The 57,671-nt window shown below is 70.7% G+C and carries 47 protein-coding genes (2 of these 47 running past the window's edge); 18 read left to right on the plus strand and 29 right to left on the minus strand.

The window, feature by feature from the left end:
* Positions 1 to 730 carry the 3' portion of an ATP-binding protein gene (locus POL72_RS02110; RefSeq protein WP_272093304.1) on the plus strand. The gene continues 1,487 nt to the left of window position 1, outside the view, so only the last 730 of its 2,217 coding nucleotides appear in the window; the start codon falls outside the window, past its left edge; its stop codon occupies positions 728 to 730.
* Positions 727 to 1,356, plus strand: coding sequence for a response regulator transcription factor (locus POL72_RS02115; RefSeq protein ID WP_272093305.1), 630 nt, complete (start codon positions 727 to 729; stop codon positions 1,354 to 1,356). The genes POL72_RS02110 and POL72_RS02115 overlap by 4 nt, the downstream gene beginning before the upstream one ends.
* Positions 1,357 to 1,745: 389 nt before the next feature.
* Here the strand turns inward: POL72_RS02115 and POL72_RS02120 are convergent, their stop codons facing one another.
* Together POL72_RS02120 and POL72_RS02125 are read right to left on the minus strand one after the other, a co-directional pair.
* Positions 1,746 to 3,419 (minus strand): hypothetical protein, encoded by a 1,674-nt coding sequence (locus POL72_RS02120; protein ID WP_272093306.1) that lies wholly within the window; start codon positions 3,417 to 3,419, stop codon positions 1,746 to 1,748.
* A 149-nt stretch (positions 3,420 to 3,568) separates the two neighbouring features.
* Positions 3,569 to 5,563, minus strand: coding sequence for a CHAT domain-containing protein (locus POL72_RS02125; RefSeq protein ID WP_272093307.1), 1,995 nt, complete (start codon positions 5,561 to 5,563; stop codon positions 3,569 to 3,571).
* Positions 5,564 to 5,742: 179 nt separating this feature from the next.
* On the opposite strand from POL72_RS02125, the gene POL72_RS02130 reads away from it, so the two are divergent.
* A complete protein-coding gene (locus tag POL72_RS02130; protein ID WP_272093308.1) occupies positions 5,743 to 7,023 on the plus strand; it encodes a protein kinase family protein in 1,281 nt (426 codons plus the stop codon).
* Between the two features lie 26 nt (positions 7,024 to 7,049).
* Here the strand turns inward: POL72_RS02130 and POL72_RS02135 are convergent, their stop codons facing one another.
* The 23 genes from POL72_RS02135 to POL72_RS02245 form a co-directional block, all read right to left on the minus strand.
* The gene (locus tag POL72_RS02135) at positions 7,050 to 7,628 is read right to left on the minus strand and encodes a hypothetical protein (RefSeq protein ID WP_272093309.1); all 579 of its coding nucleotides are present in this window, start codon (positions 7,626 to 7,628) and stop codon (positions 7,050 to 7,052) included.
* A 2-nt stretch (positions 7,629 to 7,630) separates the two neighbouring features.
* Complete coding sequence (locus POL72_RS02140; protein ID WP_272093310.1) at positions 7,631 to 9,322, minus strand: hypothetical protein; 1,692 nt, start codon at positions 9,320 to 9,322, stop codon at positions 7,631 to 7,633.
* 12 nt (positions 9,323 to 9,334) lie between these two features.
* Positions 9,335 to 10,678, minus strand: a complete 1,344-nt coding sequence (locus POL72_RS02145) for a metallophosphoesterase (RefSeq protein ID WP_272093311.1) — start codon at positions 10,676 to 10,678, stop codon at positions 9,335 to 9,337.
* A 42-nt stretch (positions 10,679 to 10,720) separates the two neighbouring features.
* On the minus strand, positions 10,721 to 11,941 hold the full coding sequence (locus POL72_RS02150; RefSeq protein WP_272093312.1) for a hypothetical protein: 1,221 nt from the start codon (positions 11,939 to 11,941) through the stop codon (positions 10,721 to 10,723).
* Positions 11,938 to 13,653 carry a peptidoglycan-binding domain-containing protein gene (locus POL72_RS02155; protein ID WP_272093313.1) on the minus strand — a complete coding sequence of 572 codons (1,716 nt, stop codon included), beginning with the start codon at positions 13,651 to 13,653 and terminating at the stop codon, positions 11,938 to 11,940. The genes POL72_RS02150 and POL72_RS02155 overlap by 4 nt, the downstream gene beginning before the upstream one ends.
* A 230-nt stretch (positions 13,654 to 13,883) precedes the next feature.
* Positions 13,884 to 15,557, minus strand: a complete 1,674-nt coding sequence (locus POL72_RS02160) for an eCIS core domain-containing protein (RefSeq protein ID WP_272093314.1) — start codon at positions 15,555 to 15,557, stop codon at positions 13,884 to 13,886.
* Between the two features lie 86 nt (positions 15,558 to 15,643).
* Positions 15,644 to 17,155, minus strand: a complete 1,512-nt coding sequence (locus POL72_RS02165) for a contractile injection system tape measure protein (protein ID WP_272093315.1) — start codon at positions 17,153 to 17,155, stop codon at positions 15,644 to 15,646.
* Positions 17,152 to 18,744, minus strand: a complete 1,593-nt coding sequence (locus tag POL72_RS02170) for a hypothetical protein (protein ID WP_272093316.1) — start codon at positions 18,742 to 18,744, stop codon at positions 17,152 to 17,154. Before POL72_RS02170 ends, POL72_RS02165 begins: the two co-directional genes overlap by 4 nt.
* Positions 18,745 to 18,748: 4 nt before the next feature.
* Positions 18,749 to 20,740 carry a baseplate wedge protein gene (locus tag POL72_RS02175; protein ID WP_272093317.1) on the minus strand — a complete coding sequence of 664 codons (1,992 nt, stop codon included), beginning with the start codon at positions 20,738 to 20,740 and terminating at the stop codon, positions 18,749 to 18,751.
* Positions 20,741 to 20,762: 22 nt separating this feature from the next.
* On the minus strand, positions 20,763 to 22,061 hold the full coding sequence (locus POL72_RS02180; RefSeq protein ID WP_272093318.1) for a tail fiber domain-containing protein: 1,299 nt from the start codon (positions 22,059 to 22,061) through the stop codon (positions 20,763 to 20,765).
* Positions 22,062 to 22,131: 70 nt separating this feature from the next.
* Positions 22,132 to 26,346 (minus strand): baseplate J/gp47 family protein, encoded by a 4,215-nt coding sequence (locus POL72_RS02185; protein ID WP_272093319.1) that lies wholly within the window; start codon positions 26,344 to 26,346, stop codon positions 22,132 to 22,134.
* A gap of 15 nt (positions 26,347 to 26,361) precedes the next feature.
* Positions 26,362 to 26,826: a contractile injection system spike tip protein gene (locus tag POL72_RS02190; RefSeq protein ID WP_272093320.1), complete on the minus strand. Its 465-nt coding sequence runs from the start codon at positions 26,824 to 26,826 to the stop codon at positions 26,362 to 26,364.
* Positions 26,827 to 26,833: 7 nt separating this feature from the next.
* Positions 26,834 to 27,250, minus strand: a complete 417-nt coding sequence (locus POL72_RS02195; RefSeq protein ID WP_272093321.1) for a GPW/gp25 family protein — start codon at positions 27,248 to 27,250, stop codon at positions 26,834 to 26,836.
* Entirely contained in the window at positions 27,240 to 27,428 is a 189-nt protein-coding gene (locus tag POL72_RS02200) for a hypothetical protein (RefSeq protein ID WP_272093322.1), read from the minus strand. Before POL72_RS02200 ends, POL72_RS02195 begins: the two co-directional genes overlap by 11 nt.
* Entirely contained in the window at positions 27,425 to 29,050 is a 1,626-nt protein-coding gene (gene vgrG, locus POL72_RS02205; RefSeq protein ID WP_272093323.1) for a type VI secretion system tip protein VgrG, read from the minus strand. The genes POL72_RS02200 and vgrG overlap by 4 nt, the downstream gene beginning before the upstream one ends.
* An 8-nt stretch (positions 29,051 to 29,058) precedes the next feature.
* Positions 29,059 to 29,781, minus strand: coding sequence for a CIS tube protein (locus POL72_RS02210; protein ID WP_272093324.1), 723 nt, complete (start codon positions 29,779 to 29,781; stop codon positions 29,059 to 29,061).
* Entirely contained in the window at positions 29,778 to 29,942 is a 165-nt protein-coding gene (locus POL72_RS02215; RefSeq protein ID WP_165374204.1) for a DUF5908 family protein, read from the minus strand. The genes POL72_RS02210 and POL72_RS02215 overlap by 4 nt, the downstream gene beginning before the upstream one ends.
* A 2-nt stretch (positions 29,943 to 29,944) precedes the next feature.
* Positions 29,945 to 30,421: a phage tail protein gene (locus POL72_RS02220; protein ID WP_272093325.1), complete on the minus strand. Its 477-nt coding sequence runs from the start codon at positions 30,419 to 30,421 to the stop codon at positions 29,945 to 29,947.
* Between the two features lie 102 nt (positions 30,422 to 30,523).
* Positions 30,524 to 30,973 (minus strand): phage tail protein, encoded by a 450-nt coding sequence (locus tag POL72_RS02225; protein ID WP_272093326.1) that lies wholly within the window; start codon positions 30,971 to 30,973, stop codon positions 30,524 to 30,526.
* Positions 30,974 to 30,982: 9 nt separating this feature from the next.
* Positions 30,983 to 31,456, minus strand: coding sequence for a phage tail protein (locus tag POL72_RS02230; protein WP_272093327.1), 474 nt, complete (start codon positions 31,454 to 31,456; stop codon positions 30,983 to 30,985).
* A 3-nt stretch (positions 31,457 to 31,459) separates the two neighbouring features.
* Positions 31,460 to 32,797, minus strand: coding sequence for a phage tail sheath family protein (locus POL72_RS02235; protein ID WP_272093328.1), 1,338 nt, complete (start codon positions 32,795 to 32,797; stop codon positions 31,460 to 31,462).
* 12 nt (positions 32,798 to 32,809) lie between these two features.
* Positions 32,810 to 33,622, minus strand: coding sequence for a hypothetical protein (locus tag POL72_RS02240; RefSeq protein ID WP_272093329.1), 813 nt, complete (start codon positions 33,620 to 33,622; stop codon positions 32,810 to 32,812).
* Entirely contained in the window at positions 33,619 to 34,197 is a 579-nt protein-coding gene (locus POL72_RS02245) for a Pvc16 family protein (RefSeq protein ID WP_272093330.1), read from the minus strand. Before POL72_RS02245 ends, POL72_RS02240 begins: the two co-directional genes overlap by 4 nt.
* Before the next feature lie 322 nt (positions 34,198 to 34,519).
* On the opposite strand from POL72_RS02245, the gene POL72_RS02250 reads away from it, so the two are divergent.
* The 6 genes from POL72_RS02250 (at position 34,520) to POL72_RS02275 (ending at position 43,383) form a co-directional block, all read left to right on the plus strand.
* Positions 34,520 to 35,878 carry an ATP-binding protein gene (locus POL72_RS02250; protein WP_272093331.1) on the plus strand — a complete coding sequence of 453 codons (1,359 nt, stop codon included), beginning with the start codon at positions 34,520 to 34,522 and terminating at the stop codon, positions 35,876 to 35,878.
* A gap of 231 nt (positions 35,879 to 36,109) precedes the next feature.
* Positions 36,110 to 36,538 carry a hypothetical protein gene (locus tag POL72_RS02255; protein WP_272093332.1) on the plus strand — a complete coding sequence of 143 codons (429 nt, stop codon included), beginning with the start codon at positions 36,110 to 36,112 and terminating at the stop codon, positions 36,536 to 36,538.
* 33 nt (positions 36,539 to 36,571) lie between these two features.
* On the plus strand, positions 36,572 to 37,591 hold the full coding sequence (locus POL72_RS02260; protein ID WP_272093333.1) for a hypothetical protein: 1,020 nt from the start codon (positions 36,572 to 36,574) through the stop codon (positions 37,589 to 37,591).
* Positions 37,592 to 37,655: 64 nt separating this feature from the next.
* Positions 37,656 to 41,213: an nSTAND1 domain-containing NTPase gene (locus POL72_RS02265; protein ID WP_272093334.1), complete on the plus strand. Its 3,558-nt coding sequence runs from the start codon at positions 37,656 to 37,658 to the stop codon at positions 41,211 to 41,213.
* Positions 41,210 to 41,947 (plus strand): hypothetical protein, encoded by a 738-nt coding sequence (locus POL72_RS02270; RefSeq protein ID WP_272093335.1) that lies wholly within the window; start codon positions 41,210 to 41,212, stop codon positions 41,945 to 41,947. Before POL72_RS02265 ends, POL72_RS02270 begins: the two co-directional genes overlap by 4 nt.
* A gap of 11 nt (positions 41,948 to 41,958) precedes the next feature.
* On the plus strand, positions 41,959 to 43,383 hold the full coding sequence (locus POL72_RS02275; RefSeq protein ID WP_272093336.1) for a PEGA domain-containing protein: 1,425 nt from the start codon (positions 41,959 to 41,961) through the stop codon (positions 43,381 to 43,383).
* Positions 43,384 to 43,462: 79 nt separating this feature from the next.
* Here the strand turns inward: POL72_RS02275 and POL72_RS51540 are convergent, their stop codons facing one another.
* From POL72_RS51540 to POL72_RS02290, 3 genes are all read right to left on the minus strand, one after another.
* Positions 43,463 to 43,627, minus strand: coding sequence for a hypothetical protein (locus POL72_RS51540; RefSeq protein ID WP_373372154.1), 165 nt, complete (start codon positions 43,625 to 43,627; stop codon positions 43,463 to 43,465).
* A 219-nt stretch (positions 43,628 to 43,846) separates the two neighbouring features.
* The gene (locus tag POL72_RS02285) at positions 43,847 to 46,252 is read right to left on the minus strand and encodes a non-lysosomal glucosylceramidase (protein WP_272093337.1); all 2,406 of its coding nucleotides are present in this window, start codon (positions 46,250 to 46,252) and stop codon (positions 43,847 to 43,849) included.
* A 260-nt stretch (positions 46,253 to 46,512) separates the two neighbouring features.
* On the minus strand, positions 46,513 to 47,496 hold the full coding sequence (locus POL72_RS02290; RefSeq protein ID WP_272093338.1) for a hypothetical protein: 984 nt from the start codon (positions 47,494 to 47,496) through the stop codon (positions 46,513 to 46,515).
* Positions 47,497 to 47,980: 484 nt separating this feature from the next.
* On the opposite strand from POL72_RS02290, the gene POL72_RS02295 reads away from it, so the two are divergent.
* From POL72_RS02295 to POL72_RS02315, 5 genes are all read left to right on the plus strand, one after another.
* The gene (locus POL72_RS02295) at positions 47,981 to 49,081 is read left to right on the plus strand and encodes an ABC transporter permease (protein ID WP_272093339.1); all 1,101 of its coding nucleotides are present in this window, start codon (positions 47,981 to 47,983) and stop codon (positions 49,079 to 49,081) included.
* Entirely contained in the window at positions 49,078 to 50,010 is a 933-nt protein-coding gene (locus POL72_RS02300) for an ABC transporter permease (protein ID WP_272093340.1), read from the plus strand. Before POL72_RS02295 ends, POL72_RS02300 begins: the two co-directional genes overlap by 4 nt.
* Before the next feature lie 136 nt (positions 50,011 to 50,146).
* Entirely contained in the window at positions 50,147 to 50,842 is a 696-nt protein-coding gene (gene biuH, locus POL72_RS02305; RefSeq protein ID WP_272093341.1) for a biuret amidohydrolase, read from the plus strand.
* A 2-nt stretch (positions 50,843 to 50,844) separates the two neighbouring features.
* On the plus strand, positions 50,845 to 52,434 hold the full coding sequence (locus tag POL72_RS02310) for an ABC transporter ATP-binding protein (RefSeq protein ID WP_272095903.1): 1,590 nt from the start codon (positions 50,845 to 50,847) through the stop codon (positions 52,432 to 52,434).
* The gene (locus tag POL72_RS02315; RefSeq protein ID WP_272093342.1) at positions 52,431 to 53,105 is read left to right on the plus strand and encodes a cysteine hydrolase family protein; all 675 of its coding nucleotides are present in this window, start codon (positions 52,431 to 52,433) and stop codon (positions 53,103 to 53,105) included. Before POL72_RS02310 ends, POL72_RS02315 begins: the two co-directional genes overlap by 4 nt.
* A gap of 246 nt (positions 53,106 to 53,351) precedes the next feature.
* On the opposite strand, the gene POL72_RS02320 is transcribed toward POL72_RS02315, so the two are convergent.
* Positions 53,352 to 54,485 (minus strand): BMP family ABC transporter substrate-binding protein, encoded by a 1,134-nt coding sequence (locus tag POL72_RS02320; RefSeq protein WP_272093343.1) that lies wholly within the window; start codon positions 54,483 to 54,485, stop codon positions 53,352 to 53,354.
* Between the two features lie 235 nt (positions 54,486 to 54,720).
* On the opposite strand from POL72_RS02320, the gene POL72_RS02325 reads away from it, so the two are divergent.
* The 4 genes from POL72_RS02325 to POL72_RS02340 form a co-directional block, all read left to right on the plus strand.
* Positions 54,721 to 55,032, plus strand: a complete 312-nt coding sequence (locus tag POL72_RS02325) for a cupin domain-containing protein (protein ID WP_272093344.1) — start codon at positions 54,721 to 54,723, stop codon at positions 55,030 to 55,032.
* A gap of 248 nt (positions 55,033 to 55,280) precedes the next feature.
* A complete protein-coding gene (locus POL72_RS02330; RefSeq protein WP_272093345.1) occupies positions 55,281 to 56,171 on the plus strand; it encodes a hypothetical protein in 891 nt (296 codons plus the stop codon).
* Positions 56,172 to 56,443: 272 nt separating this feature from the next.
* Positions 56,444 to 57,526, plus strand: a complete 1,083-nt coding sequence (locus tag POL72_RS02335; RefSeq protein WP_272093346.1) for an ABC transporter ATP-binding protein — start codon at positions 56,444 to 56,446, stop codon at positions 57,524 to 57,526.
* On the plus strand, positions 57,523 to 57,671 hold the 5' end (the start) of the coding sequence (locus POL72_RS02340) for an ABC transporter permease (protein ID WP_272093347.1). The gene runs 577 nt beyond the window's last position; the window shows 149 of its 726 coding nt (coding positions 1-149); its start codon is at positions 57,523 to 57,525; the stop codon falls past the right edge of the window. Before POL72_RS02335 ends, POL72_RS02340 begins: the two co-directional genes overlap by 4 nt.

Consider the following 57,671-nt stretch of genomic DNA (forward strand, 5'->3'; position numbering starts at 1 on the left):
GCGCGAGTCGCTCAGCGCGCTCTCACACCTCAACCGCGTGGCGGCGATGGGCGAGCTCGCGTCCTCGATCGCGCACGAGATCAACCAGCCGCTCTCCGCGGTGCTCACGAGCGCGCAGACGGCGGAGATCCTGCTGCGCCGCCCGGCGCCGGACGCCGCGGAGGTGAGCGCCGCCCTCGGGGAGATCGTCGCCGGCGCCCGGCGGGCCGGCCAGGTGATACGGCGGATGCGCGTGCTGCTGAAGAAGGGCGAGGCGCAGATGGAACGGTGCGACCTCAACGAGGCGGCGCGCGAGGTGGCGCGGCTCGTCTGCAACGACGCGCTCCTGCGCGGGGCGACGATCGCGCTGGAGCTCGCGCCCGACCTGCCCGCGGTGCGGGGCGACGCGGTCCAGCTCCAGCAGGTGGCGCTGAACCTGCTCTCGAACGCGCTCGACGCCGTCTCCGAGCGGCCGTACGGCGACCGCCGTGTGATCGTGCGGACGGCGCTCGCCGGCGGGCGCGTCGCGCTCACGGTGGAGGACTCGGGCAGCGGGGGCGCGGCGGGCGATCTCGAGCGCTTCTTCGAGCCGTTCTTCACGACGAAGCCGGAGGGCCTGGGCCTCGGGCTCTGCATCAGCCGGTCGATCGCGGCCGCGCACGGCGGTCAGCTGTGGGCCGAGCGCGCGCCCGCTGGCGGCGTGGCTGTGCGCCTCGAGCTGCCGGGCGAGGCGGCGCAGGAGGAACGATGACGGGCGTGACGGCGAAGGTCGTGGTGATCGACGACGACGGCGCGGTGCTGCGGAGCGTGGGCCGGCTGCTCGGCGCCTCGGGCTACGAGGTGGAGCTGTTCGAGGGAGCGCGCGCGTTCCTGGCGTCCGCGGCGGCGGCGCCGGACGCGCGGGCCGGCTGCGTGATCGTGGATCTGGCGATGCCGGAGCTCAACGGGCTCGACCTGCAGGCTGCGCTCAGGGCGTTCGGGTGCCGGCTGCCGCTCATCTTCATCACCGGGCACGGGGACGTGCGCGCGTCGGTGCAGGCGATGAAGGACGGCGCTGTCGACTTCCTGCTGAAGCCGCTCGAGGCGGACGAGGTCCTCGCGGCGGTGAGGCGCGCGATGGAGCTCGACGCGCGGGCGCGGGCGGCGCGGGTGGAACGGGAGGCGCTCGCGGCGCGGCTCGACGCGCTCACGCCGCGCGAGCGGCAGGTGTGCGACCGGATCGCGCGCGGGCAGCTGAACAAGCAGATCGCGGCGGAGCTGGGGCTCGCCGAGTCGACCGTGAAGCAGCACCGGGCGAGCGCGACGGCGAAGCTCGGGGTGACCTCGGCGGCGGAGCTCGCGGCGCTGCTGGAGCGGAGCCGCGGGCGCGACGGGTGAGCGCCGCGACGGGTCTCTTGACCTGCGAGATCGGTCCGAGGACCGGACGCCTGGAGAGCGCACACGGTCTCAGGATCGACGATGGCGGCGGGCGCTGGACCGGGTTTGACGAGCAGCCCGCTTTCCTGAGCCCAAACCCAGAGCGACATCACAGGTCCCGAGGCGCGTCAAGCTGTCCGAAGGGACGATGGCGCACACGCCTGCGCCGGCGTTAGTTACCCGGCACCGCGCGCGTCGGCCAGCTCGGCGCCGTCGCCTGCGCGGCGCGCGCGGCGCCCGAGCAGAGAGCGCGGCCGCGGCAACCGCGAGGACGAAGCACACGTGATGTGCAGATGCCGGCAAACGCCGCCCAGTCGATGATGGGGATCGCACGACCCCGCGGAGCTCCCTCACCCCCCGAGTCGCTCGCGGCCGCCCGCGCGATAGGCGTCGGCCCAGCTCCACAACGTCTCCAGCGACACCATCGCGCGCGCCGCGATCGCGCGCGGCGCCTCGTCTCCGCGGATCATCGCCAGCACGGCCGCCTCCCGCGCCGGCGCCGCGGGCGCGGCGTCGGCGACCGGCGCCTCCGGCTGTGGACATCCCACCTCGGCGGGCGCGGGCGCCTCGGCGCGCAGCGCGAGCTGCTGGAGCGGCAGCCGCGCCGCCGGATCGCCGAGCAGCACGTAGCCGCGGAGATCGTTGCGCAGCATCCACAGGTGAGCGCGATCGGCGCGATCGGCGGGATCTGCGCGGCCCGCGGCGCGCGCGTCGGCCTCGAGCTGGTAGCTCTGGGAGAGCTCGTCGTTCGCGCCGCGGTAGAACTCCATCAGCGCCTCCAGCGCGATCCCCGCGCGACTGCCGCGGACCAGCACCTCGAGCGGGCGATAGATGCGGGACTTCTTGCTCTCCGACAGGCTCTTCGTGCCCGAGAAGCTGTACGTCCACGCGAGGTCGACGTGGCCGATGACGGCGAGCGGCCCCGCCGGGTTGGCCAGCGCGGCCTGCGGCAGGGCCGCGACGAAGGGGCGCTGGCCGGACGCGGGGAGGCTGTGCAGCACGGCCTTCAGGCTGCCGCCATAACGATCCTCCTGCGCGAGCTGCGAGAGCCACGCGTGATAGACGCTCGCCGCCGGCGTGCCCGCGCCGAGGCAGGCAAGATAGAACCACATGCCTCCCGGCAAGAACGCCTGACCCCGCAGCCGCTCGGCGTCGAGGATCTCGTCGCGGGCGATCACGAGCGCCCCCTGGCGCCGCCAGGCGTCCTCCTCGCTGAGCCAGCCACGCCGGGGCGCGCCCAGGCCGTGGCTCACCGAGAGCAGCACCGAGGGCCGCGCGCCGCCGCCCCCGGCGAGCAGATCGTCCACGCTGCCGGCGGAGATCTCGCGCACCGAGGCCGCGGGGAGCTTGCCCCTGGCGTGCGCTTCCATCGACGTGGCCAGGCTCGGGCCGACGAGCCTCAGCTTGCCCGTGACCGTGGCCGCCGAGCCGTCGGGCGCGGCGTAGAAGAGCAGCTCCGGCGAGGTCTCGGGCGTGCCGCGCTGCGCGTAGCGAACGACCTTTTCGGCGTAGGCGGCATAGCCGGCGAGCTCCGTCTCTCCCGTGCCGTCCGCGAAGTGGACGCGCCCCGCGAGCGCGTCGTTGGCGAGCGCGTGCTGGAGCTCCACCGAGGTGTGATGGAGATCGCCGAGCATCATCAGGTAAAGGGGCCTGTCCTCTTCCGCCACCTCCTCGGACCAGTAGACATCTCTCCGGAAGTCCGCAGATTGCTTGGCGTCCATCCCGTGCGGCACGCGATACACGCGCGCGGGCGCGCCCTGCTCGCCCTCGCGCAGCGCGATGAGCGGCTGGATGGCCTCGAGCATCCGGTCGCCCTCCCGGCCCTCGGGCGCGATCACGGCCCATCGCTGGAGGGTGAGGTCGTTGCGATCGGCGTCGGTGCGGCGCCAGTGGTTGGCGTCGCGGGCCTTCCTGGGCCTCGGCGCGCTCTGGGCGGCGTCGTCGGGCAGCCCCTCGTCGAGCACGGGGCGGCGCTCGTCGGCGTCGGCGAGCAGGAGATCCAGCCGGTCCTCACGGGGGCTCATGGTCATTGGCTCCTAGATGGCTTGTTGCTCGGGTGGGCAGGATCCATGTCCGCCGCGGCGCGCGCCCTGCCCCGGCGCGGGCCTGGGCGGCCGGCGCGCGCGGCCGACGAGGGGCTCACGGAGGGGCGTCGCCTGAAAGCGATGCTGTGTCACGGGGCGTCCTCCAGCGCGAAGGCGTCGAGTTGCTCCGCGAGCTCCACCAGATCTCCGGCGGTGGCCGCGATATGGCCCGTGCCGGGCAGCCCGCCGCCGTTGCCCCAGATCTCGATCTCGCTACCTTCGACCCCAGGCGCGAGGACGGCCAGGCTGTCCGGGGGCGCCGGGCGTTGATCGTAGAGCCAGCGCAGCAGCATGCGGTGGCGGAAGTCGAGGCTCGAGAGCGCGACGAAGAGGCCGGGCTGGACGCGCGGCCGCGCCAGGAGCTCCTCCATCCATAGCGGCGGCCGGGCGCCGTCGGCGCCGAGGGGGCCGTGGATGTGATCGTCCTCGGTGAGCAGCGGCGGCGAGAAGATGGGGCGCGGCTCGGCCGAGTAGCCGCCGTACAGGCGGAGCACGACGATCTCGCTGTCGAGATCGAAGCGCCTCGGCATGACGGGATCCATCTTCCACGTCGCCGCCCCCGCGGCGCGCTTGACGACGCGCGGCTTGCCGCCGGCGCCCAGGAGGGACGGCTGGATGGCGTACACGGTCCGCTGCGGCAGCGTCTGCGCGATCGCGTGCTCGAGGCAGGGCCGCCAGAGCAGCGTGACGTGGACCCCCGGCCGGACGAAGCGCGCGAGCGCCTCGACGAGCGGCGGGGCCGCCGCAGCGGGCGAGGCGGTCAGCGCTTGCTGGAAGAGCGAGTGCAGCACCTCCTGCCCGAACCGGAGCACGCAGCGCTGGGTGAGCGCGCTCAGCGACATCCCCTGCGCCGCCGGCTCGCCGCTCTCCTGCATGAACTGCTCGAGCTCCCGCTGGAGCGCGGCGCGATCGTCCTCGAGATCGCCGAGCACCATCGTGAACGGCCGCTCGAGCAGGCTCTGGAGCGCGGGCGCGAGGGCCCTCGATCGGCCCTTCTTCCCCGGCCTCGCCACGCGGCGGCCCTGGAAGTTGAAGACCACCGAGTCCGAGCCGCGGAGGTACAGGATCGGCGAGAACGCCTCGGCGCTCTGGGAGAGCAGCGTCCGCCGCGCCGCCGCCACGCTCGCGCCGATGTCGCCGTGGCTCAGCGACGCGCCCGTGAGCGCGCGGTAGAGCTCGGTCGAGCACGCGCGCGCCACGTCGGCCTTCACCGGCCAGAGGTGCGCCACCACGGCGTCCGCGCCCGCCCTGGCCAGGATCTCCGCCGCGCTGCCGAGCGCGCCGGCCCTGGCGCCCTCGCAGGCCTCGAGGATCACGAGGCGCAGCTCCTCGCAGAAGGCCGCGGAGAGCTCGCGACCCAGCGCCTCGGCGGTGATCCACGCCTCCTCGCCGTCCTCGTCGTCCGCCACGCGCAGGACGGGCTTGCCCGACAGATCCACGCCGCCGTGGCCGAGCCAGTGCACGACGTGCGGGCTCTTGCCGCGACGGAGCCGATCGAAGAGGGCCCGCGCGCCGATCTCCGGCCCGGCGATCGGATCGAGCCACTCCACCTCGCCGGCGTCGATCGACGGGGCGAGCGCCTCGCGCAGCACGTCGAGGGCCCGCTCGCCGGTGCCCGGCGCGATCCCGAGCACCCGGACGGCGCCCTTGACCTCGCGCGGCTCCCACGGCTCCGACGAGGTGACGCCCCGCGCGAAGAGCACCCTGGGGTCGGTCCCCAGGAACCCTTCGGACGTCCCCTGCCTGCAGAGCGCCTCCCAGGGGATCGCCTGGAGCGCGTGGTCGCGGGCGAAGAGCCGCACCAGGAGCGGACCGCCCTTCGACGCCTCGCCGAGCCGCACGAGGACGTCGCGCAGCTCCCCTTGGAAGACCTCCTCGTGGAGCGCCTGCGCGTCGCTCACCGCCGCTGGGTCGAGCGATTTACCGCCGCGGACCGCCCTCCCGATCTTGCTGGCGAAGGCCCGCAGGGCGTCGAGGCCCTGCTCGGCGGATATCGCGTGCCCCGCAGGGCGCTCTCCCCGGCTGCCACGCGCGCTGACGCGCACCTCATCACCGCTGATGTCGAGCTCGATCTCCAACCACATCGAAAGACAAGCCTCGTTACGTTGTGCTCCCTGCCGTGTCTGACTCGGTGGCTTTGTAGACCGCAGCAGAAGGAATTCTCACCTTAAAAACTATTAAGAACGCATCGGCGGGCTCGTCCTTGGGACGTGATTAATGATGTGTGCCGGCAGGCGTGCGCGACTGAGGGACGGACACGATCATGGGATTCACGGACGATTCTCGCTCACGATGGCTTGGCAGATATGAAAACCCGCGCTCCATCCGCCGTCGCGACGGCCTCCACGTCGTCGCGGCGGCGCGCGCCGGAGACGCGGCGCCCTGCGTGGTCATCGTGCCCGGCCCGGCCGCCAGCGCGGCGCGGGCGAACACCGTATTTGCCGAGATCGAGCGCGTCCACGCGCTCCTCGATCACCCGCTCATCCCGAAGGTCGCGGCGCGCGGGGTCGCCGACGGCATGCCGTACATCGAGCTCGCCTGTGACGCCGTGATCGACGGCGCCGACCTCACGGGCCTCCTGAGCGACGCCGGCTGGAAGGTGCCGCCCGGCAGCGCGGCCGGCCTCGTCGCGAGCCTCCGCAGGGCCATGCAGGCGGCCCACGCGGTGATCGATCCGAAGCACGGGCGGCCCGTCTGCATCGGCCGCGTCTCGTGCGCTGACGTCCTCTTCTCACGCGAAGGGCGCTGGTATCTCGTCGGCTACGGCAGGAATGCCCCGCTCGAGAGAGCCGGAGAACAGCAGAGCCACAGGGTCCTGGAGTTCCAGGCGCCCGAGGTGGCGGCGGGCGGCGAGCCGAGCCCGGCGGGCGACGAGCTCGCGCTGTCGCTCCTCGCGCGGTCGCTCTGCCACGCGGTCCAGGGCAGCGCGGCGAGCGCGCGCGGCGTCGACCGGAGCATCCGCGCGATGGACCTCGATTCGCCCGGGCAGCTGGAGCGGCGCGCCCCTGGCGCGCCGGCTCACGCGCGGAGAGGCGCCGAGGAGGCGGACGCCGCGGCGGACCTCCTCCACCACCTCGCGCCCTGCAGCGAGGCGCCTGATCCCGAGGGGTTCGCGTCGCTCGTGGCCAGCCTGCTCGCCGGGCGGCCGCTGCCGCTCGACGAGCAGGCGGCGCCGGCCTGCCCGCCCACGCTGGTCCTCGGCTGCGAGGTGCGCTGGATCGCGGCGAAGGACGGCGTGAAGCACACGCTCGGACACGCGCTCAGCCGCATCGTGACGGCCCTCGTCGACAGGCACGACGAGGCGCCGGACGCCTCGCTCTCGCTCCAGGACCTGCTCGAGGCCGGCTGGCCCGGCGAGCGGCCGGTGGCGGACGCGGGGGCCAACCGCGTCTACGTGGCCCTGACCCAGCTCCGCCGCATGGGGCTCAGGGACGTCATCGAGCGCAATGAGCACGGCTATCGCCTCGCCCCGCGCGCCGTCGTCCGGTTCGTCTCGCCCCGGACCGAGGGCGCGCGACCTCAGGACACGCGCTCCGCCCCGTGAACGGGGCGGCGCGCCCGCTGGCGCCGCTACCTCGCCCTCTGCTCCCCGGCGAATGTCTCTGCCACCTTGAGCACGAGCCGCTCGCTGAAGCCAGCGATGAACGCGATCGCGAAGGCCTTGCTGTTGTCGGCGTCCCCGAGGTTCAGCACCCTCGACTGGAGGAACGCGTAGGCGGCGAGCCCAGGCAGCGCCCCGAGGACGGCGCGCGAGAGGGTAACCCTTGCGTCCGACACCTGCGTGTGAGCCCTGGTCCGGAGGGAAGAACCCTTGAGCGATCGAGCAGCGCTGAAGGTCGCTCCCAGGGCGCCAAAGGAGAAGACGCCGAGGAGGGTCCGATATCCCCAGGCAGGCCATTGCTGGACGGGGGCTCGCGTCGTGGCCGTGAGCGCCACGAGGAGCAGCAGGACGAAAAGGGCGAGGAGCGCGAGCGTCCAGAGCTGCTCCCTGAGGAGCCGGCACCCGGTGTCGACGCGCTCGTGGCGGCGTTCGCGGCGGCGTGACCGCAGGGCGAGGCGCCGCCGGGCCCTGCGCGGCGGCGCCTCGCCCACGGACGCGGCGGGGGGGCGAGCCGGCGGGGCGTCGGGCTCCTCTTCGGGCACGCGCACCGCTACGGCAGCTCGCCCAGCGCCTCGAGCCCGGCCTCGCAATAGGCCTCGTACCAGCGCTGGAGCTCTTCGCGCGTGATACCGTATCTCTCGGCGATCTTCCTGTCGCCCTCCTCTCCGAGGATCTTCTCGTGGACGGCGCGCTGCATGCGCGCCGCGTCCCGCGCGCGCTCCGCCGCCGGCGCCGGTGGAGCGGCGGGCGCCGGCGGGACGGGCGAGCGCACCTCCGCCGGCGCGGGCGTCGCCCTGGCGGCTCCCCTGTCGCGGTCGATCGCGAGCCGCGCCGCCGGATCACCCAGGAGGACGTACCCCGCGAGATCCTCGCGCAGCATCCACAGGTTCGCCCGCCGCTTCGCGCGACCCTGGTCGGGCGCGAGGGGCTTGCCCGCCGTCTCGGCCCTCGCCTCCTGGTTGTACATCGCGGCGAGCTCGTAGTTGGCGTTCCCCAGGTAACGGAGGAGCTCGTTGTACGAGTTGCCCACGCGCGCGCCCTTCACCAGGGAGCTGAAGACGCCCTCGAACCGCGACGCCCTGTCCTTGCCGTCGGGCCCCATGTCCTGGAAGCTGTAGGTCCAGGCCAGATCGATGTGGGCCATGACCGCGAGCGGGCCGCGCGGGCTCGCCAGCGCGGCCTGCGGCAGCGCGGCGATGAAGGGCCTATCGCCCGGCCGGGGCAGGCCGGCGAGCACGCCGTCGACCCGCCCACCGAAGCCGCCCGCGTCGCGCAGGCGGGCGAGCCAGTGGTGATAGGCGCTCGCCGCCGGCGTCCCGCCGCCGTAACACGCGAGGAAGAACCAGATCCCGCCGGGCAGAAAGGGCCTGTCGCCGAGGTCCTCCGCCGCGATGCGCACGCCGGAGCCCAGACTTATCGCCCCTTGCACGGCGCGCTGCTCGTCCGCCGACGTCCACCCCCTGCGGGGCGCGCCCAGACCGTGGCTCATGGTGAACAGCATCGACGGCTCCGGCCGCCCGAGCTGCTCGAGGAGCGCGCTCCTCGCCGCCTCGGCGCCGTCAAACCCGATCTCCTCGATGTCCCTCGCCTTGAAGCCGCCCCTCTGCCGGGTGTCGCGGCACCGCGCCACGCTGGGCGCGACGAGCGCCCTGTGGCCGATGGTGGTCGCCGCGGTGCCGTCCTGCGCGGTGAAGAAGAGCGCCCGCGCCTGCGCCTCCCTCGGAGGGGCGCGCTCCGAGGAGAGGAGCTTGTCCACGTACGCCGCGTAGCCCGCGGCGGACCGGGACACCAGGCGACCGACCAGCGCCTCGCTCGCCATGGCCTGCTGGAGCTCGAGCGAGACCGCGTCGAGGTCGCCGAGCACGAGGAGATACCGCGGCAGATCCCCGAGCGCGACCGACTCGTCATGATAGACGCTCTTGCTCCACCGGATCGCCGCGTCCGCGTCCATGCCGGCCGGGACGCGGTAGGGCACGACGGGCGCGCCCTGGTCCTGTTCCCGCTTCCGGATCAGGGGCTCGACGAGCGCGAGGAGGGCGTCGCCCGCGGGCCCCTCGGGCGCGATGACGGACCAGCGCTGGAGCGAGAGATCGTTGGGATCCTCGGAGAAATCGGCGAAATCGTGGATCTGCTCGTCTCCGCCGGGCTGCGCCTCGTCCGCGGCGGACTCGAGCGGCAACCCCTCTTCGAGGACAGGTCGTTGATCGTCGGCGTGACAGAGGAGCAGCTCGATGTCGGACATGACTCCTCCCTCTCAGCGCGCCACGTCGCCCGAGGGCACGCGCGCGGCCCCCAGGGAGTGGAGCTTTCCATCGTCCCATTGCACGAGCCGCATCGTCGCGCCGCCGTCCGGGTGCGGGTCGAGGAGCACGGCGGTGAGGCGCTGGACGGTCCTCGCCGCCCTCTGCCGCTCGGGCAGGAGCCTCGGGTTGTCGCGCAGCTCTCCGAGGAACTCGGCCCACGCCTCGTCGCCGGCGTCCGAGCGCGGGAGCTGCATCAGCCATATCCACGTGCCCGTGTTGGCGAAGGCGATGCCGTCGGCCGCCTTCCAGCGGGCCGCGTGGGTGTGGCCGAGCACCACCGCGCCGGCGTCGAATTTCTTCGCCAGGCGCCGGGCGTCGGCCCACTCGGCCTCATCGGGCTCGAGGCGGAAGTACTCGTCACCGAGGGTGCCGGCGAGCCTCTTCTGCATGCCCGCGTAGAGCTTCAGGCCGGCCCGCGCGAGCTTGAGGCTCGCGGTCGACATCGTCTCTTCCTCGGCGAACGCCGCGGGCCCGTCGCCGAGCGCGGCCTCGAGCGCCGCCGCCTCCTCGGCCTCGAGGCCGGCGTCGGCGAACCTCTCGGCGAGCCCGAGATCCTCCTCCTCCTCGGCGAAGGAGGCCGCCGACCCCGCCTTCTTGAAGAGCTGCCAGCCGATGTCGAGCGAGGCCGCGCTGAAGAGCTGCTTCACGATCTCGGGCGCGACCGCGAGTGCGGCGAGCGCCGCGCCCTGGAAATCGGGCTTGAGCAGGCTCACGAAGCGCAGGCCGTGCCGGCGCGCGATGGGGTTCATGAGCTGCTTCACGAGGACCGAGCCGGCCGCGTACTTGAACCGGTCGAGCCGGGCCAGGCGCCCGTAGTCGACCTTGTTCCAGTTGTCGTTGTGCTCGCCGTGGGTGACGAGGATCCGGGCGCCGCCGACGTCGAGGATCGCGGGGGCGTCGCCCAGCTGGAACGTGAGGCGCGCAGCGACCTCGGGCGGCTGATCTATCGCCGCGCGCAGGATCTCCTGCACCTCCGGGACGGCGAGCTCCACGTCGTGGTTGCCGAGGCGGACGACGACCTCACCGCCGCGCGCGAGGACGCGCCCGAACGCCTTCAGCACGGCGGCGCTCGCGGGCGCGGCGGCGATCGCGCGGGCCTGCGCGGCGGCGCGCGCGGGATCGAGCTCCAGCGGATCTTCGTTCATGAGGAAGTCGAGGCCGTCGCCGTTGACCACGACCCGCGCGGGCTCGCCCGCGATCCGGTCGAGGAGCGCGGGCAGCGCCTCGCCCCCGGCGAAGACGTCGTAGTCACCCCCGTTGCCGAGGTGCAGATCACTGATGATGAGGGTACGCATGAAGGTTGTCTCCCGGGTTGCTGGGGCGCCCTGTGCCGCGGCTCAGCGGAGCGCCGCGGGCGGCGCCCAGATCGCGTGGTGAGGCCGGTTGTGCAGGCCCTGGGCCGGGCTCCACGACATCTTCGCGTTGCCCCTGGCATCGCAGAAGACGTCGAGCAGCGGCCGGTTGTCCGGGGCGACCTTGGTCGGCGCGTCGGACTTCGAGTTGACGCACCACGTGGGCTCGATGCGGTCGTGAAACGGCGCGCCGCGCAGCGAACGGAGCAGCCAGGAGATGGGGAGGCCCTCGTCCTCCATCGACATCCACTCCGAGCGATAGAGCAGCTCGCCGTCGCCGCGGCGCCGGAGGAGCAGGCGGGCGCGCCCGCGCGGCTTCAGATCGCTCTTGATCTCTCCGAGGCCGTCGATCCGGGCGATGCCGCGGAACGACCATCGACCTCCCGAGAGCGCCGGCGGGATGAACGGCCACCAGTGCGACTCCCAGAGCATGCGCGCGCCCCTGACGGCGGCGGGGTGCATCGCGGGGTCGTTGAACGAGGTGGTGGTGTCCCAGAGCTGCCATTTGCGCTCGACCGGGTGCTTGCGGATCACCATCGCCACGTGCCCGCTCCCGGCGCCCGCGGCTCCCGAGGCCGACCAGAAGAGGCACGAGCCGACCGTGACCTTCTCCCAGAGCTCATCGGGCCAGTCGGCGAGCACCTTCGGGACGGAGGTCCAGCCGTCGCCCAGCCTGGCTGCCGCCGGCAGCGCGTCGGTCCCACAGCCGATGTCGCCGTACGGGCCGCCGTCCCAGCCGCCGATGCAGAGCGCGGTGGTCACCGACTGCTGGCACTGCCCCACGATCGGGTACCGCCCGTTGCCCGTGATCGCCTTCGCGACCCCTCTTTGCGCGCCGTAGAAGAAGGCTGGCATCGTGTACGGAATGCCGGTCTGGTGCTCGGCGACGGCCCGCGCCCAGTCCTCGCGGTCGCCGGAGGCGGTGTCGTAATCGGGGTGCGAGAAGACGTCGCCGATCCCCTCCCTGGCGCGGGACAGGATGAACTCGGCGAGGCCCGCGGCGTCCTCGGGCCCGCTCAGGCCGTGCTCGGGCGGGTCCAGCAGGTTCACGGTGCGGACGAGCTGCGGTGGCGGCTCGTCGTCGGCGAACGCGACCGGGCGAGCCAGCCACTCCTCGGGCGGCTCGGCGGGCGCCGGGTCCATGTCCACCCACGCGGGGACGCCCGCCTGCGGCGGGGCGCCTTCATCGCTCTTCTCTGCGGTCATCGGTGCTCCTCCTCTTCTCTTCGATTCGATGTCTCCGCGCCTGTCGCCCGGGCCTTCGCGCTCGAGGCGAAGGCCGCGTCGAGGGCCGCGAGCGTCCCCGCGCCGACCACGCCGTCGGCGGCGAGGCCGCGCTCGGCCTGGAACTGCTTGACGGCCGCCTCGAGGCCCGGACCGAACGCGCCGTCAGCGCCGCCAGGCACGCTCTCGCCCAGCGCGATCAGCGCCTCCTGCAGCGCCTTCACCCCTGGTCCCCTCGCCCCTCTCCGGAGCGCGCCACGACCCGAGGCGACGCTCTCCAGATCGGGTTGCCCGGCGAGGGGGACGCGCATGAGGCGCGGATCCTTCGGCGGGCTCGGCGCCTCCGGCGGGGGCGCCGCCGCGGGCACGCCGATCGCGGCGGCGAACGGGTCGTCCTCCGGAGGCCCCGCGGCCTGGAGGAAGGGCTCGTGCAGGCAATCGAGCCCGTCGTCCTTCATGTGCCGGAAGTAGAGCCGGAACTGCCTGAAGTCCGGGATCCACCTGTACCTGCGCGCCTTGCCGTAGAAGTAGCGGCCCACGAGCGCGGCGAGGCGCCGGTCGCGCTCCTCCGACGGCGACCCGGCGCCGAGCTGCGGTACGGCCCACTCGAGACACCCGATCACGTACCCGGGCGCCCAGTGCTTGAGGTGCGCGATCAGGTTGAACAGCGCCTGCGTCGCGATCGCGTCGGCGCCGCAGATGTTGCCCGAGCCATCCATGAACGTGCGGAGCTGGGCCTCGGTCACCGCGTCGCGCGTGGCGGGGTCCCTGGCCAGGTCGATCAGCAGGTGGAGGAGCGGGGCGGAGCGGCGCAGGATCTCGAGCGCTTCCTTGCCTCCCGTGACGACCATGCCGGAGGCGAGATCGACGACGTCGTACACGTTGCTGCCGCGGTAGCGGACGCCGGCCGCGCCCAGCGCCTCGCGCACGGCGTCGGTCGCGATCGCGCGCTCCATCACCTTGCCCAGCCAGCCGCGACCGCCCCAGCCCGTCCCCCAGGTGACGATCTGATCATCGTAGGTGTTGATGGCGGCCGTGCTGCCCTCGCGCGCCTGGAGCGCGCGAAAGGCAAGGATCTTCCGCCGATCGGCGGGGCTCGCCTTCGCCGCCCGGGCGTCGAAATACCCGTGCAGGTAGGCGAGGTGAGCCTTGTCCGCGCTGCCCGTGTAGATGTGCCCTGCGCCCCAGGGCTTGAGCCCCGGCTCGACCGGCACGGCGGCGCGGAACTGCGCGATCTCGACGGTGAGATCCTCGGGCAGGGCGCTCGCTGCCTCTGCCGCACCGGAGCCGCGCGCATGATCCTCCCAGACCGGGAAATCGCCGCCCGCGAACGAGAGGGCCCCGCCCGGGCCCCCCCTGGCCCGGGCGGGATCGGGGCCGGGCGCGGGGAGCGACAGGTCCGCGTACGCGGCGGAGGATCGGAGCTCGGCCACGCCCGCGAGCGAGGTCTGGATCTGCTCCAGCAGCGCGGCGTAGAGCTCCGCGCGCCGGGCCTCCTCGATCTCGTCGAGCCCGATCTCCCAGGTGTACGACGCGCCCTTCCCGCGCACGATCCGGTGCGCGAAGAGCGCCGGATCGAGCGTGGGAAAGGCTCCGAGCGCGAAGGCCGAGGTGCGTGAGAGCAGGGCTCGCTCGACCTCCTCCGCGTCGCCCCGCGTGGCGGTGAACTCGAACAGGAAGACATTCCGTGACATGGCAGGTCCCTTTCGGCGGTGACGTCTCCGTATGAAACCGACGAGACCTGGTGTCGTCACCTTAAGAGAAATTAAACGGGTGTTCCTTCAAGCTCGGCCGGCGCGGCGCGCGTCGAGGAGCGCGGCGCGGTGCTTCACCGAGCCGGCGACAGCGAAGGTCGGCTCCCAGGCAAGCGCCTTGTCCCACGCGTTCGCCCGCGCCCGTTTGGTTCGACGCCGGGCCGGAGAGCTCAATACTCCGCGTCGTAATCGTCCTGGTTCACAGTCGTGCGCCAGGGCCTGGCGTGGTTATAGGTCGGAAACCAGTAGACCGCGCTGCAGGTGAACGTCTCGGGGAAGAGACGGTGGCCCACAGCTCTGAGGAGGGCGATCCCGGCCTGCTCGTTCTGGATCGCTTGAGTATCTTGCTGCTTCGGCGGCTTCTGTTGCTCCTGGGTGATGAGGTTATCACCATACTGGATGTTCCCCATCAGGAACGCAGGCAAATGCGGGTGACGCTTATAGGTATAATTGGGAACGACCGTGTACGTGATCACTTTCGGCCATGGCAGGGACACATTGTTGAGCGTGGTCTCATCCAGGAAGTGCGTCACCCCCGGGTATTGCGTCGTCGGCTTCGCCCCGGGGATATCAAGAGCGCTGTTGTTCCAGGCCAAGAGGCTACTCGCACTGCCGGGGGGCTGGAACTGGAACGGCGGGTTGGCGACGAGGTTGGTCTCATACTTCAGGGCGTTTCCCGAGGTCGCCCTTTGCATCGACTGGCGGATCGGGTTCTCGACGAGGTTATAGTGCAGCTGGGTGTTCGACTTCGCCGAGCCCATGAAGATGTTCTCGGCGCGGTTGTTCGTTTGCGCGTGCGGAGCGAAATTGTGATTGATCGCGTGCATCGCCGTCGCTGCGTTCTGCTGGTTGTTCGCCCGGACCAGGCCCGCGTCGATCAACCGGATCTCCTCGAAGTCGAGCGGCGCCCCGGGCGAGGAGCCGCCGCCGGTGTTGCTCACCATCTTCTCGAGGTTGACGGCGTTCCCACTGGTGCCGCCTCCCGGATATACAAGACCGTTCTCGATGAGGACATCGAGCTGCAGCCCTCGGAACCTCGGGCCTTGATAGTTTGCTTGGTTCTGATGGAAGGGGTTGAACGCCGAATTGCGCCTCTGGATGACCCCGGTGGCACACTGGACGGCCGCTTGCTGCCCGTCCGGACGGCTGCTCGCCGATGGAGGCGCAGAGGGCGTTTGCTGCCCGCCGCAGCTCTCTCCCCTCGCCGCCTTCGCCCCCATCACGTCCGCCTCCGCCTCCAGCGCCGGCGCGTCGTTGAGCGCTATCCCCTTGTACTGCGCCGTCGCCTGCACGCGCCCCGCCCGCTGCTGCACCACGTGCGCGAGCTCGTGCCCGAGCAGCTCCTGCCCCTGCCTCGTCTCCGGCGCCCACCGCCCCGGCGCCACGTGGATCTCGCTCCCCTGCGTGTACGCGAGCGCTCCCAGCGCCGTTGCGCGCGACGATCTCGGGTGCACCCGAACGCCGGAGAAGTCGGTCCCGAACGCCGCCTCCATCTTGGCCTTCACCGGCGACGGGATGCCCGTGGAGTTGACGGCGCGGTCCGGTCCGCTCCCGGTCCCCACGCCGGGCCCAGCCGCCTTCGCCTGGATCGCCGATCCGCCCGGCGCGCCCGGGCTCTCCTGCGTGACGCGGTCGCCCACCGCCCGCGTTCGCCCTGTGGCCGCGGCCGCAACGAACTCAGCCCCGAACGCCCGCTCCAGCGCCGCTCGTGCCGACTCGGCCGGCGGTCGTGCGGGCGGCGTCGTTCGCCGCTGCACGAGCGGCGGCGCCGGAGGGCGGGCCCGCGAGGTGCGCGTGGCGCTCTGCGAGGTCTTCGGAGTGGATCGGTCAACAGCGATTTGCATGAGACTCTCCTCGGCGCGGGCGGAGAAACGAGGCGGCCCCGCGCGTCACCGCCAGGCGTGCAAGCGTGCGTTCAGCGAAGCCCCGGTCACCACTCCACAGAGAGCGGCGCCTCCATCCAGGGCTGCTTCACCCAGCTCATCCCCCAGGGAAACCGATCCAGCACCACGTCGTACGAGGCCCGCTCCACGCGGAGGAGCCACGCGCCGTCACGCGCAGAGAGCGCGCCCTTGCGGATCAAGAACGAGCCACGGAATCCGGCGATCGACATCTCCCCCAGGATCGGCGCGCTCGCGATCGCCGCCGTGAGCAGGTTGAGGCACTCCTCGGCCTCTGCCTCGGTGACCGGAGGACCGAAGTCGAAGACCTCTGTCATTCGCATGCCAGAGAGCACGCGGGCCAGGGGCAGCTGGTACTCGGCCGGCTCGAGCTCCCCCGTGCAGAGGTGCTGGAGCAGGCCGGCCGCGCGGTGGAGGGCGCGCCGATCCTTGAACTGCGTGTCGGCAAAGAGACCCAGGCGCTCGAACAGGTGCCCGAGGAAGGGCCAGAGCACCACCAGCCCGGCGCTGTCCAGGTAGACCTCGTCGGCGTCGCTGTACGCTGGATCGACGGACAGCTCCTGGTCCGCGGCCGCGGCCCCCGGATCGCTCGACGGATGCTCTCCCCGCGTCTCGCGGACCGGCCGCTCGACGACCGCGCCGGGGCTCTGCCCGACCGTTCCCGGCGCGGCTGCGCCGGGACGCTGCATGACCGCCCCCAGCGCGCCCGGCCAGGCCGATGGGCTCGGCCCCAGAGGCGCGTGCAGCCCCGCAAGGAGAGCCCCGAGCGTCACGCCGGCCTCCAGCGCGATCCGGGCCAGCGCGTCGCGAAAGAAGCCCACCCGCCCGTCGCTCGGGCTCTCCTCGAGGCACGCTGTCCGCAGCGCGCCCGTCCAGACGCACGCCCGGAAGCCGTCCGGCGTGGCGCCAGCGACCGCCCGGTGCGCGCGCAGCAGGGCGACGAGCTCCACCGGCATCGAAGGGAGGTCGGCCTGCGAGGACGCCGCGAGAGCGTCGAACAGCGCCCAGAGCTGCGCGTCGCGGCAGTGGCGGACGATCCTCGTCAGCGCGCCGCCTTCGCGCTCGAGCGCCCGGATCAGCGCCGCGAGCGGGCGCGCCGCGCGCTCCAGGAGCAGCCCCAGGGTCTCGTCCAAGAGCAGCGGTCGCGCGCTGTCCGCCCACCAGGGGAGCGCGCCGGTGCGGGCGAAGAACGCCACGAGCTCCAGCCGGGAGACCACCTCGGGATCTCCGCCCCGGAGCGCGGTCTTCTCGTCCTCCTCGCGGATCCGCGCGGCCAGCGCCTCGCGCAGCAGCGGGTCGAGCTTGTCGACCAGGTCGCGCTCCAGGTGGTCGGGATCGATCCGCCCGAGATCCACCTCGACCAGCGCGATCCGCTGGAGGCGATCCGGAGCGCCGAGCTCGGTGCAACACCGATCGATGACCGCCTCGAGGCGCTCGGCGTGGATGCGGCCGAGCTCGGTTTGCAGCCGCCACGCCGCCTCGCGATCCTGGACGGTCACCTCCAGGATCTGCCGGCGGATCTGATCGCGCGGCGCGGTCACGGCGCTGTCGCCGCGGGTTCGGGGGCAGCGCCGAGCTCGCCGGGCGGGGCCTCCGCGGCGACCGGGGTCACCGTGACCGATCGCTTGGCGACCCACCCGATCCCGGTGCGGGCCTTGATGGCCATCACGTCCACCGCGCCGCCGAGGGGCAGCGGCGCGATGTCCACCAGGGGATCGAGCGGGCGCACGTGCGCCGGATCCAGGGCCGCAGGCGCCGGCGGTTCGCGCGTGATCACGAGATCCATCTCGACCCGGAGCCCCCGGCGCGGAACCTTGTCGGCCCCTTCCGGCTCGGTCGCCGCGACGCCCTTGTTCATCGACGGGTACCGCTCGTCGCGCCGGTGGAAATACGCCGGCAGGCCGAGCTCGCTGGCCTCGTTGCTCGGGTAGAAGTGGTAGAAGACCCCGGGCTGGCCGCCCGAGACGAGCAGCGTGCCGCTCGCGCCGCCGGCGTTCGCCGAGATCTGCAGCACGAGCGGGGACGCCGGCTCCGGCCTCACCGGGACGACCGCCGCCTGCTCGAGCTGCACCGCCGACTCGAGCGACGCGCCGGTCACCGTGTGGATCTTGCGCGCCTGCACCACGACGATGCTGTCGTCCAGGAGCGGCCCCACGCCGAGCTCCAGGACGCCGCCGTTGCCCGGCATCGCGTCCCCGTGCTGCACGGAGCCGGCCGGCGCCTGCCAGAGCGCAGGAGGCCGCGGGGTGTACACCTCGACGCCGGACGTGCCGGGGACGGCGATCGCCACGAGGGCAGACCCCGCGTCGGGCACGAAGTCCACGGTGGAGAGCGCGCGGACGTGGGCGCTGTAAAGCACGTTCGGCTGACTCCCAGCGATGGAGATCGTGGCGCTGCCCTGCGGCAGGACCGGTGATCCGGCGGCCGACACCGCGAGATCCCGATCGGCGCGGACCGCGATCGGCAGCTCCGCGGCGAGCACCGCGTGGAGCGGGGCGCGCCCTTCGCCCTCGTCGAACGTCCTCTGGACGTCGACCCGGATCACCGTGTCTTCGGTCACCCGACGGACCGTCAGCGTGATGGCGCCGTCCTTGTTCCCGCTCACGCGCTCGGGGGGCGTCATGGGGATCGGGCTCCCCGCGCCGTCGATCAGCCCATAGGTCGCGCCCGCCTGGCTGCCCGAGATGCTCACCAGAACGCGGCTCCCGTGGTCGACGAGGCGAGGCACCTCGGCGATCTCGGGCGTCGAGACAGGGAGATCCGTGGCAAGCCCCACCTTCACCGTCGCGGTCTGGAACAGGAAGGTCTCGCGCCTCAACGGAGCGAGCTTCTTTGCGTGGATCCGGAAGGTCTTGTCCGCCCTGTCGATGATCGGCCCCTTGAGGACCGCCTTCTCCCCGGTCCCGTCCACGGAGCAGGCGGGCACCACCGGCGCGTCTCCGTCGAACAGCTCGTACCTGACGCCCGCCTGGGCGGGATCGAGGATGATCTCGCAGGGGGCGCCCACGTTCACGGTGAGCTGCGCTTCTTGAACGTTCACGTCCCGGATCGGGGTGGTCTCCCCGAGCCCGAGGAGATCGATGAGCCGGTCCCGGGCGCAGCGCACGTCGATAGGTCTCGCGGTGGACATGGTTCTACGAGCTCCGCTCCTCCAGGTGTACGCCCAACGTCGCGGCGAGGACCTCCCGCCGCTTCTGCAACCACTGCCCGTGAGCCGTCCGGAACGCCGCCCACGCGTCGGCCGCCATCCAGAGCACATACGGTGTCAGGTGGGCCGGCGTCTCCGCGCGGAGGGTGTTCTCGACGAGCTGCTTGAACGCTGGATCGCTGAATCGCCCCACCCCGTCGGGGAGGACGAACGTCAATCGCAGCGAGTAAGGGTCCTTCTCCCGCGCGGCCGAGAGCAGCGCGGGCGGCCTGTCCGTTGGCGGGTCCGTCGGCCCGGGGCGCTCCTGCTTCTCGTCGCCCGGCATCGGGCGGAGCAGGATGTGCTCGACGACGGTGATCTCCTCACCTCCGGCGAGCCCGAGCGTGACGCGGAGCCGCTCCTCCAGCCCCGACATGTTGGCGGGGCCAGCGGGCGCGAGGCCGTCGAACCCCGTCCCCCGCGCGCTGCTGATCCGGGGATATCGCTGCAAGAGGCGCTCCTTGCGCCGCGCTCGCTCCGCCGGAGAGATCAGCGCGGAGGCCGCATCGTGACCGCCGATCGGCTCGGCAAAGCGGGCCAGGAGGTGATTCAAGAAGCGGTTCTTCCGCTCCAGGGAGGCGACCTCGGCCGGGGTCTCCACGAGCTCGCCGAGCCGGGCCCGGTGCGCTTCGTCGAGCGCGCGGATCTCCTCGAGCCGGAGGCCGGGCTGGTCCAGCGCCTGCGTGAAATACGTCCGCGCGCCGCCGCCGTGGGAGAACAGATCCTTGACGTGGGCGAGCTGCGCGAACGCGTTGGCGAGGAGCTGATCGAAGAACATCAGGTACGCCGCGAGCTGCCGCGCCTGCGCCTTGCGCGCGGGCGTCGCCGAGTCGGGCAGCCCCGCCTCGCCGACCCCGTAGAGCATCGGGAGGTGCTGCCGTACCGAGGTGTACGCGCCGACGTTCCGGTCGCGCCCCTCGGGCACCGCGAGCGCGCTGTCGCCCGCGCCCTGGGGGGCGTCCGGCGCCCTCGCCGGCTTCGCCTGGGCGATCACCCGCCCGGCGCTCATCAGGGTGATGATGGATGCATCGAAGTTCATCCTCGGGACCCGATCCGGGTCGACCGGCAGGGACCACTCCTCCTTGGCGCCGCCCGTGGAGACGCGGATCCGGCTCACCGCCCGCACCGCCGCGATGTCCGTGATCGCGCGCATCAGATCGGAGGTGTGGATCACGGTCCGCCGCGTCGCGTTCGCCAGCACCTCGTCGGAGAGGAACCCGTGCTCGAGCCGGGGCCCCTCGAACATCGCGTCGACGCGGATGCCGGCGTCCAGCAACCGCGAGAGCGTCGCGAAGGGGATGGGCGGCGAGATCTCGTCGGCGATCGCGCGGCCGATCTCGTTCAGGAGCGCCGCGGGGTCGTCCACCGGCGTGATCTCCACGGTGGCCTCGACCTGGATGAGCTGCGGCTCCAGCACCGTGATCTCGGCGAAGTCCTCGCACAGGGGGCGGTTCTGGTGGAGCCTTCGAGCGACCCTGGCCCTGACCTGGGTGCCCTGGCCGTGCTCCGACGCCTCGATGAGGACGCGGTAGAGGCCGCGCAGGCGGACCGGGTCGGAGGCGATGTCCTTGGGCGCGAGGCGTATCTCCCGCTCCACGGGAAGAGTGTAGAGCTGGAGCGCGTCCGCCGTGGCCGGCTCGACCCAGGCGTTCTTGACGCCTTCCACGTCGAGGACGAGCCGGCGGAGGTCGGCTGGCGTCACCGGGTGCGAGGTGAGGATCTCCGCCGGCAGGTGGAGGCTCCGGTACGGATCGTCCCCGCCGTCGGCGAGCAGATCCGGGATCTCGTACCCGGCGCGGTAGCCGAGATCCGAGAGGGCATAACAGAGCTGCTCCAGGAGTGTGATCCCCGGATCGTGAGCGTTGAAGTCCGTCCATCGCCCGCCGGTCATCCGCTCGAGCTGGCGGATTCCCTCTTGGCGCAGAAGAGCGTAGTCCATCGTAGGGCTCCAGGTGTCGCGCTCAGGTGGCGCGCGCGAGCTTCAGCGCCTCGACCTCGGCGGCGAGCTCCTTCACCGCCTCGACGAGCGGCGCCACGAGGCGCGCGTAATCGACGCTCTTGGTACCCTCGTGGGTCTCGGATACCAGCTCGGGGAAGACAGCCTCCACATCCTGCGCGATGAGCCCGATCTGCGGGCCGGCCCCCATCTTCTCGTCGACCCAGCGGTACTGCACCCCCTGGAGCCGGAGCACCCGCCCGAGCACGGGGCCAAGCGGCGCAATGTCGTGTTTGAGGAGGCGATCCGAGAATAGCTGGATGTTGCTGACGTAGACGATGCCGCTCGAGACGAGCAGCCTCTCCGCGCCATACTGCCAGATGGAAACGGTGTCGTCGGGGTCGTTGCTGGTGCCGATCTGGAGCTTGGTCGACTCGCCGCTGACGACCATGTAACGAATCCACGCGGCATCGCCGGTGCCACCGCCGGGATCGGCGGGGAACATGATGCCGTTGCTCGCGGAGTTGCCGACCGAGGGCGTGATCGCCCCCCCCACCTTGACGTTGCCGGTGACGTTGAGCTTGTAGCCGCCCGGATCGGCTGTGCCGATGCCCACGTCGCCGTCCTTGATCACGAGCATCGCGGCGCCGCCTGTGCCGGGCGCGAGCGTAGTGTCGCTGTGCGCGCCGCCCTTGTAGAAGGCGAAATGGGAGCCGGTGCGAAAGTACGTGGTGCCGTCTTGGACGCCGATTCCATACCCATCAGCCCACAGGTTGAGCATCTGGCGAGTGGTGGAGCCAAAGCTCACGCGCGCCTTGCCGTCGGTGCCATCGACGAGGATGTTCCCTGCCACCCGGAGCTTGTTGCCGGCCGGGTCGGCTGTGCCGATGCCCACGTTGCCGTCCTTGATCACGAGCATCGCGGTGCCGCCGGCGCCGTCGACGAGGACGTTCCCCGCCACCCGGAGCTTGTTGCCGGCCGGATCGGCCGTGCCGATGCCCACGCCGCCGGTCGTGGCATCGATGAAGAGGCGGTTCTGGCCGTCGCCGTCGCCGATGCCGAGTCCCTTCTTGCCGCCGGCTTGCAGGCTCAGCGCCCAGGCGGGCTTGGTGTCCGTCGCGAAGCTCTCATAGAGGTGGATCGCCGGCTTGTCGCCGGCCGTCGACGCCGCGATCTGCGCCGGCTGATCGGCCGCCTTGACGAGGCCATCGTCCTTCTGGTTCAGCCCAGCGTCGATGAGATCCCTGAAGTTGCCCTCCGTCGGCAGGGCGTTCTTGACGAAGTACGCCTTCAGCTCAGCACGGCTCTTCTTGTTGATTTCCATGGTGTGCGATTGCCTTTCTCACCGAGCGACCGACACGTCGCCTCGGGCGCCTGGGCGTGATCCCAGGCTCTCAGTGGATGAAGAAATCGAGCTCGAGCGTCATGAAGTTGATGCCCGTCATTCGCGTTTCTTCGTACAAACCTTCGCGGAGGATATCGATCTGGTGCTCTCTGGCCGAGGTGAGGACCTCGTCAGGCCTCATCGTCCCAACGAAGGCTCCGCTCCCGTCGGCCGGGGGCGACACCCGCTGGAACCTCTCTCCATCGTCGCTGCGAAAGAGCTTGATGCCAGCGACGAAGTCCACGTAAGGGCGGCGCTCGACGAAATCGACGATGCTGTTGGCGTAAATCCTCCCGCCGATGGCGAGCTCAGCGCCCTCGGCGTAGGCCCAGGGAGCGAGAAAGCGGTTGAGATCGTCGTTGAGCCGCTGGGTGTAGTAGGCGTCGTTGCTGTCGGCCCGGAAGCGCACGCCGAGGCGGACGCGGACGGCCACGTAGTGGGCGTTCACGACCGCGATCGAGGCGGAGGCGGGGGCCCGCGCCGAGAGGTGCTCCCGCACGTCCGCGAGCAGGCTCGCCGGCGCCTTGGGCTCGAAGGGATCGGCCGGCAGCTTGTTCCGGACATCGGGGATGATGACGACCTTTACCTTCCCGGGCTCGCCGAGCGTCGCCGGGACGCACTTGGCCCGGTAGATCTCCGGAAACCGATCGAGGACCAGCCGCTCGTAGTCCCACACGGTGAGCGCGCGCTGCTTGTGGCGGAGACGCTCGCTGACGCGCGTGGCCCAGGTGTTTGCGCCCTCCGCCGTCCGGCCTCCGTAGGACGCGTAGGGCTGGCGCACGCGCGCGATCTCCGGGATCGCCGAGCTCAGCCTGGTGATGGTCCCGGCGGGGAGGGGCTCGCCGAAGTGATCCGGCGCGTTGTCGTGGTCGACGAAGGTGGCTGTCACCGCCTGGGTGTGGACCGCTAGGGTGTCACAGAGGCTCCGTGGGCCCCGCTCCACGGCGGCGCGGATCCAGTAGAGATCGCCGCGCAGACAGGTGCTGGGCTCCGCCGGGTCGAGGGCGAGCTCGACGATCCCGGAGTTGGTGAGGCCGCGGGTCGTGTCCGAGATCAGACGGTGCCCGAGGGGGATCCAGCGGTCGCCGCTCAGGTAGCTGAGGCTGACGGGCTGCGGCGGCAGATCCGGGTTGGCGCTGCCCTCCGCCATCTGGAAGAGGATGGAGACGGTCTGGGGCGGGGAGAGGTCGCGCAGGCCGAGGTAGAGCTCGCCGTCGTTCTCGTACCTGGGCAGGAAGGAAAGGCCGGCGCTCGATCGCGCTCTCTCCCCGTCGCAGGCGCCGAAGGGATGAACGTGGAACACCCGATCGACGCCCGAGGCCCGCGGCGCGCCGTCGAAGCGGAGCTCCAGCGAGGACGCGTAATCGAGGGTCAGGCTCTTCAGCTTCGGCGTGTAAGGCGGGTTTACCTGGTACTGCGCGGCGTTGACCGCCGCGGGGTTGCTGGCGACGGCGACCGACAGGGCGAGCGCCTTGCTCGAGGCCACAACGGGGTAGCTCCCGTGCTGGAAATCCGGGGCGTTCAGCTCCCATTGCAGGTAGCGCCGCGACGTCGACAGGTCCTGATCGGGCGAGCCCTCGACGAGCGCCTGGGGGTCGGCCGCCGCGGCCGCGGTGAGGGCGGTGGTGACGGTGATCGAGGTCGGATCGGAGCTCTTCGCGCCGAAGAGCGGCGCTGCCTTGACGAGCTCCGTCGCCCCGCGCCGGTCAATCAAGCTGACCTTGGCGGTGAAGGCGAAAGGGGCAGCCGGATAGTTGGCGTAGTGAGACGCGAGGTTCGCCGGCGCTCCCATCCACTGGAAGCTCGTGGCCAGGCTGTCGAGCTTCTTGCCTGCGATCTCGGGGTGTCCGATGAGGAGGCGCGATCCGACGGCCGGCGCGCTGCCGAAGGGCTCGAAGGGCTTCTTCGCATCCAGCGTCATCTCATCGTTCTGGAGCGCAATGGCCCTGAGCCCTTGGACCTCCACCTTGAGGTGTGCCGACACCATCAGGAGGTCGCCGAGCTCCCGGTAGCGGGCCACGTACTTCTGGTCTGCCCCGCTCCAGATCGGCCGGAGCATCAGCCGCAAGACGGGCCACGGGCTGTCCATCCCGGCGAGCCCCGCAGGCGGCGCCGCGATCGGGTCGACGCCGGGCGGCAGGGTCAACGTGAATCGAGCTCCCCGGGGGTCGTCCTCGGACGTCGTGCCGGTCAGGACCTTGTACGAACCGAACTGCACCCCGACGGAAGAGCACTCGACCCAGCCCTTGGCGGTGCTGAGCTGGAAGAGCAGCGAATGCTCTCCGCCCTTGAGAAAGAGGTCCTCGAGGGGGGTGCGCGCGGGGCTGAAGCCCAGGGTGAGCGTGATGACGCGCTGGCCTTCGCCGAGCACCAGCAGCGGAGAGCAGAGGGCCCAGCCGAGGACGGGCTGCGGAGCGGGGCCCGCGCTCGAGGAGGGCCGCGCCGCCCCGAAGGTGGCCCACGCGGGAGCGCCTCCCGCGGTGACCGGCGGGCGGATGGACACCGCGGTGGCGTCCTCCGCCGGGAACAGGTTGAACCACTCCTCCTTCTCCGCCGGCGGCTCGCCGAGCCGATTGCGCTCGGCGATCTCCAGGAGGGCATAGATCTGCTTCCAGTCGCCCGCCGCCGCGGACGCCTGGAGCTTGGCGAGATCCGGCTTGCCGAGGTAGGACTCGAGGCGGTCCATCGCGGCGGGGTCGTCCTCCGGGCTCGCGTCCTCACCGAGCACGTACCGGATCAGGTCCACCAGGCGCGCCGGCGGCGTGGACTCGTGGCGCCGCCGGAGCTCGTCTCTGCGGTCCTTGCGGAGCTTCTCCCGGTGGGCCTCTTCGAGGATCGAGAAGACCTGGCTCCAGTCGTCCTGCCGCGTGTCGAGGACCTCGCCCATGGCCATGGCGAAGCTCTCCGCCGGCATGTAGAAGTACCCCTCGAGCACGAGGACCTCTGCCCAGTACGCCTCGATGCCGTCCGTGCCGACAGCGGCCTTCGCGTTGTCGGCGAAGGCCGTGACGTCGGCGGGCAACAGCCGGTAGTCGGGATCGTTCCGCTTCTTCTGCCCGGCGCTCTCGAGGACGCGATTGATCGCGCCCCACGCGGCGTCGAACCGCCTCTTGAGCTGCATCATCCGTTCGAAGTCGGCGAGCGCGAAGTACAGCGTCCCCTGGATGAACGCCTGGACGTCGCCGCGCGCCCGGTGCTCGTAGAGATCATCGACGGTGCTCACCTGGGCGAGCGTGCCGTAGGAGAAACGCCCCACGGCCTCCTGGAGGTTCGCCTCCAGGTCCCGCGAGCTCCGGGCGAGCGCGAACGGAGCGCCCCTCTTCTTCGTGCCGGCGAGCTCCAGCGCGGCGTAGATCTCGTCCCACTCGGAGGGCGTCTCCGCGCGCTCCTTCCTCTGCTCCATCAGATCGCGCAGCGTGGGGAGCGACATGAAGAAGCCGCTGTCCGAGCGCTTCACGAGGTCGCGAAGGCTCGTCAGCTTGGCGAAGTCGACCGGCTGACCGGAGCCGGGATAAGGCGGAAGCGGGCCTCCGACCGCGAGAGCGAACATCGCCTCGCACGCCCGCGGCTTGTCGTTCGCGTGGCCGCTCGATATCTCCCGGAGCCCCACGCGCCGTCGATCGATGAAGAGGGAGCTGATCGCTTCGACCTGCGTCCGGTTGACGACGAGATCCCGATCGGTCGCATAGCTCCGGGCTCGTCCGAGGCTGTCCGGGCCCGCGTCGAGGACGGTCCCAGCGGGCAGCAGGGCCTCCCGGCCGCGGGAAGCGAGCTCGACGATCAGGTTCACCCGATCCGGGACGGGCGGCCTCCGGGCCATCCGCAGGACCTGGCGATAGTAGAAGTCGAGGTGCCGTCCTGTCAGCGTGTTGAGCTCGGCCCGCGACCTCTCGAAGAGCCGCAGGAACGCGAGGAAGAGAACGAAATGCGGCCGGTAGAGCTCGGGCGCGGCCTCGGGGGTGAACTTCCCGGGATCGCGGAGGAACGCCGCGACGTCCTCGGGCCGGAGCTTCGAGCCGACGAAGTCGCTCCAGTCGCCCTCCGGCGCACCGCCGGCGCCGTAGTACGTGAGCTCCTTGCCGTAGGCGCGCGCGAACGAAAGGAGCTCCGCGGACGTTCGCTCGTCCACCGAGGCGTAGCCGGGATCGAGCGCGGCGAGCGCGCGCCCCGCCTGGCTCGTACCGTCGCGCTCTGCGCCCGCGGGCTCTCTCGACGTGCTCGACATGGATGGCTCTGCCTTTCAGGTTCCCTTGAAGATCTTGTTGGTCGTCGTGAACATGCCCTTGCCCTGGTACTTCAGGGTCGAGTCCGGGATCGGCGGCCCCGGCCCCTTCGGCGGCTGCTTCGCCGGGTTCTGGACCTCGAACGTCGCCTCGAACGTGGTCCCTTTCAGGAGGACCGCCTTGTCGCCGGTCCTGGTCTTCTTCGCCTTCTGATCGCTCCCGAGCGCGGAGATCTTCAGCGTCCCCTTGCCCGCGATGGAGTACCCCGGAATCACGTAAGAGCAGTTGGCGACCGAGACCTCGCCCTCGTCGCCTTCGACGCAGAGCTTCTTCCCTTTCAGCGTCCCTGGACCGCTCCCCTTCAGCTCTCCAGGCCTGGGATGGACGAGCGCGGGCGTGAAGCTGGGCAGGAAGATCACCTTGTCGCCGTCGACGAGGATGAATCTTTTCTGCTCCGGGCTCTTGAGCTTCTTTTTTTTCATGGCGCTCTCACCACCCGGGGAGGGTCGCCTCCGTGAGATAGAACGGGAAGACCATGTTGAAGCGCGAGTTCGTATCCCTGACGGTGTAGTTGACCGCGATGAGCACGCAGCCCGGCTGGGTGTCGCTCGCCGCGACGTCGATCCGATCGACCTGGATCCGGGGCTCGTGCTCGAGGATCGCGTCCGAAAGGAGCCGCTCGATGGTGTTGATCAGGCCCTGATCCAGCTCCTCGAACACAAGGCTCGCGAGGTCGCAGCCGAACGTCTCCGCGAGGACCCGCTCGCCCGGCGAGGTCCCCATCAGGATCTGCAGGCTCTGCTGGACGTCGGCGGAGCCGGAGACCATCTCCACGTCAGCGCCGCCGCGGCTGAACGAGGGCGGGAAGGCCCAGCCTCGACCGAGGAAAGAGCTCTCAGGTCGCATCCGGCTCCTCCTGCGCGGGCTTCGCGGCGAGCTGCTGACTGGCCTGCTGCTGCACCTTGGCGACCAGCGCGTAGACCTTGGCGAACGGGAGCAGCCCCACCCCCTCCAGGATCAGGTTCGCCTCGTCCACCGTCACCGAGAGGTGGAGCTCCCTCACCTCCTGTCCTGATCGGCTCATTGGATGTCGACCCCCTTGCCGCTGATCGTGACGTTGCCCTTCTCGCTCTTGATCTCGATGCCGTCCTTACCCATGGTGATCGAATTCTCGTGCTGGTCGGAGAGGACGATCGATCCTGCCCCGTCGTCGATGAGCAGCTTGTTCTTGTTGGCCGTCTCGATGGACACCGACGCCTTGTTCTCGTCGGGGTCGAGGAGCTGTATCTTCGTCCCGAACTTGGTGACGATCCCGCGCTTGTCGTTCTTCTTGCCGGGCTTTCCCATCACCTCCGGGGGCGCGTTCTTCGACCCGAAGAGGGCCCCCAGGATCACGGGGCGGCGCGGATCGTCGTTGAAGAAGCCCACCACCACCTCGTCCTTGGGCTCCGGCCGGAAGAAGCACCCGCGCTCCTTGCCTGCGTCGGGCGCGGCGAGCCGGGCCCAGACAGCCTCGTCCTGCTTCGCGTCGACCCCGGGGAGGATGACCTTGACCCGGAGCTCCTCGTCGGGATCGTCCTCGAAATCTGCGACGACGCCGATCTGCAGCCCGCTCACCGCGGGCAGGAGCCCCGCCGCCGGCGCCTCGCGGAACTCCTCCTTGCGGGAGAGCTCCTCGGGCGAGAGCCCGAACTGCACGTCCGTCCGCCAGCCCGACGCGTCGACCCGGTGGCGGAGCCCCGTCACCAGCGTCGTGCCGTTGAATCGCTTGCCGACCCCCGCGACCTCCATGACGTCGAGCGGCTTGATGCCGGCGAAGCCCGGCACCGCGATGCGCCCGCGAAGCAGCGCCATCCGACTCCTCGCCATGCGGGCATCGGCCCAGGCCTGGAGCTCCTCCGCGGCGACGGGGACCGGGTGGGAGAGCGTGCAGGTGCCGTTGCCGACCGCGTCGCCGAGCTTGCCCCCGTCGAGGTTCCCCTGGGTGGCGCGGGGGCTCTTCGCCTTGCTGGCCGCGGTGGGCTTCTGCTCCTTCACGTCCCAGGCGACGCTCTCCACGGCGCGGTGCTGGTGCTCAGCGTCGGCCTCGATCTCGACGTCGAAGACCTCGGTGATGCCATAAGCGAAGCGGTGCCTGGGCGCGCCTTCGACCTCCATCTTCCGGAGCGAGATCTCGCCGTCCTCGACGACCACGAGGAGGCCGAGCGCGCCGGCCCGTGAGAGGATGAAGTCCCACGGCGTGGCGTGGTATTGCACCATCTCCGCGTGCTCCGGCCTGGTCTCGGCGATGGTGCCGACCTCGAGCTTCGCCGCCTCGATCAGCTGTTTCACGATCGCGCCGTCGGTCATCTTCCGGAAGACGGCGCTCCGCCGCGCTCCGGTCAGCTTGACGGCGGCGTCCTTGAGCCCGATCACCAGGACGGAGCCGTCGTCGCTCGCCTCCACCCCGTGCCGCACCACCACCCCCTTGAAGACGCACCGGTCTTCTTCCCCCTCGTACCGGAGCTTGATCTCGATCTTCGCCCCCGGCTCGAAGAAGCCCGTATCGCTGATGGCGAACGCCTGCTGCGCGGCGCTGCCGTCGAGCACGCGCAGCTCCGCTCGGGGGATCCGGTCGACCTCTCTCCGGATGTCGATGGAGATGAGCTCGTAGGCCGGGTCCATGGGCTTGCCGTCGCTGAGGACAGTAGGAGTCACCGCGGGCATGGCGTCATCTATCCTTCCCCGGAGGCGCCGGCGCCCAGCTTGGCGAGCGGCGGAAAGAAGATCTCCTGGCCGGGGATCAGGCTCCTGAAGTTGTCCAGGCGGTTCCACCGCGCGACGTCCAGGTAGCGGGCGGACGAGCCATAGATGTCCTTGGTCAGGAGCGGCAGCGTGTCCCCGCCGCGCACGATCCGGCTGTGGGTCAGATCCGGCGACGTCTTGCCCTCCTCCCTGGCGCGCGCCTTGGCGGCCTTGTCGTAGATCAGCGTCACCTGGAGCTCGGCGCGGAGCGGGGTGCCGTCGCGCTCGAACGCGGTGTACTTGATGTCGACCGCGGAGAGGCGACAGGAGAAGATCAGCGAGCCCCACTCCACGAGGAGGTAATTGGGCTCATGGATGACCCCGTTATAATGAAAGGTGACGTCGAGGAACGCCTTCACGCGATCCTTCACGCTCCTCCGCACAGGCGCGACGATCCCGATCGACTCCACGCCGGTGCCGTCGACCACCAGGGTGAGCGTGAGCTCGCGCGGCTCGCTCCGGCTATACGAGAGCTGCGGCCCGCTGGAGCCCACCCCCTGCTTGGCCCCCCAGGTGATCGCGTAGCGCTGCGAGAACGACGCCGGGTTGAACATCGCCTCGAACGGCGCCGCGATCGGCTGCCGGCGCTCGACGTCCTTGAAGGCCTTGATCTTGAGCTTCTCGAGCTTGAAGAGGTTCAGTCCCACGATCATCTCTCCTTCGACGCCTTGAGGACCCGGAGGACCTCCTTGACCGCCGCCTCGATCACGGCCTCCTGCCCGGCGGCGTCGGGCGCGGCGGCGCGCGCGCGCGGCGCCCCCTCCGGGGGCGCGACGACGGCGCGGATCACCAGCTCTTTGATCTCCACAGGCATGGTCATACCTTCATGATCTGCATCCGGGCGTAGGCGAGCTCGAGCGACTCGATGAGCAGCTCCTTCGGCTCGGCGGCGAGGTCGGCGATCGACCACTTGACCGGATAGGCTCTGGAGAAGAACCATGCCGACACCGGGGTATACGCCTCGCTGAAGAGGGTCACGAGGACGTTCGAGGGGGCGAATTTGAAGAGGGACATGGCGTCGTCGAAGTCGACGCGCAGCGGCGAGCTCGCCACCATGCCGCGCTCCAACACCAGGTTGCCGTACTCGACCCTCGAGGGCAGCGGCTGGGTGTAGAGGTTCTGTCCGCCCTCCTCGAGCGGCGTCGTCTTCACTGTCCGCGAGAGCCCAGTCACCTTCTTGAAGCGGACGTCGAGCGTGTTTGGCACCACGCCGCCGGCGAAGAAGAAGACGCCGAAGCGGAAGTTGACGAACATCTCGCTCTGCGGAACGAGCTCCGGAATGGCAGCGCTCATGATCTTGACCTCCACCCCTTCGGCCCGGGGCCCGGGGCGCCGCGCGGCGGATCCGCGCGGGGCCCCGGATCTCGGCCGGAGGGACCGCCGCTCTCGCGAACGTCAGAGCCTGACAAAGGAGACCTCCCTGACCTGCAGCTCGAGCGTGTCCACGACGGCGTCGTTCGTTGTGGCGCTGAAGGCCGGCGCCTTGAGGCCGACGGGGACCGCGACGGCGACCTTCCAGGCGAGCACCGCCGCGCCCGTCGCGTCACAGAGGCTGACCTCCATGCTCCGGCTGTCCCGCTTCTCCAGCCAGTTGAACAGGAACAGCGGATCTGCCCCGAGGACGGTGCCGCGCTTGCAGGTGACAGGCGTGAAGCGCTTGGAGTTGAACGTCATGATCACCGGGCCCTCCTGGAAGCTCAGGCCGTGCGCGTACGTCACGTGCTCGCGCTCGGCCGCGAGGCCCGAGACCTCGGTGAAGCTCATCGAGGCCTCGCCCACCTTCACGCGGAAGTTGTACGCAGCGAGCGGGTAGCTCGTCCGCTGGTTGTCCGTCGACTGGGCCATCGCGCCGCTCTACGCCTCTTCGATCAGGATCGCGTCCGCCATCAGCTCCATGCTCTCGATGGCGGCCTCGTTGGACGACGCCGTGAAGGTGGGCGCGTCGAGCCTCGTGGGAAAGGCGTTCTGCACCTTCCAGCTGATCACCGCCTCGCCCTTCTCGTCGCAGAGGCGGACGTAGATGTCCTTCTTCTCGACCTGGTTCACCTGGATCGCGCTGATCCAGGCGTAGAGCGTGGCGACGCTGGTCTTCTTGACGATGCCCTTCTTCAGCGTGAGCGTCGGCGCGGCGGGCTGCGCCGGCATGTTCATCACCACCGGACCGGGCGCCGCCCCGCCGATGGGGCTCTCCTTGTAGGTCGTCGTCTCGCGCTTGATGCTGAGCCCGGAGATCTCCGAGAAGCCGACCGCGGCGCCCGCGATCTCGACTCGATAGTTGTACGACGGGAGAGGATACGCGGTCATGATCTCGCTCTTGGTCAGTGCCATGGCCTAGGCCTCCTGCAGCTTGTGAGAGAAGCGAAGGACGACGAACTCGGCCGGTCGCACGGCCGCGATCCCGATCTCGACGATCATTCGCCCCTCGAGGATGTCCTGGTTGGTCATCGTCTTGCCCAGGCCCACGTTGACGAAGTAGGCCGCCGCCGGGGAGCCCCCGGCCAGGGCGCCGCGCTCCCAGAGGCTGTAAAGGAAGCTCTCGATCATCCCCTTGACCTTCAGCCAGGTCGTCATGTCGTTGGGCTCGAAGACCGCGAAGGAGGTCGCCTTTCGGGCCGACTCCTCGATCATGATGAAGAGCCGCCGGACCGGGATGTACCGCCACTCGTTGTCGTTGCCGGCCAGGGTCCTCGCCCCCCAGACGATGGTCCCCTTGCCGGTGAACGCGCGCACGGCGTTGATCGATTTACCCGCCGTCGGATCGACGTTGAGGGCATCCTGAGCGTCGTTCGTGATCTTCAGCACCGGCCCGATGACGGCCGCGACGCTGACGTTGGCGGGAGCCTTCCATACGCCGCGATCCCGGTCGACGCTCGCGTAGATGCCCGCGACCGCCGCGCTCGGCGGGAGGACGACCCGCTCGGCCGTCAGCCTGGCCTTGACCTGTTGATAGGTCGCCGTCTGGCTCGACTTGATGGTGTCGAGGGTGACCCCGGTCGCCGCCCCGCCCTGGATGGTGACGCCCGCGTCGGCGTACGCGTAGCTCAGGGAGGTCTGGAGGTACGGGTAGTAGGCGGCGCCGTAGGCCAGGTAGCTCGTCCCGATCTCGTCGCGGAATGCGTCGATGTCCTTCTTGCCCGGCGCCGTGTCCTTCTTGACGTCGAAGATCGCAAAGCGATCCCCCAGCTTGTGGCACTGGGCGAGGGCCGCCCGGCACACCTCGTGGTAGTCCGCGGCGGCGAGGCTCACGGCGTCGGTCAAGACGATCAGCGTCGGCTCGTCCTCCTTCTCGAGCAGCAGGAGGCCGTCGGCGATCTTGTCCTTGGCGGGCGGTGACGCGTAGTCTCCGACAGAGACGACATAACATCTCCCGCCCCCGTTCTTGAAGTAGTGGCTCACAGCGTAGTACAGCAAGAACCCGGTATCGGAGCTCCGCGTCACCCCGGTCACCTGGGACGCGGCGTCCACCGTGACCGTGAAGGTGGCGAGATTGGGCCCGCCGAAGAGCTGCTCGTACTCGAGCATCGTGCTCACCTCGGCGATCGACGGGCTCTTCGGGCCCTTCTCGGTATATCCTATGAAGGCGGGGATCGCAGTGGAGACCTCCGCCACGGAGGGCGGCAGGGTCGACACCTCTTCCACGTAAACACCGGGCGTCTTATAAGCAGGCATTGTTCCTCGATCTCAGGGGGTTTGAAACGGTTGCGCTCGATACGTGATGATCTGAAACAGCACATCCTCCTTTGCAGCGCTCTGCATCGACGGATTGGGCAGCGGGCCCGCCACGCGGTCGGGGCCGAGCCGGAGCTCGAGGCTCCTCCTCGGCTCTGCGCGAGCGGCGACGGGCTGATCGGAGGCGAAGCACACGCAGCGCATCCCGGGATACCGACTGGCAATCTGCGCCAGGGTCGGCTCCACAGGGTCGAGGGTCACGGCGCTGAAGCGCAGCGCGTCGGTGGCCCCGGCGAGCGAGGCGTCCACCACGGTGAGCTCGCCCCCGGCCGGCGCCAGGTCGGTGACGCAGTAGTAGGCCCATCGCGCCTGCCTGGCCGGGAAGCTGACCTGGAAACGGGCGGGCCGCGGCGCGCTCCCGGGGCGGATCTCGACGGCCGCGAAGACGCCCGGCGGGAGCCGCGGCCGGGCCGGGTCGGCGGGGGCTAGCCGCAGCTCGCCGTCGGTCCCAGCGCCGGCGTCCGTGAAGACCGGGGCCGAGCGCCCGCGGACGCCGGTGAGGTCGGTGACGACGGCGAAGTCGCCGGCCCGGACCGCCAGGTAGAAGAGCAGCGCCGCGTCTCCCGGGAGCGGTAGGAACGGCTGTCCCGTGGGGTCGAGCGGAGAGAGGACCCGGACGCCCTGGGAGCTCGATCGCCAGAGACAGCGATGATCGCGGAGCAGGCGCGCCGTGGCGTCGCTCGGCTCGATCGAGAGGGCCGGACACCGGAGGTCGGTGTAGAACGCGTGCCGCAAGAGCACCTCGATGATCGCGACGTGCTTCACTGGCTGATCCTCAGCACCGGATCGCTGATCTGCGGTGCGCTGAGGCCGTCCCTGTCCTGGAAGACGGCCATCCGGACCTTGTAGAGGAGCGAAGGCTGATACGCGCTCCGAAGCATGCCCCAGAGCTGGTTCAGCTCGGAGAGGGGGAGCGTCAGGAGCTCCATCGTGAGCTTCTCGATCCTGTCGCTCAGCGCCGGCGAGTTCTCGTGGTCGAGGACCCGGCGGCCCTGGAAGAACTGCAGGATCAGCGAGATGCACCGCAGGCCTTGCTCGTACTCTTTGAAGCGGGCGGCGAAGAGGACATAGGCGTTTATCTGGATCGCCGGCTGGACGCGCTGCGTGGTGCCGTCCGGCAGCGTCAACCGGAACGGGTCGGCCGGTCGCAGCGTGTGATCCTCTTCGAGGTTGACGAGGAGGAGCGTGACGGCTCCGAGCTTGAGCTCGAGGCTGTCCACCTTCTCGCTGTCGAGGAAGACGACCGGCCCCTGGTCGGGCACTGGGCCGCGCCAGCCCGAGCTCGCGGTCAGGTGCTCGTTCACCGTGTTCCTGAGCAGGACGAGGATGTCGCTGATCACGGCTGACGACTCCTGGAGCTCTGAACTTGTCCCGCTCTCATTGGCTCTCTTCCTTGAAGATCTCGGGTCAGCGCATCCGCGGCGCGACGCCTGAACGTCAGGCTCCGTCGAGCGGATCGCCACGATGCAACAGCGCCTCGATGCCCGCGGACGAAGCACTGGGTCCTCCGCCGGCGCCGTTCTCGACCTCCGTAGTACCCACGGTCGGTCGCATTGACAACTTAAGCCATTTTAAGAAGCCTCGTATTTAGCGGCGTGACCGGGGCGTGTCGTGGCACCGTTCGCGCAGCGGTTCTGGAGCGAGGAGGAGCGCCGCGGCTCGATGGGTATGGCAAGGATGACCAAGATCGTGGAGAACGCCGCCGACCTCGAGCGGGAGCTATTCTGGTTTCGCAGCGTCCTGGAGGCGCGGATCAAGATCCATTTCGGCGAGGGTGCGACCGAGGGGAGCGTGCTCGACATCGCGCCGCCCGACCTCGACGGGTCGAGCTCGGAGTACGCCGGCTTCGTGCGGCGCCATCAGCTCTCCTTCGTCGAGCGCCTCGCCCTGGTGCTCGCCCTGGTCCCGCACCTGCGGCCGCGGCTCCTCGACGCCTGCTTCGGCCGCGACACCGCCGTGGATCGGAGGCTCACCGAGTTCGGCGGCGCCCAGCTCGGCTCCGACGGCGAGCTCTTGCCCACGGCCGAGACGCTGGCGTTCCTCCTCGGCGGCGACGACCTCGCGCTCCGGTTCTCGGTGCAGCTCCTCCTGGATCCAGAGCACCTCTTCGCCAGGCACGACGTCCTCAGGCTCGGGGGCGGCGACGGGGTGACGCCGATGAAGGCTCCCCTCCGGATCTCGGAGGAGCTGCTCTGTCGCTTCACCACCGGCGAGCCGCGTCGGCTCGGCTGCGGTCCCGGCTTTCCCGCCCAGCGGATCGAGACGCGCCTCGGCTGGGAGGACGTGGTGCTGCAGCCCAGCACCCGCAAGCACCTCGAGGAGATCGAGACCTGGATCGAGCACGGAGAGACGTTGATGGCGGACTGGGGCATGGCCGGGAAGCTGCGCCCCGGCTACCGCAGCCTCTTCTATGGCCCGCCGGGCACGGGGAAGACGATGACGGCCTGTCTGCTCGGCAAGTCCACCGGCCGTGAGGTCTACAAGGTGGATACCTCCCTGGTGGTGTCGAAGTACCTCGGCGAGACGGAGAAGAACCTCGGCCGGGTCTTCGACCAGGCCGAGCGCAGGGGCTGGATCCTGTTCTTCGACGAGGCCGACGCGCTCTTCGGCAAGCGCAGCGAGACGCGGGACGCGCACGACCGTTACGCCAACCAGCAGGTCTCCTTCCTCCTCCAGCGCATCGAGACCTTCGACGGGCTCGCGGTCCTGGCGTCCAACCTGCGCGACAACCTCGACGACGCCTTCGCGCGGCGGTTCGAGTCGATCATCTACTTTCCGATGCCGCGCGCCGAGGAGCGCGCGCGGCTGTGGCGGCAGGGGCTCTCGCCCAAGGCGAGGCTCGACGGCTCCGTGGACCTCGAGAAGATCGCGCGCGAGCACGCGCTCGCGGGGGGCGCGGTCATGAACGTGATCCGCTACGCCTCGCTCCAGGCCTTGAGAGAGGGGGGCCGTCCCCTCACGGCAGAGGACCTCCTGCAGGGCATCCGGAAGGAGTATGCCAAGCAGGGGAAGGCGGGTTGAGCGGACGCTCGCACGACACGCCCCGTCACGCCGCCGAAGCCGAGGTGCATGAAAATAGTTTAAGTCGTCCGCGCGACCGACGACGGGTACGACCGATGTCGAGATGGCACCGAGGGAAGGACGATGGCGTCGTCCGCGGGGCCTCGAAGCGCCGTTCCATCGGGGCGTTCCGCTCGAGGGAGCCTGGCGCAGAATGGACAAAGGAGTATGCCCGTGCCAGCGAAAGAACACATGAATCGGGATGAGCCCGTCGCGTTCGGCGGCTCGTCGTCGGTGACGGTGGGCGTCTCTCTTCGTACGCGGCTCGGCCCCGGCGAACCACCGAGGCGCGCGATACAGGCCTTGCTGCGGTCGGTGGGCAAGGCCCTGTCCGCCCATTTCGAGGGCCGCGCGGCCGCGCGCCTCGACACCGAGAGCGCCACGGCCACGGTGACCCTGCGGATCCCCGAACCGGAGGGCAGCACCAAGGTGTGCGAGCTCTCGATCACCCTGCTCGCCGACGAGCTCACCCAGGACGAAGAGCTCGTGGTCGTCCCACGGATCCGCGCTGAGGTTCACCGCCGGAAGGACGATATCGACTGGCTCGCCGGCGACGCGGCGGCGGACGTCGACCAGCTCACCGGCGAGATAGAGGACGTCCTCTCGGCCGTCTCGCCCTGACCGCGGCCACGGCGCGCTCGAAGGAGATCCACCGTGAAGATTGACGATGACAGAAGGCGCTCACCGATCCGCCTCGCGATCGCGGCGCTGGCCGCGCTCCCGCTCGCGGCGTGCGCGAGCACCGCGACGGTCACGCTCGACAAGGCGATCAAGGACCTCGCGCCGGACTACCGCGCGCGGACGCCGGCGAGCGGCTCCGCGAGCCTCGGACGCCGGCTGCTCGGGGACCAGCCCGAGACCAACGCCTGCTTCGACGGCGACCACGGCACGGCGGCGCCGAGCTGGTCGAAGGTGACGCTCCACTACGGGGACGTGCTCGACGGGAAGCTCTCCGGCGACTTCGGCGCAGCCGTCAAGGTCGCCTCCTCGGCCGGCGTGTCCTCGAAGCGGAGCGCGAACATCACGCTGACGGACCTCGTGGAGAGCAGGCTCTCGGCCGTGTACCTCGACGCGAGCGGCGCGTGCACCGGCCTGTTCGCCGAGGCCGGGACGAGCTACGTCAGGGTGCTGACGCGCGCGATCAAGGCGGGGACGCTCGAGGTGGCGGCCGAGCAGGCGGTCGCCGCGACCCTGGCGATCGACGCCTCCTCGATCGGAGGGACCTCCGTGAGCGCGTCGAGCACGTCGGGCCGCAAGCTCCAGGGGACCTCTCTCTTCTTCGCGGACTATCCCGAGTGCTTCAGCGTGGTTTACCAGAAGAAGGACTGCGCCGGCTCGGCCGTGGGTCCGGGCAATGTCTGCGATCTCGGCGCGTGCTCGTTCAACATCGCGGCGCTCGACACCGGCCGCGCGGCCTGGAAGGGGAAGCTCTCGTGCGAGGGCGGCGCGTCGAGCGATCTCGGCGGCACCCTCGGCGCGTGGGGAGAGGCGCAGAAGACGGCGCCCGGCGTCACCTACAACGTCCGCGTGCTCAAGGGAGCCTTCCTGGGGACGGCGAACATCGACCTCCGTCGCTGGGTGACCCGCTCGGAGTCGCCCGACAAGTGCGCGCCCCCCGGGAGCGGGCCACACCCGGGTCGATCGCGAGCCCCGGAGCGACGTTTGGATCCTTAAGAACCAATAAGGTGTTCGCGCCGGATCCATCTGTTACTCGCTTACTCGCTCTCGCTGCCCCGCAATGCAGAACCCCTTTCCAGGTCCCCAACCTTACCGCGCTTCCGACCGTGATCGCTTTTACGGGCGAGGCGACCTGGCCTACCGGCTCGAGGCATCCATCCTCGCCAACCGCTGCGTCACCGTCTTCGGGCCGTCCGGCGCGGGCAAGTCCTCCCTGGTGCAGGCGGCGGTCCTCCCGTCGCTCATCGAGAAGCAGGAGATCCGCGTGGCGCGGGTGGACGCCTGGCCCGAGGATCAGGACCCGACGCGCTGGCTCGCGGACGCGGTGTACGGCGCCCTCGGCCTCGGCGACCGGCCGGCCGGCGCCTCGCCCGCGGACGCGCTGCTCACGGCGGCGCAGCGCGCGGCGCGGGGGTCGCCGCGGCTCGCCGTCGTCTACCTCGATCAGATCGAGCAGCTGCTCTACGCGACGCGCGGCGCGGCCGAGGCCGAGGCGCTCTTCGACTGCGTGGACCGCCTCGCCGGGCTGCCCACCCGCAACCTGCGCCTGGTGCTGTCGCTCCGCGAGGACTACCTCGGCCGCTTCCGCGATCGGCTGCGCGAGCACCGCCGGCTCCTCGATCACGGCTTCCGCGTCGGCCCGCTCACGGTCGCCGAGCTCTGCGAGGCCGTCTGCCAGGCGGCCGCCGCGGGCGAGCCGCCGCAGGCGTGGGCGCCGGCGGACATGCGCCCGCTCCTGCTCCAGGTGCGCGTGCCCGGCCAGGCCGCGGGCGACGGGGCCGAGGCGCAGGCCGCGTACGCGCAGATCGTGTGCCGCGCGCTCTTCGAGCAGCGCGCGAGCGGGGGAGCGGCGGTCGACGCTGTCGAGGCCGAGGCCATCCTGCGACGGTACATGGAGGCGACGCTCGCCGGCCTCGGCGCGCTGCGCGGCGGGGCCGAGCGGCTGCTCGAGGATCACCTGGTGACGGCGGACGGCAGCCGCGCGCTGCGCACCGAGAAGGAGCTGCTCCGGATCCTCCCCGCGGACGAGCTTGGGCCGGCGCTGAAGGCGCTGGAGGGCGCGGCCATCCTCCACGCGGCGGAGCACCAGGGGAGCCGGTACTTCGAGATCGGCCACGACTGGCTGGCGCGAGAGGTCTTCGATCAGCGGCAGCAGCGCCGGCACCTGGAGGCGCGGCGGCGCGAGCGGGCCGAGGCGGAGGCGCGGCTCGCCGAGGAGCGCGGGCGGCGGCGCCGCTCCGCCGCCGTCGCCGCGGCGGCGCTCCTTGTCGCGGCCGGCGCGGCGGCGCTCGGCTCGGTGGCGTACGGCCAGAAGCTCCGCGCGGATCGCCTGCGCGTCGAGGAGGTCCGGGCTCGACGCGAGGCCGACCGGCAGCGGGACGTCGCGGAGGAGCGGCGCTCCGAGGCGCACGACGCCAGGATCCTCGCGGGCTTCCGCGAGCTCGCGGTGCGCGCGCAGCTCCCGCTGGCGATGAAGCTCCTGCCCGAGGCGGAGCTGCCGGCCATGCGCCGCGGCTGGATCGAGCTGGCGAGCGACGCCCTCAACACGAACGCGCTCCGCGCGACCCTCCGCGGACACGCGAGCGCCCTCGCCGCGGCCGTGTGGAGCCCCGACGGCGCGCGCGTGCTCACGGCCTCGGCCGACGGCACCGCGCGCGTATGGCGCGCCGACGGCACCGGCCAGCCCGTGGTGCTGGAGGGCGGCGGCGGGGCCATCCTCGCGGCCGCGTGGAGCCCCGACGGCGAGCGCGTGCTCACGGCCTCGGAGGACGGCACGGCGCGCGTGTGGCGCGCCGACGGCGCCGGTCAGCCCGTGGTGCTGAGGGGCCACCGCGGCGCCGTTACCGCGGTCGCCGCGAGCCCGGACGGCGCGCGCGTGCTCACGGCCTCGGCCGACGGCACCGCGCGCGTGTGGCGCGCCGACGGCGAGGGCGCTCCGGTCGTCCTCACAGGCCACCGCGGCCGCATCAACGCGGCCGCGTGGAGCCCCGACGGCGCGCGCGTCGTCACCGCCTCCGACGACCGGACGGCGCGCGTCTGGCTGATCGCGAAGGGCAGGAGCCGCGTCCTGAGCGGGCACACCGGCGAGGTGATCTCCGTGGCCGTGAGCCCCGACGGCGCACGCGTCGTCACCGGCTCGCGCGACCGGACGGCGCGCGTCTTCACGCTGGCCGGCGCCGGCGCCCCCGTGGTGCTCGCCGGGCACGAGGACAGCGTCCTGCACGCGGCCGTGAGCCCCGACGGCCTGCGCGTGGCCACCGCCTCGGCCGATCGGACCGTGCGCGTCTGGAGCGCCGCCGGCGACGCCGAGCCGGTCGTGCTCGCCGGCCACGCGCTCGCCGTGACCTCCGTCTCGTGGCGCCCCGACGGCACGTACGTCGCCAGCGCCTCCGCGGACCGGACGGCGCGCCTCTGGCCGGCGGATGGCAGCGGCCCGCCGCTCGTCCTGGTCGGGCACCGCGCGCCGCTCCGCTCCGCGGCGTGGAGCCCCGACGGCGCGCGCGTCGTCACCGCGGCGTCCGATCCGTGGGAGCGCTCGTCCGACCGCACCGCGAAGGTGTGGAGCGCCGAGCCGCTCCGGGCGATGCCGCACCGGCGCCGCGACCTCGGTTTCTTCCACGCGGCGTCCATCGTGGAAGGCGGCGAGCGCGTCGTCGCGGCCTACGAGGACCGGACGGCGCGCGTCTTCCGGGTCGACGGCGAGGGCGAGCCCGTCGTGCTCAGGGGTCACGAGGGGTGGGTGGCGAGCGCGGCGCTGAGCTCCGACGGCACGCGCGTCGTCACGGCCTCGTTCGATCGCGCGGCGCGCGTCTGGAGCGCCGACGGCAAGGGCGAGCCCGTCGTGCTGCGCGGGCACGAGGCCGAGGTGCGCGCCGCCGTGATGAGCCCTGACGGCGAGCGCGTCGTGACGGCATCCGACGACGGGACGGCGCGGGTGTGGAGCGCCGACGGCAAGGGCGAGCCCGTCGTGCTGCGCGGGCACGAGGACTGGCTCACCTCGGCCGCGTGGAGCCCTGACGGCGCCCGCGTGCTCACCACGTCGCTCGACCACACGGCGCGGGTGTGGAGCGCGGCCGGCGAGCGCGAGCCCGTCGTGCTGCGCGGGCACGGCGGCGGCGTCCACGCCGGCGCGTGGAGCCCTGACGGCGAGCGCGTGGTGACGGCGTCGGACGACGGGACCGCGCGGGTGTGGAGCGCCGGCGGCAAGGGCGAGCCCGTCGTGCTGCGCGGGCACGACGGCGCGGTCCTTCGCGCCCTCTTCAGCCCCGACGGCGCGCGCGTGGCCACCTCGTCGGCCGACGCCACCGTCCGCCTCTGGAGCGCCTCAGGCGAGGGCGCGCCCATCGTGCTCGGGTCGTCGGCGCCGGTCATCGCGCTGGCCTTCCTCGACGGAGGGCAACGGCTGATGACCGTCGCCATGGACAACGGCATTCACACCTGGAGCATCGACGTGGACACCCTGAAGAAACGCCTGCTGACAGCGCATACCGACTGCCTGCCGCCGACCATGCGCTTCACCTACCTCGGTGAGCCCGCGTCCGCCGCCCGGGATCGGCACGCGGAATGCGAGCGCTCGTACCAGCGCGCGCCGCTCCTCGCGGAGGGCCGGGGGCGATGAAGGCCCGCGACACGGCCGCAGCGGCGGCGCTGGTGCTCCTGTCGGCCCTGGGCGCGTGCGGGCAGCCCGGCGTCGAGGAGGGCGGCGCCGAGCCGGCGGCGTCCGCCGGCGAGATCGCCGTCGAGACCCGCGCCGCCGCGGCGGCGCGACCGGCGGCGCACAGGCTCGGCGCCGGCGAGCGCCGGGTGAAGCTGCTCGTCCTACCCGCCGACGCCGTCGTCGAGGTCGACAGCGTCCCGGTGCGGCGGCGGGACGGCGTCATCGAGCTCTCGGGCAAGGTCGGGCAGACGCATCGGGTGCGCGTCTCCAGGGGGGCACAGCACGGCGAGACGACCGTGACCCTCACGGACGCCGGCGCCTCCCCGCCCTCGCTCGATCTCGCCGCGCTGGCGCGGGCCGCGCGCCGCTTCGGGCGCGGCCTCCTCCCGGCCGCGTCCGCCGAGCCACCGGCCGCCGACGCGGTCGACTCCGCCACGCCTGAGCTCGCCGAGACGCCGGAGCTGGCGCCCGAGTCCATGTTGCCCGGCGTCGCCGCCGAGCACGACGTGCTGGCGGGTCACATGGCGATGGATCCGCCGCCCGAACCCGCGCTCGGCGCCGCGCGGGCGAACGAGGGCCCGGCGTGTGTATGTCCCCCGGCGGCGCAGGTCGTCGTCAGGTGCCCGACCGGCGCGGCCGCGGAGGCGCACGGGAAGCCGCGCAGCGGCGTTCTGGCCGGAGACGCCTTCGAATGAGGGCGCGCGCGATGCCGGGCACGACGCGCCGACGCTCCTCGCGCGGTCGCCTCCTCCTCTTCGCCGCGGTGCTCCTGGCGCCGCTGCCCTTCGGCCCGCTCGCCGCCGCGCAGCCGGGCGGGCCCGGCGAGGCGCGGCGTCGCGAGGATGCGCGCGCGCACTTCCAGCGCGGGATCGCGCTGCGCGATCAGGAGCGCTGGGCCGACGCGCTCACCGAGTTCCAGACATCGCGCTCGTTGTTCATGACGCTGAACGGGACGACCAACGCCGCCGCGTGTCTCATCCAGCTAGAGCGCTACCTGGAGGCCATCGAGCTGTACGAGAGCGCGCTGAACGACTTCTCCGAGAGGCTCAAGGGCGAGGACAAGCGCGATATCCTGCTGGTGGTAAAGCTCCTTTACAATGCCGTCGGGACCATCGGGATCGCGGGCGCCGAGCCGGGCGCGACGCTCCTGCTCGACGGCCTATCGCGCGGCGAGCTCCCGCTCGGCGCGCCCTTGCGCGTGCCTCGCGGCCTCCACACCGTCCGCGTGGTCAAGGCGGGGTACCAGCCGTTCGAGCAGCGCCTCGACGTGGACGGCGGGGAGACGGTCCAAGTGACGGCACGGCTGATCCGGCTCAAGGAGACGGGCACGCTCGAGATCGCCGAGCCGACGAGGGATGGGCCGGACGCACGCCCGATCCGGCTGGCGCGAGACGCCGAGTCCATCGACGGCCGCGAGGAGCGCGGGCCGCGCCGCACGCCCCGCTGGCTCGCCGAGGTGAGCGCCGCGGCGCCGCTCATTGTGTCGTTTGGCGGAGACGCGCCGACGGGGTGCGTGGAGCCTTGCAGCAAGCCCCTCGGGTCTGGCGTCAGCTTGATCGCCCACGGAGGGTACGGCATCAACCATCTCTCGTTCGGCGTCTCGGCGGGCTATCTGGGCATCCAGCAAGCTGTCCGGGGGCGCATCGCGACGCTCGAGGCCGCCGGCGGGGCGTCGTACTCGGTGCGCGTCGACGACACGACAGCGCTCCGCGGCGCGCTCCTCGGCGCCTGGGTCGGCTACTCGTCGGGCGAGCGCCTCCTGCTCCACGCGCGGCTGGGCGCCGGCGGGCTGTTCGGCGCGGTCGCCGCGTCGCGCACGAGCGCGCGTGCGTCGGCGAGCGGCGCGCTGTCGTTCGGCCCGCTCGAGCGGAGCGCGGCGGCGCGCTTCGTGTACGTCGCGCCCGAGGTGCGCGCCGGCGTCAGGCTGGCCAGGCGGGTCGAGCTCACCCTGGGGCTCGAGGTGCCCCTGCTCATCGCCGTGCCGAGGCCGGCGTCGAGCCAGCAGGTATTCGTCGACACCGCGGCTGGGGTCGATCACGCCGCCTCGGCCTGGTTTCCAGGCGGGCCCCTCACGGCCCCGCTCTTCCCGCTCTTCATTCCTGCCCTGAGCGCCAGGTACGATTTCTACTGAGGCCGAGGTGCCTCCGGCGCACTGCCGCGAGCGGGCGGCGAGCTCATGACGACGAGGTGAGCGCTCAGCACAGCGCCGTTCAGTCGTCGCCGGCGAGCGGGATCGTCAATCTCCACATGTCGTTGAGCAGCACCGGCGCGAACTCCGCGGTCGCTCCCCCGAAGATGTAGAGCTCGTAGGCCGTGGCGGTCCTGCGAGAGAAGGAGAACTGGCCGAACCTCGGCGCTGGCGCCGGCCCCGTCATCGCTGTGTCCACGCGCGTCCAGCCCCCGATGTCGAGATCGAAGTACCAGACATCGGACAGGGTGGCACCGTCGAACTGGCTGCCTCCGAAGAGCCAGATTCGATTGCGGTGCTCGTCGGCGAGCAGCTTCGCGTTGTCGCGGTGGCCCGGCCCGCCGTCCTCGTCGAAGGTGATAAGAGGGCGTTCCAGCCCTCGGAGCGCCGACAGCGGGGAACTGGCCTACGGCGCGATGTCGTACGCGTGCTTCGCCGCCCACAGCGTGGTGGCGCGCATGTAGTAGGGCGCGCGGATGCTGCCGTTGCCCTCCCATGCCTCCGGCGTGCGGAACCACAGGCCGTCGGTCTTCCAGATCGTGTCGACAAGGCTCGCGCCGATCTCACCGGCCTGCGCGGCGAGCCCCTCCTGGATCATGCCGGCCACCACGCCCCAGGACGTGCCCACCCAGCACTCCCGCGTCTGGTTGCTCGTTCCGTCGACCGAGCCATTGGCGGTCATGACATTGACGACGCCGCGGGTCCCGCCGTCGAACCGCTTGAAGTTGTTCTCGTAGATCTTCGTGAACGCCGACGCCGCGTGGCTCGGGTCGACGATCGGCGGCAGCCCGAGGGCGCGCGCGTACCACTGGCCTGCGAGCTGGTCCGACATGATCCGGCTCGTGTCCCGGCTCCCCGTGTCGATCTTGTAATACGCCCCCGTCCAGAGCTTCGACTCGAAGCCGCCCTTGGCCTGATCGAACCACGTCTGGTAGGTGCCCGCGAGCGAGGTGTCGCCGACAGCGGTCGCCAGCTCCTTCGCGGCCTCGCTGGCGGCGAGGAAGAGGCCCCCGCAATACGCGGTGTTGCCGTGCAGATCCATGTCGTCGTACGTCTGATCGATGCCGTTGCTCTCCGGCATCCCGTCCCCGTCGCCGTCCTGGCCCTTCACCTTCTGCATCGCCATCTTCACGGCGGGCCAGCAGTAATCGAGGAACTCCTTGTCGGTCTTCCCGGTGAGCGCCCAGTCGCGATAGACCATCAGGACCAGCTTGGAGTTGAGATCCTTCCAGTTGGTCGAGTCGCGGTACGTGTACGCGTTCCACTTGCGGAAGACGGTGTCGGTGTCTCCGAAATCGTGCGCGGTCGTCCCGATCGCGCGCGGCCTGTCGGAGCGCGTGGTCGTCACGCTGTCGCAGAACTGCCGCACCTCCTGCTTGTCGATGTCCGGCCAGAGCGAGAACAGGGCCCATGAGCCGTAAAAGCGCACGTCCGACGTGCCGTAGAACGGGTAGATGTACGACTCCAGGCTGGTGAACATGTCCTCGTCCGGGTCGTCCGGCTGGCCGGACGCCGCGCCGGCCTCCCAGTACGTGCCCGCGATGGCGTAGTAGTAGAGCTCGTTGAACAGAGCGCCCTTGAGCCACTCCGGGTACTTCGGATCGTCGAGCACGCTCGCCTGCCAGTCCTGGATCGCCCAGAGCCACGGCTCGTGCTCGGCGAGCGCCTCCGCCGCGATCGTCCACGAGGCGTTCCCCGTCCGCCCGAAGTGGCGCGTGTACGCGCGGTACCACCTGTCCCCCGAGCCCGCCTGCGTGACCGGGATATCCCACGCGAGCACGATCGGCACAATGGCGCTCTTCCCCGGCTCCACCGTCGCCTTGAACGCGATCGCCCCGAGCGAGTGCCCTCCCGTCGTGTTGGCGAGCGTGCCGTCGTTGGCGAGCTCGCTCTGCAGGGCGGCGACGCTGTCGGCGGACTGGTACGAGACGACAACGCCCGGCGCGTTCCGGCTGGCGAGCGTGAACTCGCCCTGTCCCTCGGAGTTCGGCGCCCCTCCGCCTCGGGTGAGGACAAGGCCAACGTCGTCGCCGGAGGTCTGCACCATGGCGCCATTGCCGCCGTGATCGTTCTTCCAGGTCAGCATCACGGCGACGTCGCAAGGCGCTCCGGTCGGATTCGTGATCTCCCACCGATAGACGCCGACCGGATAGCTGGTCTTCTTGTAGTCGCCCGGGATGATGGGGCTGTATTGTTCGACCTTCGCTTTGCAGGGGAATGCCGCGCCGTGGTAATCGACCCACGAGCGCGGAAAGAGCGAGGAGTACGTCGCCTGCCCCTGGCCCAGGCCGTCCTTGTCGAGGCGCCTCGTCTGCGCGTCGCCCCCTTCGGCCTTCTGGTACATGAAGAAGCCCGCGTTGTTGTCGACGTTCTGGTCGCTGCTCCCGATATCGAGGCGACCCTTGTAGAACCTTCCGTCGAACCGCCACGTGATCGTCCCGGCGCCGAAGCCGCCGATGGGCGCGCCGTCCTCGTAGACGCCGTCCGTGATACCCCTGCTCCACGCCTGAGCCGGGATGGAGATCGGCTCGCCCGGCACGTGCGCCGGCGGGCCGCCGCCTTCGCTGCCGCCGGAGCCGACCGCGGGCGGAGCGCCGCCGGTGCCCGCCGCTGACGACGAGCTGCTCGCTGGGCCCTGGCTTGTTCCGGCTCCAGTTCCCGTTCCGGCTCCGGCGCCGCCAGGCCCCGAGCCGCCATCCGACGAGGACGAGCTCGAGCTACCTCCACCGCACGACGCGGGTGTCGCGGCGACGAGGACGGCACCGGCAGCGACGACACCCAGAGAGCGCAGTGGGATAAGGGGCAATGTCATGACGGCGAGCATATGCGGTTCGCGACCACACGTCACCGTACCAATGGCAATGCATTCACTTCATTACCGCTGGAAGATTCCGTCGTTTCCGGGGAAAACCCCTCTTCCCGCGTCACCGATCATCCGGGCAGTGTTAACGCGACGCGAAATGCACCGGGCATCTTCCACGGTGCGGACAACTCGAGCGCGCGAGCGAGGCCCGTATGATCTTCATTGTCATCATCAGGCTTGCTCCGCAGCTCGCGGCCGAGGAGCGGCGCTCAGGGCCAGGTGGCTTTGACCGCATTGATCCAGTAGTCGGCGAGGCGGAAGGCCGGATCTTGCTCGATGTGCACGAAGCGTCCGCTATAGCTCGCGGCGGAGCGACCACAGACCTGGCTCGACGAGACGAGGTTGAGGAGCCTGCCTTGAACGTTGGTCGTCGCGTTCAGAGAACAATCGCTGCTGCCGGGAACACCGACCCGCCAGGTGGGCTTGTCGGCCAGCAGGTTGCGCCTGAGCTCCAGTATCTTGTCACCCGAGACGGGGGCGACATCCATGCCGTGCGAGGCGAACACGTCCTCCGCGCAGGTGTCTCTCGCCATGCCATGCCACTGAACGGCCCACCAGGGCTTGGATCCGTAAAAGGCCGCGAGCTCCAGATAGGTCGCGTGAAACGCGTTCGTCACGTTGTGGGCCACGTCCGAGATCATGGTCGAGCTCTGGCAAGCGCTGTCGGTGAAGCTCGCATCGCGGTGAGCGCCGGCCATCAGGAAGCTGCGGGATCTCGTCGCCTTGAAGATGCTGACGGCCTGGATCTCCGTCTCCAGGTCCGCTGTCGCATGCGGCGCCGAATGAGCGAGCTCTCGCTCCGCAGCCGCGTCCACGATGAACGTGCCCAGCCCGAGATCGACGACTCCGTCGCTGTTCCGATCGCCGACCTCCATGAGCACACAGTATCTTCGTCCATTATCGACGTCGCGGAGGAGCCGGATCCGCGCTGACGACGACAGGCTGGACGGAAGCACTATATTGCAGCTGCCGCCCATCATGGCGCGAACGACGCCCCGCCACGCGCTCAGCTGCGTCGAGCTCGGGGTGACGAAGATGCCTGAGTCCCTGCCGGGCATCTGATCGCGAATGCACGTCACGAGCGCTTCCAGGGTCGCGCTCGACGAGCAGGTCAGGTCCGCCGACACCGCCGGGCGAGACGCCATGAGGACGCCAGCGCCGAACAGGAACAAAATCGATCGTTCGAACCGCATGACAGCATTACCTCCAATCAGGGGTTTGCGGGTGGGATCGATCGGCGGTCCTCTGCGCGGCGCGCTGTGCACGTGGGCACAGGAACGAAACTCGCCGGGGCCGTACGGCGCGGACCTCGGCATTCCCGGATCTTTCAGGCGCGCGAGCGCTCGCCGCTTTCTTCGCCGTCTGCGCAATGATCGCCAAGCAAACTCACCGGCAGGCGACGGCGAGTGCAAGGCGGAGACCGCCGCGCTGTGCAAACCGTTCGCGGTCGCCGCGGCCACCACATCGCAGCGTTACCGCCACATCGCAGCGCGGCCACCACACGACAGCATCACTCGACCCGGTGGGCCCCCGTGGTGTCGCACGTCATGACAAGGGCGCGCCGCTCGCCGGCCGGGCGGGTTGTCCGGGCGCGAGGCGCCCCTCTTGTCCGTCCTGTCACGACCAGCAAGCTCCCCGAAAACGTGTGGAAATAATGGATGCCTTATCCTCGGCAGCGTGAAAGTCATCTCGCATGGGCCGCTCGGGCGTGAGACGACCGAAGCGATCGCCATCCCCCTCGGGGCCCTCGCGGCCTCGCTCCTCGTGTTCGGCGCGTTCGTGGCCGCCCAGGGGGCGAACCCTTTGAGCGTCTATCACGACATGGTCCGCGGCGCCTTCGGCACGTGGTTCTCGTTCCAGAACACCCTCCTTCGGGCCGCGCCGCTCATGCTGACCGCGCTCTGCACGGCGCTGCCGGCACGCCTCGGCCTGATCGTCATCGGCGGCGAGGGCGCGCTCGTCATGGGCGGGCTCTCGGCCGCGTCGGCGGCGCTGGCCTCACGGGCGTGGGGCGCGCCGCCCGCCGCCGTGCTCGCCGCGATGCTCGTGTCCGGGCTCGCCGCCGGGGCGCTCTGGATCGGCCTCGCCGGCGCGCTGCGCGTCTACCGCGGCGTGAGCGAGACGATCAGCAGCCTGCTCCTCAACTACATCGGGATCGCGATCCTGAACCACCTCGTCGAGGGCGCGCTGCGCGACCCGGCGAGCCTCAACAAGCCCTCGACCGCCTCCATCGGCGCCGAGAACGCGCTGGGGAGCCTGCCCGGCCTCGAGGTCCACTGGGGCCTCGCCTACGGGGTGCTCGCCTGCGCGCTCTGCTATGTGCTGATGCACCGGACGACGTTCGGCTTCGGCGCAGCGATGAGCGGCGGCAACGTCCGCGCGGCGCTCCTCGCCGGACTGCCGGTGAAGCGCCTCGTCGTGCTCACCTGCACGCTCGCCGGAGCGTGCGCTGGGCTCGCCGGCATGGTGGAGGTCGCGGCGGTCCACGGCCGGGCCAACGCGTCTCTGATCAGCGGTTATGGCTATACTGGCATCCTCGTCGCGTTCATCGCGCGCCACAACCCGCTCGCGATCATGCCGGTCTCGCTCCTGCTCGGCGGCATCGGCGCGAGCGGCGGCCTGCTCCAGCGGACGGCGCGGCTCCCCGACGCGACGGTGAGCGTGCTCCAGGGGATCCTGTTCATCGCGATCCTCGCGAGCGAGACGCTTTACGGCCGTTCCCTCGCTGCCCGCGAGCCCAAGGTCCGTCAGGCGGCTCCGGCGCCTTCGGTGGCATGATGAGCGACGCAGCTGCACTGGGTCTCTGGGGCATCCCCCTCGCGGTCGCCGCCGGGGCCATCCGCATCAGCACGCCATTCCTCTTCGTGAGCCTCGGCGAGTGCCTCACCGAGAAGAGCGGCCGCGTGAACCTCGGCCTGGAGGGCACGCTCGTCATGGGCGCGATGGGAGGTTATGGCGTCTCTTACCTCACGGGCTCTGCCTGGCTCGGCGTGCTCGCCGCCGGCGCCATCGGCGCCGCGCTCGGCGCGCTGCACGCGTGGCTTTGCTCGAAGCCGCGCGTCAACGACATCGCCGTCGGCATCGCGCTCATGCTCTTCGGCGTCGGCCTCGCCTTCTTCCTCGGCAAACCGCTCATCCAGCCGACGGCGCCCCGCCTGCCCGCGATATCGCTCGGCTTCTTCAGCGATCTCCCTCAGGTCCGCTCCGCGCTCCAGGTGAACGCGCTCTTCCTCATCGGGGCCGCGCTCGCCCCGCTCCTGCTCTGGGCGCTGAACCGCACCCGCTTCGGGCTCGTGCTCCGCACCGTGGGCGAGAGCGCCGACAGCGCCCGTGCGATGGGGGTCGACGTGAACCTGGTCCGGCGGCGCGCGACCATGGCCGGCGGCTTCCTCGCCGGCGTCGGCGGCTCGTTCCTCTCGCTCTTCTACCCTGGCAGCTGGAACGAGGGCCTCTCGAGCGGACAGGGGCTCATGGCCGTCGCCCTCGTCATCTTCGCGCGCTGGAACCCGGTGCGCTGCCTCTTCGCTTCGCTGCTCTTCGGCGGCGCGAGCGCCCTCGGGCCGGCGCTCCAGTCCGTGGGCATCACCTGGGGATACCACCTCTTCAACGCCGCGCCGTACATCGTGACGCTGGCCATCATGGTCGCGGCGAGCTCCGCGACCCAGACCCTGCGCGATCAGCCCGCCGAGCTCACGCTCGCGCGTTGATCGCGCGAGGCGGCGCGCGCTGAGCGAACCGTGTGAACCGAGTGGACCGTACGCGACGAACGAAAGGAGCGAGCCCGGCGAGACGAGCGAACCGCACGAGACGAGCGAAACGCTGAATGACAGGAGGACTCGACCGATGCCCTACGTGGCCGCTGATCCCTACGCCTGGCCTTACAACGGCGCGCTCCGCCCCGAGACGACGGCCCTGATCGTCATCGACATGCAGACCGACTTCTGCGGGAAGGGCGGGTACATCGACCTGCTCGGCTACGACATCTCCCTGACGCGGGCGTGCATCGCGCCGATCCAGCGCACGCTCGCGGAGCTGCGCCGCCGCGGCTATCACGTCCTGCACACGCGCGAGGGCCACCGGCCGGACCTCTCCGATCTGCCGGCGAACAAGCGGTGGCGCTCCCGCCGGACCGACGGCGGTCGCGGAACGGGCGTGGGCATCGGCGATCCCGGGCCGTGCGGGCGGGTGCTCGTCCGCGGAGAGCCCGGGTGGGAGATCATCCCGGAGCTCACGCCCCTGCCCGGCGAGCCGATCATCGACAAGCCGGGCAAGGGCTCGTTCTGCGCGACGGATCTCGATCTCATCCTCCGCCAGCGCCGCATCGAGAACCTGATCCTCACGGGGATCACGACGGACGTCTGCGTGCACACCACCCTGCGCGAGGCGAACGACCGCGGGTACGAGTGCCTGCTGCTCTCCGACTGCTGCGCCGCCACGGATCCCGGCAACCACGCCGCCGCGCTGAAGATGATCAAGATGCAGAACGGCGTGTTCGGCGCGGTCTCGACCTCCGCCGCGCTGCTGGAGGCGCTCTCGTGACCATGGACCCACGCGTCTTCTCGAGCCCCGCGGCGAGGCCGCCCCGCGCCGCCGCCCGGGAACCCAGCCCCGCCACGCCGCCGCCGGCGCTCTCCGCCGCGGGGATCACGAAGCGGTTCGGGCCGCTGCTCGCGCTCGACGACGTCTCGCTGCGCCTCGCGCCCGGGAGCTTCCACGCGCTCCTCGGCGAGAACGGCGCCGGCAAGAGCACGCTGGTCAAGTGCATCATGGGCTATCACCAGGCCGACGCCGGCGAGGTGAGGGTCGGCGACGCGGCCCTGTCCATCAGGAGCCCGCGCGACGCGCAGGCGCTGGGGATCGGCATGGTCTACCAGCACTTCACCCTCGTGATGAACATGACGGTCGCCGAGAACCTGGTGCTCGCGCGGGCCTCGCTCCCCCTCGTGATCGACTGGCGCAAGGAGCGCGAGGCGATCCGCGCGTTCATGGCGCGCATGCCCTTCCGGCTCGATCCGGAGCGGACCGTCCGCGCGCTCGCCGCGGGCGAGAAGCAGAAGCTCGAGATCCTGAAGCAGCTCTACCTCGGCAGCAGGATCGTCATCCTCGACGAGCCGACCTCGGTGCTCACGCCCGGGGAGGCCGACGAGGTGCTCGGGATGCTCCGGTGCATGGCGGACGAGCAGCGGATCAGCGTGCTCATGATCTCGCACAAGTTCCGCGAGGTGACGGCGTTCGCCGACGAGGTCACGGTGCTGCGGCGCGGCCGGGTCGCCGGCCGAGGCAAGGTCAAGGACCTCACGCCGGCGGCCATGGCCGAGATGATGGTCGGCGCGCAGCCGGCGCAGATCTCCGCGGCGCGCGGCGACGCGCCCGCCGGGGAGCCGATCCTGCGCGTCGAGGGGCTCGCCGCGAGCGACGATCGCGGGCGGCCGGCGCTCGACGGCGTGACGCTCACGGTCCATCGCGGCGAGATCGTCGGGATCGCCGGCGTCTCTGGCAACGGGCAGGAGGAGCTCGTCGAGGTCCTCGCCGGGCAGCGGCCCGCGCGGGCAGGCAAAGTGCTTGTCCATGGCGAGCCGTACGGCGCCGGGCGCGCGCATATCCGGGAGCACCGGGTGCGGTGCCTGCCCGAGGAGCCGCTGCGCAACGCCTGCGTCCCCGCGATGTCCGTCGCGGAGAACATCGGGTTCCGCGTCTTCGACAGGCCGCCTTTCACGAGGCTCCGCTGGGGCGTGAGCCGCGCGGCGCTGAGGCGGTCGGCCGAGCGCCTCGCCGCGGAGTACGCCATCAAGGCGCCCTCGGTCGACGCCCCGATAGGCAAGCTCTCCGGCGGCAACGTGCAGCGCGCCGTCCTGGCGCGCGAGCTCGGCATGGACGAGGACATCGAGCTCCTCGTCGCCGCAAACCCCTGCTTCGGGCTCGATTTCGCGGCCGTGGCCGAGATCCGCTCCCGCATCCTGAAGGCGCGCAATCGCGGGACCGCCGTCCTCCTCGTGAGCGCGGATCTCGATGAGATCTTCGCCATGGCCGACCGTATCCTCGTGATGAGCGAAGGCCGCATCGTCCACGAGTCGCCGATCGCTTCGGCCGACGTCGCGGAGATCGGCCGCGCGATGGCGGGGCACCGATGACGGCGCGGCCCCTCGAGATCGCGGCGAAGCCGTACCCCTTCCGCGTCGCCGATCGGGACGCCGTGGCGCTGCTCGTCATCGACATGCAGCGCGACTTCCTCGAGCCCGGCGGCTTCGGCGCGGCGCTCGGCAATGACGTCAAGCGGCTCCAGCGCATCGTGCCGACGGTCCGGCGCGTCCTCGACGCGTTCCGCGACCACGGCCTACCCATCATCCACACGAAGGAGGGTCACAGGCTGGATCTCTCGGATTGCCCACCAGCGAAGCGGAGCCGGGGTGCTCCTGGCATGCGGATCGGCGATGTCGGGCCGATGGGGCGCATCCTGGTCCTGGGCGAGCCGGGCAACGACTTCGTGCCCGAGCTCGCGCCGGCGCCGGGGGAGCTCGTCGTACCGAAGCCCGGGAAGGGCGCGTTCTACCGGACGGGGCTCGACGCCAGGCTGGCGGCGCTCGGCGTCTCCCACCTGATCATCGCGGGCGTGACGACCGAGGTCTGCGTCCAGACCACGATGCGCGAGGCGAACGATCGCGGCTACGAGTGCCTGTTGATCGAGGACGCCACCGAGAGCTATTTCCCCGAGTTCAAGGCGGCGACCCTGGAGATGGTCCGCGCCCAGGGCGCGATCATCGGCTGGACCGCCCCCGCCGCCGCCGTCCTCGAAGCGCTCTGATCGACTGCTCGCTGGTTGTGTAGGAGGGAGTGCCGAGCTGCCCGGCCCGCGTGGAGGGTGCTCGTCGCGCGTCGCAGGGACGGGCAGAACTCGCCTGAGACGTCCAGTGCCCGACGTGCTGCGCACGCCGGACACTGGACGTAATTGGGGCTCAGACAACTGCCCGTCCCTGCGACGCGCGACGAGCACCCTCCACGCGGGCCTGCGGTGGACGCGAAACCAGGGAGGAGATTGGGCGACGCGAATTCAGTGCGTAGAGCCGAGGGCGCCGGCGACGAGGTAATCCATGCTCTCGAGCGCGATGTCGGTCTGCTGCTGCGCGACCGAATCGGCGATCACCACCTTGCCCTCATTGTTCATGATGGGCCCCTTGAAGATGGTGAGCGTGCCGTCCGTGAGCTTCGCCTTCGCCTCCTCGGCCTTCTTCTTCGCCTCCTCGGAGACGCCGGGGCCGTAGGGTGAGATCTTGATGTACCCCTCCTTGAAACCGCCGCGCAGGAGGTGCGGATACGGCTTCCCCTCGCGGATGAACGTGATGTAGTCGGTGTAGACCTTGGACCAGTTCCACTCGGCGCCGGTCAGGTACCCCCTTGGGGCGAGCGTCGCCTGGTTGGTGTGGTAGCCAGTGCTGAACACGCCGCGCCGCTCCGCGAGCTCGATGATCACCTTGGGTGAGTCGACGTGCGCGGTCAGGACGTCGACGCCCTGATCGATGAGGCTGTTGGCCGCCTCCGCCTCCTTGACGGGCATCGACCAGTCGCCGGTGAAGATCACGGCCGTCGTCGCGCTCGGGTTCACGCTCCGGGCGCCCAGCGTGAAGGCGTTGATGTTGCGGAGCACCTGCGGGATCGGCTTCGCCGCGATGAACCCGAGCTTGCCGCTCTTCGTGGTCATCCCCGCGACGATGCCGGACACGTACTCGGCTTCGTCGATGTAACCGAAATAGCTGCCGACATTGCTCGGGTGCTTCGACGCGTCGTAGAGGCCGCCGCAATGGAGGAAGATCTTGTCCGGAAACTTCTCCGCCACCTTGAGGATGTGGGGATCGAAGTAACCAAACGATGTCGGGAAGATCACCGTCGCGCCATCGAGGTTGATCATGCTCTCGAGCGTCTTCTGCACGGCGACCGTCTCGGGGACGTTTTCCTCCTCACGGGTCTTCACGCCGGCCAGCTTGGCGAGCGCGGCGGCCCCCTCGGCGTGCGCCTGGTTGTAGCCGTAGTCGTCCCTGGGGCCGACGTAGATGAAGCCCACCGTGAGCGGCTGATCGCTCGACCCCTCCTTGCTGCAGCCGGCCGCCGGCAGGAGCGAGAGCGAGAGGAGCAGTGGACGGAGGATGGCGAGGAAACGCTGCCCCCGTGCCACGACGGCCGCGGGCAACAGAGGAGTTCTCGGTGTGCTCTTCACTCCATGAATGTGTACGCGACTCCTCATTTCTGGAACTTTTCCCACGCGTGAATTTTGCGCGCTTCGCGTGATTACCGTTGAGTGGGCGCCGCGCGCTGTGGCATGGTTCCATCAACACGGGAGATTCGCGATGACAGCTACATTTTCAGCAGCGACGCGGGATTTTGTGCCTGTGCAGTTGCCATTCATCATTGCGAATGTCGCAACGATGGCAGCTCATCCGGAGTCAGTCCCCTGGCGGCGCTTCCGGGAGGGCGTCGATATTCATCGCCTCTATGGTAGCAGCGACACAGGCGCCTCGGCCGCGCTCCTGCGCTATGCGCCGGGCGCGTCCGTGCCGCAGCACGTCCATCGCGGCTACGAGCACATCCTCGTGCTCGCGGGCTCGCAGTCGGATGAGCGCGGACACCACCGCGCCGGCACGCTCGTGATGAACGCCCCGGGCAGCCGGCATAGCGTCTCGAGCGCCGAGGGCTGCATCGTCCTCGCAATCTGGGAGCAGCCCGTCGTCTTCATCTGATTCATCTGATTCATCTGATGTAAGCGCGCCGCCTGCGTCTGGACATCTCCTCTCCACCTCCTCGCGCCCTGCGGGGCTTCGCCGCTTCCAGACACGAAGGCCAGCGAGGCCACGCCGGCCTGACCTGGGTGCGGGGTACGACATCTCCGCAGGCACGTCCTCACCGGACCGCGAGCGCGCCCCCTGCGCTCGCTTTTTCGGGGCACAAAGGTTCAGGACCGCCGCGCTTTGCCGTAGGCTGGAGGCGCATGGATTCACGCGGGAAATCGCTCCCTCCGGGGCCGCTCGTCACGGACGAGGACATCCGGGAAGAGCTCCGGCGGCTGTTCGACGCCGGCCCCGACTCGGGGCTCGTCATCCGGGTCTATGGCGAGTCGGGCGAGGGGGCAGCCGCGGCGGACGCGTTCCGCGAGATGTTCGCGTCGCTGCGCATGTACGAGGGGAAGGCGCAGGACCAGCCGCTGGAGATCCTCGTCGACGCGCCGAGCAAGGCGCACATCACACGCGCGCTGTCCGTTCTCGGCCACAAGCAGCACCAGAAGCGGATCCTCGATCACATCCTCACCACCTTCGGGCGCCGGCTGATCGACCCGCTCGCCGAGATCCTCGACACGACCCCGACCGGCTCGGTGACGGCGCGGCTGACCATGCTGCGGGACATCTTCCTCGCGCACGTCGCGGATCTGCGGATGACGCCGGAGTCGCAGCAGATCCTCTCGAGCGACCTGCGCAAGCTCCTGAGCGACGACTACCTGGCGATGGTGGCGGAGAACGAGGAGCGCGTGCAGCGCCCGCGCGTGGCGATGCTCGCGCAGCAGATCCTGCGGCTCGTCGGCTCCACGTTCCATGACGCGCTCAAGCGGTGGCCGGCGCACGCCGAGCAGATCGCCTCGTCGATCGCGCGGCGGAGCCCGAAGAAGGTCCGGCTGAGCGAGGTGCCGAAGCTCATCCGCGGCCAGATCACCGACGGCATCGAAGAGTTCCTGTGGATCGAGACGAGCGCGGACATCGAGGGCGCGCTGCGCCCGATGCTCGCGGAGCACCAGGACGTGATGCCGGTGACGCAGGCGACGCTCGACCGATCGACGTACCGCGAGTTCGCGGACGCCTGCTGGGCGATCATCGCCGAGCACTGCTGACGGCAGGGCGAGCGCTGCCGGATCGCCGACCCCGCCGCGCGGCAGGCTGAGATCCATCACGTCCTGGTCGCTACGCTCACCGCTTCACCGAGTATCCCGTTCGACGCGTCTGGAGGGGAAGACCGCCCTCCGGAGCGCACCCCGCGCGCCGCGTCGGGAATGATTTCCGCCACCCGCTGTTGTAAGGGGCCGCTGGCGCCTGGACCGCCGCGCTCTGCGGCATCCGAATCGCCGGCGCGGAGAGTCTTCCCTTCGCGGAGGGGTGCACGGCCGTGATCGAAATCAGCGACCTATACAAGTACTACGGCGACCGGAAGGCCATCGGGCCCCTGTCGTTCTCGATCGAGGCGGGAGAGATCGTCGGTCTGCTCGGCCTGAACGGCGCGGGCAAGACGACGACGCTCAGGATCCTCGCCTGCGATCTGCTCCCGTCCGCGGGCCGTGTGCTCGTGGACGGACTGGATGTCGTCGACCACCCCCACGAGGTGCGGTCCCGCATCGGATACCTCCCCGACAGGCCGCCGCTCTACGACGAGATGAGCGTGCGCGCCTTCCTCCACTTCGCGGCGCGCCTGCGGGGCGTCGACGCCGGCGCGGCCGACGCGCGGGTGGCCGAGGCGCTCGCGGTGACGCAGCTCGACGACGTGGCCGCGGATCCCATCAGCTCGCTGTCCCACGGCTTCAAGCAGCGCGTCGGCATCGCGCAGGCGATCGTGCACAAGCCGCGGCTGCTCGTCCTCGACGAGCCGATCAGCGGCCTCGATCCCGTGCAGATCGTCGAGATGCGCGCGCTGCTCCGGAGCCTGCGCGGCAAGCACACCATCCTGCTCTCCAGCCACATCCTCTCCGAGATCAGCGAGACGTGCGATCGCATCCTCGTGATCCGGGACGGCGAGATCGGCGCGCAGGGGACCGAGCAGGAGCTCTCGGCCAAGCTGCTGCACGGCGTCCGGGTCGAGCTCACGGTGCGCGGCCCCGCGGCCGAGGGCGCGGGCTACCGCGTGTCGCGCGGCGAGGCGGCGAAGGCGCTCGACATCACGCGCGCGGTCGAGGGCGTCACGTCCGTCGAGCAGCTCACCACGACCGAGCCGGGGAGCGACGTCGTGAGCTTCGCGGTCGAGGCCGACCGCGACGTGCGCGCGGCGCTGTGCGCCGAGCTCGTGAAGGCGGGGATCGGCATCCTCGAGGTGAAGCGGAGCGAGCGCGAGCTCGAGTCGGTGTTCCTGCGGCTCGCCTCGCGTGGGGCGCCCGGGGCGAAGGACAGGTCCGCCGCGGCCGACAGGGCGAGGGCCGGCGGCGACGCAACGAAGGCCCCTGCGGAGGAGCAGGCGGAGGAAGGCGAGGGCGAGACATGAGAGGGACATTGCTCGTCGCGCGGCGGGAGCTGTCCGCGTACCTGAGATCACCGCTCGGGTACGTCGTCGCCGCCGCTGCGCTGCTCATCGACGGCATCTACTTCCAGGTCGCGGCGCTCGGGTCGGGCGCGCGGCTGTCGGCGGA

This window comes from Sorangium aterium, assembly GCF_028368935.1.
GTDB classification, from domain to species: Bacteria; Myxococcota_A; Polyangia; order Polyangiales; family Polyangiaceae; genus Sorangium; species Sorangium atrum.

Excerpts from the sequence above, each read along its gene's own strand:
- POL72_RS02115 (WP_272093305.1), top strand. The coding sequence starts at position 727 with ATGACGGGCGTGACGGCGAAGGTCGTGGTGATCGACGACGACGGCGCG.
- POL72_RS02120 (WP_272093306.1), bottom strand. The coding sequence starts at position 3,419 with ATGAGCCCCCGTGAGGACCGGCTGGATCTCCTGCTCGCCGACGCCGAC.
- POL72_RS02125 (WP_272093307.1), bottom strand. The coding sequence starts at position 5,563 with ATGTGGTTGGAGATCGAGCTCGACATCAGCGGTGATGAGGTGCGCGTC.
- POL72_RS02130 (WP_272093308.1), top strand. The coding sequence starts at position 5,743 with ATGGGATTCACGGACGATTCTCGCTCACGATGGCTTGGCAGATATGAA.
- POL72_RS02140 (WP_272093310.1), bottom strand. The coding sequence starts at position 9,322 with ATGTCCGACATCGAGCTGCTCCTCTGTCACGCCGACGATCAACGACCT.
- POL72_RS02145 (WP_272093311.1), bottom strand. The coding sequence starts at position 10,678 with ATGCGTACCCTCATCATCAGTGATCTGCACCTCGGCAACGGGGGTGAC.
- POL72_RS02150 (WP_272093312.1), bottom strand. The coding sequence starts at position 11,941 with ATGACCGCAGAGAAGAGCGATGAAGGCGCCCCGCCGCAGGCGGGCGTC.
- POL72_RS02155 (WP_272093313.1), bottom strand. The coding sequence starts at position 13,653 with ATGTCACGGAATGTCTTCCTGTTCGAGTTCACCGCCACGCGGGGCGAC.
- POL72_RS02160 (WP_272093314.1), bottom strand. The coding sequence starts at position 15,557 with ATGCAAATCGCTGTTGACCGATCCACTCCGAAGACCTCGCAGAGCGCC.
- POL72_RS02170 (WP_272093316.1), bottom strand. The coding sequence starts at position 18,744 with ATGTCCACCGCGAGACCTATCGACGTGCGCTGCGCCCGGGACCGGCTC.
- POL72_RS02175 (WP_272093317.1), bottom strand. The coding sequence starts at position 20,740 with ATGGACTACGCTCTTCTGCGCCAAGAGGGAATCCGCCAGCTCGAGCGG.
- POL72_RS02180 (WP_272093318.1), bottom strand. The coding sequence starts at position 22,061 with ATGGAAATCAACAAGAAGAGCCGTGCTGAGCTGAAGGCGTACTTCGTC.
- POL72_RS02185 (WP_272093319.1), bottom strand. The coding sequence starts at position 26,346 with ATGTCGAGCACGTCGAGAGAGCCCGCGGGCGCAGAGCGCGACGGTACG.
- POL72_RS02190 (WP_272093320.1), bottom strand. The coding sequence starts at position 26,826 with ATGAAAAAAAAGAAGCTCAAGAGCCCGGAGCAGAAAAGATTCATCCTC.
- POL72_RS02195 (WP_272093321.1), bottom strand. The coding sequence starts at position 27,250 with ATGCGACCTGAGAGCTCTTTCCTCGGTCGAGGCTGGGCCTTCCCGCCC.
- POL72_RS02200 (WP_272093322.1), bottom strand. The coding sequence starts at position 27,428 with ATGAGCCGATCAGGACAGGAGGTGAGGGAGCTCCACCTCTCGGTGACG.
- vgrG (WP_272093323.1), bottom strand. The coding sequence starts at position 29,050 with ATGCCCGCGGTGACTCCTACTGTCCTCAGCGACGGCAAGCCCATGGAC.
- POL72_RS02210 (WP_272093324.1), bottom strand. The coding sequence starts at position 29,781 with ATGATCGTGGGACTGAACCTCTTCAAGCTCGAGAAGCTCAAGATCAAG.
- POL72_RS02215 (WP_165374204.1), bottom strand. The coding sequence starts at position 29,942 with ATGCCTGTGGAGATCAAAGAGCTGGTGATCCGCGCCGTCGTCGCGCCC.
- POL72_RS02220 (WP_272093325.1), bottom strand. The coding sequence starts at position 30,421 with ATGAGCGCTGCCATTCCGGAGCTCGTTCCGCAGAGCGAGATGTTCGTC.
- POL72_RS02225 (WP_272093326.1), bottom strand. The coding sequence starts at position 30,973 with ATGGCCCAGTCGACGGACAACCAGCGGACGAGCTACCCGCTCGCTGCG.
- POL72_RS02230 (WP_272093327.1), bottom strand. The coding sequence starts at position 31,456 with ATGGCACTGACCAAGAGCGAGATCATGACCGCGTATCCTCTCCCGTCG.
- POL72_RS02235 (WP_272093328.1), bottom strand. The coding sequence starts at position 32,797 with ATGCCTGCTTATAAGACGCCCGGTGTTTACGTGGAAGAGGTGTCGACC.
- POL72_RS02250 (WP_272093331.1), top strand. The coding sequence starts at position 34,520 with ATGGGTATGGCAAGGATGACCAAGATCGTGGAGAACGCCGCCGACCTC.
- POL72_RS02255 (WP_272093332.1), top strand. The coding sequence starts at position 36,110 with ATGAATCGGGATGAGCCCGTCGCGTTCGGCGGCTCGTCGTCGGTGACG.
- POL72_RS02265 (WP_272093334.1), top strand. The coding sequence starts at position 37,656 with ATGCAGAACCCCTTTCCAGGTCCCCAACCTTACCGCGCTTCCGACCGT.
- POL72_RS02270 (WP_272093335.1), top strand. The coding sequence starts at position 41,210 with ATGAAGGCCCGCGACACGGCCGCAGCGGCGGCGCTGGTGCTCCTGTCG.
- POL72_RS02275 (WP_272093336.1), top strand. The coding sequence starts at position 41,959 with ATGCCGGGCACGACGCGCCGACGCTCCTCGCGCGGTCGCCTCCTCCTC.
- POL72_RS51540 (WP_373372154.1), bottom strand. The coding sequence starts at position 43,627 with ATGACGGGGCCGGCGCCAGCGCCGAGGTTCGGCCAGTTCTCCTTCTCT.
- POL72_RS02285 (WP_272093337.1), bottom strand. The coding sequence starts at position 46,252 with ATGACATTGCCCCTTATCCCACTGCGCTCTCTGGGTGTCGTCGCTGCC.
- POL72_RS02290 (WP_272093338.1), bottom strand. The coding sequence starts at position 47,496 with ATGCGGTTCGAACGATCGATTTTGTTCCTGTTCGGCGCTGGCGTCCTC.
- POL72_RS02300 (WP_272093340.1), top strand. The coding sequence starts at position 49,078 with ATGATGAGCGACGCAGCTGCACTGGGTCTCTGGGGCATCCCCCTCGCG.
- biuH (WP_272093341.1), top strand. The coding sequence starts at position 50,147 with ATGCCCTACGTGGCCGCTGATCCCTACGCCTGGCCTTACAACGGCGCG.
- POL72_RS02310 (WP_272095903.1), top strand. The coding sequence starts at position 50,845 with ATGGACCCACGCGTCTTCTCGAGCCCCGCGGCGAGGCCGCCCCGCGCC.
- POL72_RS02315 (WP_272093342.1), top strand. The coding sequence starts at position 52,431 with ATGACGGCGCGGCCCCTCGAGATCGCGGCGAAGCCGTACCCCTTCCGC.
- POL72_RS02325 (WP_272093344.1), top strand. The coding sequence starts at position 54,721 with ATGGCAGCTCATCCGGAGTCAGTCCCCTGGCGGCGCTTCCGGGAGGGC.
- POL72_RS02330 (WP_272093345.1), top strand. The coding sequence starts at position 55,281 with ATGGATTCACGCGGGAAATCGCTCCCTCCGGGGCCGCTCGTCACGGAC.